Source organism: Providencia sp. PROV202, from assembly GCF_028479565.1.
GTDB lineage: Bacteria > Pseudomonadota > Gammaproteobacteria > Enterobacterales > Enterobacteriaceae > Providencia > Providencia zhijiangensis.
In genome coordinates this window covers 1-57671 of record NZ_JAMPNV010000016.1, presented here as the reverse complement: position 1 = coordinate 57671, position 57671 = coordinate 1, and the positions used below count along the sequence as shown (strand labels likewise).

Genomic DNA, 57671 nt, shown 5'->3' with positions numbered 1-57671 from the left:
CCCTAAAGCGAATAACGAAGGCGGCGTAACGCGTTCATCCACAACTGAATCCCGTGTATTGCCTATTTGGGGAGATGAAGCACGCGCTCAAGGCTACGACTTACCACAGCCTTTTGGTGCTAGCTATGGCTATATGAATCTGCGTCAGGATATTGTTGTTGATAGCATTGGATTTAAATTTACATCCCCTGATTGGCAAGGAATGCAAGATGCCATCAAAATAGAGCCGGGGCATACTCGCGAAAAAAATGAAACGCATACATTGAAATTAGATGCATGGGTTCTGCCATTTATGAATATGTATGGTGTGTATGGGAAAACAAAAGGCACATCAAAAACAAACTTAAATAATGTCAGTCTCCCTTTATTCCCTGGTTTTCCTGCACAGTCTTTAGGTAAAGATATTCCTTTTGAATTAGATTTTGAAGGTAAAACTTATGGTGGCGGTGTCACGTTCGCTGGGGCGTACAATCAGTTTTTTGGTACACTAGATATGAACTACACTCGTACTAACCTCGATATTCTCGATGGAGATATTACCGCGTTTGTAGTCACGCCTCGCGTTGGTTATGAATTCGTTTTTGAACCTTTAATTGCAGGTCAAGGGAATACCAAAATTCAAGTCTGGACGGGTGCCATGTACCAAGATATTACCCAGCGCTTTAAAGGCGATGTCAGTAAACTGAACATGCCACCTGAACTAGCAGGCATGGTAAATGGTATATCTGAATATACGGATATAAAATTCGACGTTAAACAACACCTTGCCCATAAATGGAACAATACCGTCGGTGCTCGCGTTGAATTAACCCGCAACTTTAATGTCCTTACCGAAGTGGGCTTTAATAACCGTAATAGCTTCTTTATTTCAGGCGAGTTCCGTTTTTAATGTTGCCACAGAAATACCTGCGTAGGCTGACACTGCTCAGCCTTATCATTGCCTTCTCCTCGCAAGCGCAAATCCTTCCTGAACGTGAGCAAATTGATGGTTGGCTCAGCGAGCTTGGGGGCGAAAACAGCTTTGATGAATCCAAAACTATCGACTGGGGTGTTTTACCGGGGCCTTTTTATACCCCCGAAATGGGGTTAGGTGTCGGAACCGCTTTAGTGGGCTTGTATCGTCTCGACAAACAAGACACCAAAACTCAGCCCTCTTCGATTGGGTTAAGTGGTTTTGCATCATCCACAGGTGCTTTTGGACTAAACTTCACTAACTACAACTTTGTAGATAGTGACCAATGGCGACTGTTTGTCTCCGGCACTATTAATAATGTTCCGACGTATTATTGGGGCAAAGGATACGCTGCGGGTAAAAAAGAGAGTAATAAAGAAAAATATCATTCTCAAGAGTTCAAAATCACCCCAAGGGCTTTATATAAGCTAACCGATGCCACCTATGTGGGACTGGGATGGAATTTTTCGTCGATCAATGCCAGCGACCCCGATGAAGGGGCAAAAGCTTACTTTTCGCAGTCCGTTGGCGGGCGTTCGGTGATCAGTTCAGGTGTTAGCGCCTATTATAGCTATGATACCCGAGACTTTTTGCCCAACGCGCATCATGGGCAAACTCTCGAAGTCATCTATACCTATTTTTCACCGAACCTTGGTAGTGATACCCGTTTTCAAGCGACCCAGTTACAGTATGCCTATTACCATGAGCTCACAGAAAAAACTGTCGTAGCAGTTGATAACTATGCCCGTTTTACCACGGGAGATGTGCCATGGAACCAGCTTTCTTTATTAGGTAACAGTAACCGCATGCGGGGTTACTATGAAGGGCGCTATCGGGACAACAATATTTTTACGAGTCAAATCGAGTTGCGCCATAAATTAGACTGGCGGCACGGGGTTGTTGGCTGGTTAGGCACAGGGACCATGAGCGATTCACCCTCTGAATTAGGTGCTGGACACTGGCTGCCAAGTGCAGGAGTGGGCTATCGTTTTGAATTTAAGCCTCGCATGAATGTGAGACTGGATTTTGGTGTCGGTCGTAACAGTACGGGTGTCTATTTCCAAGTTGGTGAGTCTTTCTAATGTTTAAGCTGCTAATAACTTCATGTTTTTTATTTATGCTCGTCGCCTGCCAAACTCGCGAAGAACTGAACTTACCTGCGGCGAATCTTAATCTAGATACGACTTCTAACGAGGAAGCATCCCAAGCGTGGCCTATTCTGCAAGATCTCAAAGCCCCTCAAGGACTCCGAGCATGCTGCGCTTTTGGCTATGACCTGCAAGCAGAAGTGGCAGGTATCCCCGTTCCTTTCTATACCATCGACAACATTGTGGAAGCCGATAATCTCGGCGAGCACCATTATAATGATAGCTACTTGGCTGCCACCGAAGGTCTAATGGGGATCAGTGACGAAAAAGTGGGGATTATCTACACCACAGATGGCGGGTTTATTGATATTGCCCATGTTCGAGATACCGCCGACTACACGTTGTATCTCTTTAGCCAGATTTACCCAAAGCTTGGTGAAGAGTGGACATTGACTCTCAGTGATGAACTCGCGAGCAGACAAATCCATTTTTCCGCCTTTACACCACCCGCATCCCCCGCAGAGCGCTACACCTTAAGTACCTATCTAGCGGCCAAACTCGCATTTCAGTTAGCCGCTTGGCATGAAATTGCACAATGGTATGGTTATCAATCGGTTCCCGGTTTTTCTGAGGGGATATCCGCCTTCTCTCCCGAGGATTTATATTCCAACTTAGTGGGTGCAAGGCTAGCAAGTTCGCTGATTTTACAAGGTCGTGCTGAGTCACTTGCGATATTCTCACAATCGCTCGAAGCACTGCTTCCTATTGCATTACATCAACTTGGGGCTCAAGAAAAACCCTTAACTCGCCATGAATTTAACAAAATTGATGGGCTTTGGTGGAATAGTTCGAAGCGTGTTCCAGATAAATTTTTAGTGCTCACGCGCGATTATGACACCACCGATAATCGCTATCCATTTTTACCTACTCAAGCTGTATCAACTTTAGGGCTAAAACTCAGTTTGCCATCGGAATATGCAGGGTTTACGTTATCCTCTCTCGCACAGTTTCGCTTAGTCCCCACCGATCATATGGCACAACTTCCTATTCCAGAAACATATTGGACAGTTGATGATTTCAAACGGCTCGCTGAGAATGCAAAAATTGAAGATCAGAAACAGCAAACTGTGCCATTCAACGACTAAAAAGGTCGTCGATCAATAGTAATATTTAGCGGAGACAAAAGGTCAAAAAACGGCCTTTTTTTTGACCTTTTCACACATTGAAAGTCGATTTAGATTCTGTATTTTTAACAACCAATACCTCTCATAAAATGCGAAACACCCCATTTTGTTTAAAATTTAGACCATTGATTGATTATTTTTTACACACAATAACCCTACAATACACCTGATAATTGTTTGAAAACCAATCAAATTTAGCTTAAATCAGATGATTGCGATCTGAAATCAAAAACAAAAACTGATAAATACAGTATTGAAAATATAAATAATGCAATTATATATAACCTAAAATCATTGAGTTAAAATAAATCAACACTTAATGACATACTAATACAGAAATTTAGTTAATGTGAGTCGGATAAAGGTAGCTCGTGAAAAATTATTCTGCTACCATTCGCTCGATTTTTGTTCAGAGAAACATAGGAGAAGCAAATGCCCTCTCGAACGATGAGGACAAACGCCGTCTTCGCTTTCTTATTTTTACTTTTGTTTTCGGGCCTCAGTTTTGGCTCCACCAGTACCAGTACGATGCTTAAAAAAGACTTCACACTGAAGTCGGCACAAAACTCAAATCAAGCAGAAACACCACTGCCTGATATGCGTAAATACCCGTCTGGTACTCCACGTAAGAAAGCGTTTTTGAAAACGATTGTCCCGGTGATTGAAAAAGTCAATCAACAGATTATGGAAGAGCGTAACTGGCTGCTTTCCGTGCGCACAAACACCAAATGGAGCGCCCAAGAGCTACGTCGCCTAACCCAAATCTGCGATAGTTATGGCATCAGTTGCAGCAACCCAAAACGTATTAATTGGGATAAGCTGTTAAGTCGTGTAGACATCATGCCAACACATTTAGTTGCGACACAAGCGGCTACAGAGTCTGGTTGGGGTACTTCTCAGCTTGCTCTACAAAACGGAAATTTATTTGGTATGCGCTGTGGTAGCGGTTGCCAAGTTAGCAAAGGAAAGATCAAAGGCTACTCAGCTTACGCTTCTGTTGAAGCAACAGTGACTGCCTATATGAAGAACATGAATACCCATAACGCGTATGAGTCTTTACGTCACTCGCGTGCTAAACAGCGTCAATCACAAGATGAGTTAGACTCCGTCAAGCTGATTAACGATATGAAAGGGTACTCAGAGTTAGGTTCATCATATAACCGCTATTTGAAAGAGATGTACGCGAGCAACGAAGAATTGATTACACAAGCTCAACAAAGAGCAGCGACTCGCAGCTAATTTTAGTATCTACACACCAGGTACACAGTATAAAAATCCACTTTTTCGAAAGTGGATTTTTTTTGCACTTATTCCCATCCACTCGAAATATGACAACCCACCCCACCGCGGCTATACTTCTTAGACTTTGAGTCTTACATAACTCATTTTTCCCTATCCCCGATTTACTCTAAATAATTTGGATTTTAGGTAGGCGGCAAGAGAAGATATCCCTAGGAGCATACATAAGTATGTGACTAGGGTAGCTGAGCGTAGCCAACACCCCTAAAATTCGAAGTATGACGAGTAAATTGAAATATGATGAAATTCCGATTGCATAGGGAAAAAGAATAAATATTATGGTCACCCATAACAAATAACACCTGAGTCTAATATGAATTTCTTCTCATTTGAGTTTCTTGGCTCTTTTTTAGTTTTTTTTCTTATTTATTGGGGCTGCCAACCCAGCTCTAAATTGCAAAATGGGTTGCTCATCACAGCAAGTTATTTCTTTGTCTACTCATTTAGCCCTGACTTTGCCTATATTCTGTTTGGCTACACGTTATTTATCTATTTGCTCACCAACTGGGCAACGGTTTGGTTATCTAACCGATGGGTATATTCGTTATTAGCTGTCGGGATCATTGGCTGCTTTACTGCATTTAAATATTATTCTTTCTTCCAAGAAACTATTCAGCAAACCCTCGATAAGTTTGGATTTAGCGTTGGACTGCCTGTGCTGGAACTGCTGGCACCGTTGGGGCTCTCTTTCTACGCCTTCCACTCCGTTAGCTATACCGTTTCGGTGTGTCGCAAAGAAATTGAAAAAGCCGACTTTTTTGACGTTGTATTATATTTGGCTTTTTTCCCAAGTATCGTGGCGGGTCCAATTAACCGTGCGAAAAACTTTTTACCGCAAATCCAAGCGGAAAGCCGCGTTATTCTCGACTCTCGCCGCGCCATTTTGTTAATTAGCTTAGCACTGGTAAAACTGTTTCTATTCAGCTCTTACCTTGCTGAAAACTACGTTAATCCGGTATTTGATGCTCCCGCAGGCTTTAGTGCAGGGGAAATATTAATTGCCACCTACGCTTACGCGTGGAATATCTATTTTAACTTCTCCGGTTATACCAACTTAGTCACGGGAATTGCATTGCTATTAGGTTTTAGAGTGCCACTTAACTTTAATGCCCCATATTTAGCCACCAACTTGCAAGATTTCTGGAAACGTTGGCATATCAGTTTATCGACCTTCATCATGGACTATATCTATATTCCATTGGGCGGCAGTCGCAAAGGATTTGTGCGCAAAAATATCAACGTATTAACCGCAATGTTAATTTCAGGTCTGTGGCACGGCGCGGCAATGACGTTTGTTATCTGGGGCGCTATCCATGGCTTAGGAACGGTAATTTTTAATATTAAAACTGAGCTAATGAAAAAACTGGGGAGAACCCATTTAATTCCCAATGCACACGTTTCAAAATTACTTGCACGAATTCTGACTTTCCATTTTGTCTGCTTTGCATGGATTTTCTTCCGTAGCCCGTCGTTTGATGATGCGCTGGTGATGCTTAATCAATTTATTGAACCTGGATTTATCGCCTCAATTAGCGCGAACCTCGGATTGCTGATCGCATTCTGGTTACTGTTCCTCGCCTACCCTTATTTTGTTCAAGGCTATCAGTATGTAGCCAAGAAATATCAAGATATCGCTTGGTACTATTACCCAATCCCATTAGCCATCGTGTTGACGATTATGTTTATGCTTTCACCTTCGGGAATGCCAGGATTTATCTATGCTAACTTCTGAGTTTAAAAATAACCTGAAAAAAACCGGGCAAGTGGTGCTGATTGTCATCATCACGGGCTTGCTACTGATTTGGTTAAACCAAAGCTCCTTAGAGCGGTTCTGGCAGCAAAAGTATCACCAAGATACCCCATGGGCGAAAATCAGCGGAAACCCTGTCTGGGATTACGGGAGCGCGTTACATGATGGTGTCCAAGAAGCGGGGGCAACTTTTGCCTATCACGCGTCTGGGCAAAAGGCTGCCGAAGATAAACTTGCTGCCCAAATGGCCGCTAACCACGAAGCGTTAGTTTTCCCGCAAGATTTCCGTGTCGGGCTACACTTTGTTAATGGTTATATTCATCCCGCAGAGAGCTTATCGGTCACGTTCCCTGAGTTATTAAAACGCCCTCAAGCTCGCGCTAAAATTCCGGGACGAACGTTTGCTGGCGTGACTATTGCACAACCTGAAGGGCCTGTCGTTCAAAAACAGATAGCCAATATTGCTGCGGGGGATCAGGTATTATTTGCAGGGGACTCCATGATGCAGGGCGTCGCTCCCCATGTTAAAAATATGCTGTTGAAAAAGTATAATATTGAGAGTATTAACTTAAGTAAGCAGAGTACGGGTCTCGCGTACCCTAAGTTTTTTAACTGGCCAGATACCATTGCCAAAGCATTGAACGATAACCCGAACATTAAAGTCTTAGTGGTATTTTTAGGGCCTAATGACCCGTGGGATATGCCACCACAATCGGGCTATAAGTATGTGAAATTCAAGAGTGAAGAGTGGGAACAAACCTATCGCTCGCGTATCAGTGAAATTCTCACCACCGCACGCCAACATAATGTCGATGTGATTTGGGTGGGTCCACCGAATATGCGTAAAAACACCCTTTCCGATGGTATGAAATTCCTTCGTGGTCTTTACCAGACTGAAGTCGCGAAATATGGCGAAATGTACATTTCTGCCAATGACGTCTTTAAATATAAAAATGACGACTATTCCGACTATATTGGGGATGGTAGCAATGCTATAAAATTGCGCAGTGGTGATGGGATCCATTTCAGTGGAAAAGGGCAGCAAATGATTGCCGAAAGCGTATTTTCACTGATCCATTTCGAAGAGGAAGACAAGGAACCTCATGAAACTGAACAACCAGAATCAGGTCAAGAGCAAGCTACTCACAGCTAGTGTCATTACACTGCTGTCATTAGGCTTAGTCTCTTGTCAAACCCCTGATACTAAACGCGGCAAAACGTCGCAAACTCAGTGGCAAGCGCCTACAGAGCAAGGGCAGTTAGTCAATAACAGCGAACCAAACTTAAGCCAATTGGCATCTAAGCTGCGCCAAGGTGGTCAACAAGTCCATATCGTCCAGATAGGGGATTCACATACGGCTGCAGATTTTTTCACGGGTGAATTAAGAGCATTGTTCCAACAACGCTATGGAGATGCAGGCCCTGGTTTTGTACCGCCAATTTCGGTACCGGGTCAACGCACTGCCACCATTAATCGCGTCAGTGATAAGTCGGATTGGTCACTTTCCAGTAGCCGTAAAGACGAGCGTTTTGACTACCCGTTAGGTGGATTGATAGCTGAGCCACAAGGTAGCAAAAGCAATGTTTTATTAAAGCCATTGCAACCTGTTCAAAATAGTTATCGCTTACAAGCACTGTACCAAAGCTCGAATGGTGCCCAGATGCAGGTTTCGCCATCATCATCTTCGACGGTTGCCTTACCTGCCACGGGAAATAGCTGGCAATTTTCAGCACCAGTGAGCACTCAGTTGCCATCAACCGTGTCAGTTGGTGCGGCAAGTAACCTCAAAGTGGGTGGATGGTTAGTCCGTTCGAATAAACCCGGCGTGATGTTATCCGCCATCGGTTTGAACGGCGCGACCATCAACATGCTGGATAAGTGGCAACCACAGTGGAGCGCCACGCTGGCACAAATGTCGCCGGATATGGTGATTTTAGCCTTCGGCACTAACGAAGCATTTAATGACACCCTGAATTTGGCGGCTTACGAGCAAAACCTACGGGATAAAATTCGCCAGATCCGCCAGCAGTCGCCTAATGCGGTGATTATGCTAGTGGGACCAAGCGACTCAATTAAATTCAGTAATGCGGCGGGTTGTAGCGCACAGATGCCGGTAAATTTGATGGATGTGATCCGCATTCAGAAAAACATTGCTGCTCAGGAACATACGCTGTTTTGGGATTGGCAAGCTAACATGGGCGGGCCTTGTTCTATCCGCGCATGGGCATCACAAGGTTTAGCCCGTCCTGATAATGTGCATTTCTCTGCGGATGGTTATAAGAAAAGCGCCCAAGCTCTGTATAGCCAGTTTAATCAGATGCTGAAATAAACCTATTTCGTTATCTTCACATACAAAAAAGTCAGCTTACCGAAGTAAGCTGACTTTTGTTTTTTACAGAAGAGATAGAGAGAAATCAGTTTTACAGGAAGGTAAAGAAAATCATCCCAACAATCGCGCCCGTCGTGCCTAAAATCGTTTCCATGATAGTCCACGTTTTTAAGGTTTGAGCTTCAGTTGCGCCAGTAAATTTACCGAATAACCAGAAACCAGAGTCATTCACATGGCTCAGAATTAATGAACCACCAGAGATACAAATCGCTAATGCCGCCAGTTGAGCTCCAGAGTAACCTAGCTCACCGATAACAGGCAGGACTAAACCAACCGTCGTTAAACAAGCAACAGTCGCAGAGCCTTGGATAACACGTACCGCACCCGCTAAGACGAAACATGCGACAGCAATCGGTAAACCTGCACCAATCAGCGAGTCACCTAATGCAGGACCCACACCAGAATCCACCAGCACTTGTTTGAACACGCCACCCGCACCGGTCACTAACAGGATGATACCCGCAGGTTGGATTGCCGCAGAACAGACCGCCATCACGCGCTCTTTATCCATACCGTAACGGAAGCCTAAGCCGTAGATTGCCAGCAAACATGCCAGTAATAATGCAGTAAATGGGTGACCAATAAATTCTAACCAATTTTCTAGATTGGAGCCTTTTTCCACAAAGTGAGTTCCGATGGTTTTTAAACCGACCAGTAATAGTGGGAACAACACAAGGCTTAAACTGAATCCAAAGCTTGGCATTTTGCCGTTTGATGTTTGTGGTGCTTGGTAGTCAGCAGGAATATCAATGTGAACAAACTTGCTGATAAAGCTACCAAACAGTGGACCCGCTAAAATCATGCTTGGGATAGCCGCACACAGACCAATTAAGATCATCCAGCCGTAATCTGCTCCCATTTGTGACGCCACCAGCATAGGAGTGGGTCCCGGTAATAGGAAAGCTGCCGCTGCTGCTACACCGGCAAACAGAGGAATAGCTAAGCGAACCACGTTGTGACCAGTACGGTTAGCGACGGCAAATACCACGCCGATTAACAGCACGATAGCCACGTCAAAGAATAATGGCAGTGCACAGATTAAACCGGCGATCCCTACCGCATAGTGCGCGCGTTTTTCACCAAAAAGGTCTAATAACTTATGAGCGACCTGATCCAATGCACCTGTTTCATGCAGGATTTTACCGAACATCGCACCTAAGGCCACGACGATAGCGAGGAATCCAAGGGTTCCCGCCATCCCTTTTTGCATGGTTGCCGTAATATCTTGCACTGGCATACCAGAAAATAGACCCGCGCCAATCGACACAATCATTAACGCCACAAAAGCGTGTAAACGCGCGTACATCACTAAAAATAGCAATAACACCACCGAGCCAACGGCGGTCAGTACCAATGTTAAAGTACTTAATGTTTCTACTGGTGCGTTCATGCTTTATCTCCCGTCATGATTTGACGAATGGTTGCACAGGTATTGTCGATAACCTCATTGAGCGCAGGACGGATATCAACCGCATAAGCGTCGGCTTCTTGGGTATCTGGTTCTTGCAGTGTATCGAATTGTGATTTCAACATTTCGGGTTTAAAGAAATGACCACGACGCGCTCTTAAACGCTCTTCAATCACCGCTGCATCGCCTTTCAGATAGATAAAATAGAGATTTTTATTATCTTCACGAAGAATATCGCGATAACTCTTTTTCAATGCAGAGCACACAACCAGAGAAATCTGATTGGTTCTTTGCATTGCAAAAATGGCACCATTCAGCGCTTCTAACCACGGACGACGGTCGTCGTCATTCAACGCTTGTCCGGATGCCATTTTCATAATATTGGATTTCGGGTGCAAAAAGTCCCCGTCTAAAAAGGCAGCTTGTAACTGCTGAGCAACGCCACTCGCCACTGCGGATTTGCCGCTACCCGATACCCCCATTAAGACAAATGTGTAGTTTTGATTTTGGGTATCACTCATAGGAAACTCCTCGGGTGTTGAAAAGAGGTTATTTAATTCTAGATTTGAAATTTAATTTAGGTTGTTATTCCGGTACCCTGGCAGGATGTTACCGGTAACAGGTTACGGGTAACATTATTGCTAGTGGATATTTATTTAGCAATTAGATAGGTGAAGAAAACAGCGGAATTGTGATGGTAATCGCAATAATCTTTTGCTGACTCGATGCAACCTTACTAGATACTTTCACCTGTTAATAACTTAAAACCAACATCGAACTTTTTCTGCGATAATTTTTCGCCTCGCATCCTTGCCAGCAGCACTTCTGCCGCCTTGCGCCCCATAAGGTCACGAGGGGTTAAGATACTGGCTAATTTCGGTGTCATCACCTGCCCCACATCATGACCGTGGAAGCCCGAAATAGCCAAATCGTTGGGGACATTAATCCCTAAACGCTGGCATTCAAAAATCGCGCCTATGGCTAAGTCATCGTTGGTACAAAATAGCCCATCCGTATCGGGATATCTTACGCGGCATTCTTGAAGTAATTGCGCACCAAGAGAATAAGAGGAGCTCTCTTGAGTCATTAAATTACGTGGAGTCAGTTTGGCATCGAGCATGGCTTTTTCATAGCCTTCCAAACGGATGATTGTCCGCTCGTCCTGCCTTGCCCCTAAATAGACTACTTTTCGGCAGCCACGGTCGATCATCGCCTGCGTCATTTGGCGAGACGCTTCAAAGTTATCAATACCGACTGCGGAATCAAAACAGGGAGTGATGCTATCCATGATTTCAACCACGGGAATACCTGCGGTTTTAAGCATGCGTAACGTGCGCTCGGTATGGGTACGTTCCGCTAAAATCACGCCGTCGATATTGTAAGAAAGCAGCGAAGTGAGGCGCTCTTCCTCCTTTTCTGCACGATAACCATAGTGCGCCAACATGGTTTGATAACCATGTTTGTCGGTCACGGCTTCAATACCGCGGATCACTTCCGCAAAAACTTGGTTGGTTAATGATGGCAATAGAACGCCGATGGCGTGGCTTGTGGCATTCGACAAAATATCAGGTGCTTTATTTGGGATATAGCCTAATTCCTCCACTGCACTGGCAATCTTCCCGCGCAAGGATTCTGAAACTTGCTCAGGATTACGCAGAAAACGGCTCACCGTCATTTTTGTGATACCGACTCGGTCGGCTACATCTTGCAAAGAAGGTCTTTTATTCTTCATATATCCCAGATTATCTATAATACGCCGTTATATTTCGCTATGTTCTGCGATCTGCCAGTGGATATCAATCCTTGATATTGCTTTAAATCACAGAAACATCGACTTTTCAGTGCTATCTCGTTTTTACTGTTGACTCTGTTGCCTGACTTCGCTAATTTTCGCGCTATATAAATATAAGTATAACGATATTAATTATGGCAATGAACAGAAGACATTTTATCCAATCCTGCGCTGTCCTTGCGGCATTCTACAGTTTACCTGCATTTAGTCGCAGCCCTGTCGCAGAGGCATTATTCGGTACTTTACCTGCAAACGGTAATATTCAAAAAGTGATCACGGCGGGCCCGCCCGCAGACTTACTGATGTTTGCCCTCGCCCCAGAAAAAATGGTGGGTTTTGCCTCAATTAACTTGAAAAAAGGGAATAGTGAACTGTTTGCGCCACAATGGATGAATTTGCCTGTTTATGGTCGTCTTGCGGGACGAGGTAGCACGTTATCCCTTGAACAATTATTGGCTTACCATCCTGATTTGATCCTCGATACTGGCAATATCGATGAAACCTACCGTTCCCAAGCGGAAAAAGTGGCTAAACAAACCGGCATCCCGTATTTGCTGATGGACGGCAAGCTGATTGATGCTCCGCAACAGCTGCGTCAACTTGGTCGTCTATTGAATGTTAATCAGCAAGCTGAAAAACTGAGTATGATAGCAGAACGCTATCTTAGCAATGCGCAACAATTTGCACTAACTCAACAACAAAAACCCCTCAGTTTTTACCTCGCCAGAGGTGCAAAAGGGCTACAAACTGGAACAAAAGGCTCTATTCATACTGAAGCCATCGAAATGCTCGGTTTTCGCAATGTGGTGGATATCGATGGCTTCCACGGTTTGACCGATGTTTCCATGGAACAGCTGTACCAGTGGGAACCCGATATCATCATCACCCAATATGATGAATCAGTTGAATTAATCACTCGCTCGCCATTATGGGCAGGACTCAAAGCTGTCTCATCGAATAATCTTTTCGTCTTCAGTGGTATGCCATTTGGTTGGTTAGATGGCCCTCCGGGGATCAACCGTTTATTGGGCATGCGCCGCCTACAAAGCCACTTTGATAAAGCAGTTGAAGAGACGATGACTCACGATCTCAGGCAATTTTTTGAGCTGTTCTATCACTCATCGCTCACTCAAGAGCAGGTCGACTTGCTAATGGAAAGGTCATGACGGCGAGCTGGCTCAACACCAAAACTAAACCATTATTATTGATGGCTATTTTGCTACTCTGTTTTCTGATGGCATTAATCAGTGGTAAATACTCACTAACCTTGGAAGAGCTCTATCGCTTGTTTATCCAAGCGCCTGTGGACGACCCTCGCAGCAACACGGTATTTTGGCAAATTCGCTTTCCGCGCGTCTTAGCCGCCATTTTAATCGGTGGAGGGCTGGCGATTGCCGGCGCGGCTTACCAAGGCATGTTCCGTAACCCGCTAGTATCCCCCGATATTTTAGGGGTTTCCGCAGGGGCGGGCGTCGGGGCTGTTTTAGGGATATTTCTCGGGCAATCTCTGGTTTCCATCCAACTGTTTGCTTTTGTGGGTGGGTTAATCACCGTTGCCGTAGTCTATTTTATCGCCCGTTTGGCACACCAGCACGACCCGATTCTGTCCCTTGTGCTGGTTGGCGTTGCCATCAGTGCGATTTGCGGCTCAGCCATCTCATTAATGAAAATATTAGCCGACCCCTACACGCAGCTTCCCTCTATCACGTTCTGGCTACTGGGTGGTTTGTCTTCCATTACTCAGCAAGATTTATGGTCAGTCCTGCCCATCATGATAGTGGGTTTTATCCCCTTATTAATGCTGCGTTGGCGCATGAATTTGCTAAGTTTATCCGATGAAGAAGCCAAAAGCTTAGGGGTGAATGTTACGCTCAATCGCACCATTTTGATTGTTAGCGCAACACTGATTACCGCCAGCACCGTGTCAATTGCCGGCATTATTGGCTGGGTGGGGCTGATTGTTCCCCATATTACGCGAATGATAGTGGGTGCTAACTTCCGCTATCAGCTCCCTGCGGCAGTGGCCATCGGCGCTATTTTACTGCTGATCACCGATACGCTAGCTCGCACCATTGCCGCCATTGAGCTACCTCTTGGGATCTTAACCTCCGCCGTGGGCGCGCCTTTTTTCTTAGCCATTTTGCTGCAAACAAGGCGGGTTAAATGAGTATTTTAACCTTAGACAATGTGGCGATTGGCTACCACCGCCAAGCCATTATTGAAGGCATTAACCTGCATTTACCTGAAGGTGAGATGACCTGCTTGCTGGGCGCGAACGGGTGTGGAAAAACGACCTTAATGAAAACCTTATTAGGTTTGCTTCCTGCCATTGCTGGGGACATCTGCTTACAAGGGCAATCCATCAACCAGCTGAAACAGCGTATCGCGAAAGTGATTGCTTACGTACCCCAAGCTCACGATACGCCCTTTACGTTTTCAGTGGTCGATATGGTGATGATGGGACTGACCCCCTCTCTCTCTGCGTTCAGCCTACCGGGAGAAAAAGAAAAAGCCAGTGCCATGGAGCAATTGACCCAATTTGGCATTGAACACCTTGCAGAGCGCTTGTATAGCACTCTCAGTGGGGGAGAAAAGCAGCTCGTTTTAATTGCCAGAGCCTTAGTCCAAAAACCCAAATTATTGATTATGGATGAACCTGCGGCAAGCCTCGATTTTGGCAATCAAATTCGGCTGTTACAGCATATCGAAACGCTGAAGCAGCATGGGATCACGGTGTTGATGTCCACCCATCATCCCCAACATGCCGCCGCCATTGCCGACCATGTGATTTTACTCAACAAACAACAGCAGGCACGGCAAGGCTCGACTCAAAGTATGTTAACGCTCACTAACTTGGCAGAACTCTATAATATCGATGCACCGAGTATTACGGCGCATTTTCAGCTTCCACTCAATTTTACTTGTTAAGGTCAGGGATCATGCTTATTCACCAACTCGATTTTGCCTCGATGTATCAGCAGCATATGCAACAAGCCCAACGCACACGCAAAGAACCAGAACATTGGGATAAAAAAGCCCACCAAATGGCGCAAAACTGTGCCAATCCGAACGATCCATACTTAATTCGCTTTCGCCAATTAATGGATTTTACGGGTGCAAAAACTTTGCTGGATGTGGGATGTGGGCCCGGCTCTATTAGCCTTTATCTCGCTAACCAATTTCAATCTGTCACCGGCATTGACTACAGCGCAGGTATGCTCGAAATGGCCAATATTCGTGCCAAAGAGATGAATATCACCAATGCACAATTTAAAACCCTTGCGTGGGAAGATAGCTGGGGCGATTTACCAAAAGCCGATATTTCGGTGGCTTCTCGCTCTACTCTCGTGGATGACTTAAAAGCCGCAATGTTAAAACTCAACCGCCAAACTAACCTGCGCGTATATACCACCCACACCGTTAACCCGACATTTATTGATGAAAGAATTATCCGCGAAATTGGGCGTGAAGTGGTTAGCTTGCCAACCTATATCTATGCCGTGAATGTCCTGCATCAAATGGGGATCCACGCCCGTGTCGACTTTATTAAAAGTCCGAACCGAGGTGGATTCGATAACGTGGATGCGTTTATCGATAGCGTAAATTGGTCTCTCAAAGATCTCACCGAAGAAGAAATTGAAAAACTGCGTGCTTACTACCAAAAACAAACCGCAGACGGCAAACCCCTACCGTTCCCATCCCGCGATTGGGCGATGGTCTCATGGGATGTGGTAGATGAAGCGGAACTGACATTATGATCTACGTGCCTGACGCCCTGATTGACCAGTTGCTGCTCGACGATATCCAATACGGGGATCTCACCAGCCGTGCCCTTGGCTTACACACCCAGCAAGGCACCATGACCTTTACCTCTAAGCTTGGCGGCTGTGTCAGCGGGTTGGATATCGCCCAACGTATGCTCACAAAGCTGGGCATACGCAGCGAATGCCTATTTCGTGACGGAGATATTGTGGAGCCACAAAGCCGCTTGATTAGCGCGTCTGGCTCGGTTGAAGCACTGCATCAAGGATGGAAGGCAGTCCAGAATGTCTTGGAATGGTGCGGTGGCGTCAGTCACTACACCCATCAAATGGTTATGATATTAAAAAAATATCACCCTAATGGGCAGCTCGCTTGCACGCGAAAAACGATTCCCACGACCAAGCCCCTTGCATTAACCGCGATCCTCGCCGGCGGTGGCATTATCCATCGTGCGGGTAGCGCAGAAACTATCTTGCTGTTTACCAATCATCGCAACTGCCTCGCCAACCCCGATGATTGGCAGTCACATGTCGATACGTTACGAGCGGCCGCCCCAGAGAAGCAAATCATTGTTGAAGCCGATGACTATCAGCAAGCCCTGCTTGCCATTGCTGCTAACGCCGATATTGTGCAGCTAGATAAACTTCCTGTGGAGCAGATTCAGCAATTACAACGCTTGGTGAATGAGAAAAAATCCTGCTGCCGATTATCTATTGCCGGTGGCGTTAACCTGCAAACTATCGAAAGCTTTGCGCAAACAGGGATTCCTCTGTTGGTGACTTCAGCGCCCTATTACGCAAACCCGAGAGACATCAAAGTACAGATATTTAAATCTTAACGACCCAAATACATAGATTTAAAACCTTATCCTGCGGCTAACCGCGGGATGGTGTTTTATGGCAAAAGCGACGCCCATCGTTATATAAAAATAAATATATCGATATAAATCGCAGGAAAAACTAACTGGAAATTATTAATAATGAAAATAAAACAAATTACCTATTTGATAGGAATGGCGTTATTCGCAGCACAGGGGCAAGCAGCAACGACCTCTCCAGAGAATAATCAGGCACAAGCTGATGCTAACCGCGATGTGATGTCCGTCTGGAGCACCCCACTCGCCGCTGATGCTAACGTGATCACTGAGTCGCAAATGAAGCAACTCAATAAAACCAACGTGGCTCAAGCCCTCAGCACCCTACCCGGCGTGGCGATTCAAAAATCCGGAAACCGTAACGAAACTCAAGTGAACGTGCGTGGCTTTGACAGCCGCCAAGTTCCTGTTTTCTTCGACGGTATCCCGACTTATGTTCCTTATGACGGTACCCTTGATCTTGGGCGCTTTATGACCAGTGAACTGGCGAGTGTCGAGCTTTCGACTGGGTATACTTCCCTGTTACAAGGCCCGAACTTAATGGGCGGTGCCATCAACTTAACCACCGCCACCCCGAAAAAACCATTTGAAGCGAATATCAGCCTGAACCAAGGCTTTGCGCGTGGTGCAGATAATGCCCATAACGTTAGCGCCCGCCTTGGTGGTCGCAATGATTTAGGTTTTATTCAAGTCAGTGGTAGCCAATATAAACAGCGCTTTATGGGCCTGCCTAGCTCTGACGATAATAACCCTTATGCAGGGACTCACGGGCGCCGTACTAACTCCTCCACCGATGATAAGCGTTTGATGTTGAAAATGGGCTGGACGCCACGAGAAGCCGATGAGTATGTAGTGACTTATATTAAGCAAGATGGATCTAAAGATAGTGCTACAAAGATTGACCCTGATGTAAAAAAAGGGCTACAGCGTTGGCAATGGCCTGCCTATGATAAAGAAAGTATCTACTTTAGTGGTACAACACAAATCACCGAAGATATCGCCGTACAGAGCCGCTTATACCACGACAGTTTTAAAAATACGCTTCATCAGTACACCGATAACGATAAGAAGAAAAAGAAAAAAAGCACAAGCTACGATGAATATAAAAGCTGGAACATGAATTACAGCCGCTATGATGACTACAGCAATGGTGCCGATTTACGCGCTGACTTTACCGTACGCGAATTAGATATGCTGTCATTTGCTGCACACTGGAAAGAAGACGTTCACCGCTCCCGCAGTAATAAAACCAATCCATTTGACCGTTATAAAGATCAAACCTGGTCTGTTTCCACCGAATACCAATGGGTCGCGACAGATAAGCTCGATATCATCGGCGGAATTGGCTATGACTGGCGCGATAGTGATGATGGAAAACGCTATATATACAATAAAAAAACCGGCGCAATGGAAGGCGTTCAACATTATGACAATAACAACCAACATGCCTTTAACTGGGAAATGATGGCGCGTTACCATTTAGAAAATGAAGATACCGTTCAATTCTCTGTATCCGAAAGAACACGTTTCCCAACACAGAAAGAGCGCTATACCGAGAACAAAATGAAGAATGATGATTCATTCCTCATTAACCCGCATTTAGATGCTGAGCGCGCACTGACCTTTGATTTAACTTACAAAGGGCATTTCACTCCAGTGTGGAGCTATACAGCAAGTACCTACTATAACCACGTTTCTGATGCCATTATGGCGCACCATGTAGGCGAAAATAAAAAAGGTGGTGCATTACTGCAAAACCGTAATAGCGGCAAAGTGGATTATATCGGCGCAGATCTAGGCACCACAGGGCAAATCACCGATTGGATGGAAGCAGGTGTAAACTACAGCTATATCCACGCCGATCCGAAACATTATAGCGTACGCCATGTTTCAGAGCTGCCAACCCACAAAGCGTTTGCTTGGGTGAAATTCACGCCATATGAGCCAATGAGCATTACGATTACAGAAGAAGCTAGAAGCTGGGCATTTAACTATGTGGACAGTGAAGATAAGGTACGCGGCTTCGCCAAAACCGATCTCCGCGTGGATTATGACTTAGGGCATGGGCTATCCGTGAACAGCTCAGTCAACAACTTGTTCGACAAGTCCTATGAATATACCGATGGCTATATAGAAGAAGGTCGCAACTATTGGCTAGGAATTGAATATAAATACTAATACGTAATTATATAAGGCAAGATATTACTTTCTTGCCTTATAAATTGAGAAATAAATTGTCTTATCAGTTAATTTGACCTATAAATAGAATTAAGCGAAATCCCTTAGGATAATTCTTATAAATAACTCTACTTAACAACCTCAAAATTTAGTTTTATCTACCGATATCACAACGAAAATGAATGTATTTATAATAATAAACTAGCGATAATATTTTATTTAGTTTATTACTCCGATATGATATTCAAATCAATATTTTTGCTAATTTATAGCAAAAAAGCTCATCCCCGAATACTTGAAGTTATTCCAATCCCTATTTAGACTATACTCATAATTAAATTAATAAAAATATATAAACCCCCAGAATAAATTTAACTTAAATTACATTAAGCCACTAATTAATGGTGGCTTAGCTATTGAATTATTTGAATTTCAGAGAGCAGACGATAACTATGATTGAAAAACATGATTATACAATCGATAACAAGTTTATTTTTGAGCACAGGACAAGTCGTATTTTTCTAAAAGATGATCCAGATCAACATATTGAATTATCTAAACCTGCCGCTCGATTATTTGGTGAAATCCTTTTATTAAATTTAAAGAAAGGCATTGCTACCCGAGACGAACTTCTTACAAATGTTTGGGAAGAATATGGCCTGGTTGGCTCAAATAATAATTTAAACACCTATATCAGCGAAATAAGGAAAAAACTTGAGCTGGTTGGTATTGATCCAAAAACAATTGTTACGGTTCCCAAAAAAGGATTTAGAATTGATAGTCATCTATCCAGTATTGCAATGGATAATGACAACAAACAAACTGTACCTAGTGAAATTATCACCACAGATAATTATGGGATAACAGAAACACTTGTCACCCCATCTAAGAGTTTGCTAATACCCCAAAATACTGAACTTACAAAAGTCTCTATTTCCGAGGGTAAAAATGAAATTGTAGAATTTAATGCTTCAATAAGTAATAGTACCGATGATTCAACAAAAAAAACCATTTCAACTTCAGAAATTATTACCTCTAAAAATAGTAATCTAAAAGGTAGAATGCTTTTATTCGCTATCATTTCATTCATCTTGATAGGCTCATTTTACTTATTTATCAATACACTAAAACAAAATAATGATGAAAGGAACAGCTATACAACGTTTGGAAACCGAGATAATTGCGTATTTCAATCACCTATCAAAATGAATGAACAGGCAAAAAAAACCAATCTCGATTTTATTAATAAAAAGCTAGATAAATATAATATTGCCTGCGAAGAACCAAAACGAATTATTGTTCTTTCAGATGTCAATGCCTCTTACTCATTCGATAAAAATGCTGCAATTAGCGTTTGTAAAGAAAAAAATAATAAGTTTGACTGTGTTTCTATTAACGATCAGAGAATTTAAATGAAAAAGTATTTTATTACTGCGGCTCTAGCTGCGGTTATTATCCCCATTACTTATGTTACCTTTGCAAAAGATAAAGATGATGTGAAACTTTGTCATTCTGAAATTGTTTGGATAAAAGAAAATGGCACACCGGATGGTATTATCCTTAAATCTAAAATGTCATTACAGGTTTCAGACAATCATAATGGAAGAATGAATTTTTATGGTTATATAAAAAACCAAGAAACCATTTATCGATTAGATCGTGCTATTTATTTTTCCTATACACCGGTAGATAAAAAGGGTAATTATTCCATCGTGATGAATTCTTCATCAGTGACAAACTCTGATAGCACCCCTAATGAAGTATTTTCCAATTTCATTCAATTGGAGAAAGACAAAATAAAGTATTATGTGAATATCACTAGAATGGAAGATAATGTTTATATTTTGAAGGATGAGGCATACTCTGCCTTCACTTGCTATGTTGAATAAGAATAAAGCTTAATAATTTCTATATTAAAAATGTGTACTTTAGAATAAATAAAAAAGATTAAAAAAAAGCCTACCAACATTTACGTTTAAGTAGGCAAAACCGTCAACATGGGAAAATGACGAATACAAAATTCTTAACGCTTTACATCATGGAATGGTCATTACCAGTGTAATCACACCACTAAAGTTACCCGGTGCAACCGTACCATTCGTTTTCAATACAGATTCTACTGTCACAAGCTCATTTGTATTTGCTCTTGCATTGATAATCGTACCAAACCAAGCTGGTTGACCATTCAATGTCACTCGTGACATCAATTCACCATTCGGACGTAAATTCACATACTCTTGCAACATGTTTGAAGAAACTTTTACTCGCATGTTTTGGTTACAAACAACAGAGAAGAATCCACGCTGCGTATTGCCATTCAGATCCCCTGTATTCAATGCACCGTGATCTAATTCCATTCGGTTATTTGCAACATAGCTGAAATAACACTTACCTGCAGGTGGCGGCGCAATACCACAAATTCCACCAGGTAGCATTTTCGCAGAGCTACTAGTGCGGTTTGTGTCTAAAAAGATACCGACACACTCATCTGCTGTAATAGATCCGGAGTGACGACTATCCCCTCTTTTAGGAAAACTCAAACCGCATTGGTTTTGCGCTGCATCAATAATTGATTGCATCGTCGGATAAGTCGCGAAATTTATGGAACACTCCCAGTCTTTACGAGACCCTGCGCCCCCAATATTTGGCGCTGTATGTAAATGGTTAATCGTAAAATAACAGTTCCTAGCACCACCAGAACCTAGAACAGAAACACATGGGTTTGGTTCCGTAGAAGAGTTAGCTCTCCAATAATCAAATTGGTAATAATAGGTATGGCTACTCCCTGAAGAGACAATATCTTCAACATACGAGAAATATGTCGACCCATAACCAAGAGAGCTTATAAAAAGCAACGGTATTAAAAATAACCTTTGAATTCGTTTTCCCATTTCAGTTCTCTTTATTTACTTAATAAAGCTTAGTTAAATCAAAGCAATACACTTTGATAATAAAATTACTCGTACTCAAATATAAATGTTGCAGTGGCTGATATTTTACCGACTTTCACTTGTTTATTATTCACAACATCCGATGTCGCTTTGATAAATGAATTAAACTGTAATTCATTCTTACCCGCTTTACTGATTGGCATTAGCGATGAAAATTGATTAATTTTCATCGGAGTTCCATCGGTTAACTCAATAAAAATACCGAGTCCTGGGTTTAAGTCGCTGCCCGTCAACGCAAGGGAACCCGGCAACAATAAGTTTTCAGTTCCAGAGAATTTCACTTTCAACTTTTGTGCAATGGTCAAATCGCAATCTGATAACACTAACGTGAAGGGTTCATTAGGAAATTGAAATCCCGGCTCATAGATATCCAACAGTCGGATATCACCAAAATCGACTTCAACCTTTGAGTTTTCTGGTAACACCACACAAGGTGCGTTCACCAGAGTCCCTTTGATTTTCATATTATTCTGCGCGGCTTGCGCAGGCGTCGTTGCTACCACAGCGAGGTTTCCCAGTAATGCAAATAAAATTCCAAAACGTATTTTCTTATTCATTATTGGTACTCCACTAGCATGGTTCCGTTTGCAATAAAGTCGCCCGTTTTCAGCTCTTTATTACCATCACGAACCAATACAGCCCAAAGTACCCCAGGGTTACTTGGGTTAATTAAATATTTTTTGCCTAAATCTAAAGTTTGATCGCCCAGTTGAAATTTAACTGCAAGGTTGGTAATTCCTGTATTCAACCCATTAGTATCAAATGCACTTTTTGCGCCATTTAATGTTAAATACATGGCCCAGTTGTTCTTGTTTTCTTCACACTGAATTTGGTAATTCACCTGTCTCTTTTGAGCATTCCCTTGAATGGATTTAATGGAAACGTTACCAAATTCCACTTCAATATCTTTACCATTATCAATATGGCACGGTGGCGGCGTGATTAAATTACCTTTAATCAGAATATCTGTTTCGTTATCTTTCGCCATTGAAGAGAAAGGGAATAAGATAAACAGTAAAAACACCCCAATAAGCTTATAAATGTCCCGCATGTTTATCACCCTTATTGATACTCAACTTTGAGTGTCGCATTAGCCGTGAAGGCTTTCGCTGGTAAATCAGCACCACTTTTCTTCACCAACACCGCAAATAATTTAGTCGGTGATGCAAAGTTAAAGCCACGCCTAGTTTTTAATGGAAAATCACTAGCATCCGCCTTAAAAAGGACACCGAGATTATCGACACTCGTTTTAAGTACCCGCTGGTCAAACGCAGCGGGCGTGCCGTCAATATACATATTCAATTTTGGTTGAACGCCATCTTTACAGGTAATGGTGTAGTTCATTGGCTGTTTATACACTTCACCTTCAATACGCGTGGTCATGACATCGCCAAAATCGACTTCTATGGCTTGTCCATTATTAATCTGGCAGGGTTTGGATAAGACGACACCTTTAATTTCTACATATAGGTAGCCTGAAAATCCAAAGGCACCTGACGTAAAAAGAGTCGATGATATCAATAATACCTTGGCTAAATTTTTAATAGACATCATAGCGGTAGACCTTATTTTCTAGGTACGACAGAACACTCAACCGCGCTGCAGTTAAATTTCAAGTCAATCGTACCGCCAAAATCGTTGAGATATACTAAGGTTGGTGATGTCCCGATATCTCCTGTATTTTTTCCTAAGCTAGCTTCACCACGAGGTGGAACCATAATAGGTTCAAAATCGGCAACTTCTGTCTTACCTTTGCTGAATTTAGTGACTGATAAGAAGTAAGGGGTTGGGTTTTTGACAATGTATCCACCACCCTGTTTCACCAGTTTTATATCGTTTTCTTGAGGAATAGTTTCCATTCTTTCTTTCGTCGCAATTGCAGCTGGACGATAGAACAGTTTTATTTTTGTTTGTAACGCAATTTGTAATACGTTGGCTTTCTCACTACGCGGTGGTATTTCTCGCACGTTTAGGTAATAAACGCTTTCCTGATCTTTCGGTAATTTAGCGATAGCAGGCACAGACTGAATTTTAATTTGGCTTTTTGAATCCGCCTCAAGTCGGTGTACCGGCGGCGTCACAATAAAAGGGGAATTTACTTTTTCATCTTTATCGTTTTCTATCCATGCTTGCGCCAAATAAGGGCTAGTTTTGTGTTCATTACTTAAACCTACACTCACTGATTTATCGCCCTCGTTGTAAATCACACGAGTTCTATCAATAGCAATGGCTGCATAAGCTGATTGAGCCAGTAATGAGGCGCTTAAAATAGCGACCGCATTGCGTTTAGTTAATAAATTCATATTTTCACCGTTGACGTTAAAAATTTTTTTTAATTATTTACATGGCAGTAAAACATCGTGCTCCATGTTGCTATCTAATTTTTCAGGCAGTTGAATATGACATGACGTATCATCACCCCATGTCACATCAAGCGACTCTGATGGGTTAACACCCGCTAAGTAAACAAAACCTTTATCTGAAATAATTCCAACTTCTACTTTCTTCGCATTTTTCACTGAAGCCCCAAATGGTGGGTAGCTTCCATCAGCTAAGCTGATAATTCCCATTAATTTTTCACCCGTGATGACATTGAATTTACGGTAACCAATGGCACCTTCTGTCAGGGTTGCATACTGTGTCGATTGCAGTGCTTCTGCATTGTCCGGTACATTTTTCAGATCAATATTTAAGTTATTACGGTTGTAGTCCATCACACTAGTAATCACCGCTTTACCATAACGGTTGGTTTTCACTGGTGTTACTCCATTTAAGATGGGTACATCTGCGACACCATTAGTATCGACTAATATTCTAGATCCGCCATTAATTGAGTTATTACGGTGTATTGCGCCACCTTCACCCGTCATTGTCATACCGCCTTTTAACTGCATAGAAACGGCAGTTTGGTTATCCTGAGTATAGGTACCACTCAAATTCAGCTGGCTTCTATCACCATCGTAACTGTATGTACCCGCAGTCGTAACTTTATCTTTATCCCAGTTACCCGCAGATACCGAGTAAGAAGAGCGATTATCAATTCGGCTATAATAGTTAACGTTATTAGAGTTATTTCCCCCAGAATAAGAACCGGAATAGCTTATGCTCGACTCATTTTTATCTAATGGGATCATGAGGTTTAAATAAACACCATCATCATCACTGTCACGTGATTTCGTTTTATATGCCGTTAAGCTCAGACTGATATTTTTAACTTTGCCGATATCAAAATAGTTTGAAAGCGTAAAGTTATACTGGTTGGTTGATGCTCTATTCCAATAAGTTTGGTGCGAATAGTTTAAATACATGTTGGCGTTATAATCAGGGAACGCCGTACCAAAGATAATGGTATAAAGCTCTTTACCGCTATCGACCGTATCGCCTTTATAGCGACGGTCAATAAACTGGCTCATTGACATATAATTTCGTTCAGAGAATCGATAACCCGCAAACGTGATCTGACTGTTAATTTCATCAAACTGCTTAGAATACGTTAGGTTATAAGAGTTACCGGTTAACGTTTCATTGTCATCCAGTCGACCCATTTGCGCGCGAGAAATGTTGATGTTTCCAGATAAAACACCAAATGGCGCAAAGTCACGACCTAAACCAAATGCAACGTTTTGATATTCAGAGGATGCCTGTAAACCACCATAAACCGTGATATTGTTTGTCGCCCCCCAAGAGAGCGACCCCATGCTAAATGCAGGGCCTTGAGTATCATGATCATCTTTCGTCGGTTTACCCATCACAAATTGATAGATTAGCTGTCCCGGGCGTGTCAACGTACCTAGTCGAGAGGTTTCCACTCTATAGCTGCTTGTTGTGCCATCTTGTTCTTGGATCACCACATCCAGCGTACCGCCACCGAATGAGTTCACATCCTGAATACGGAATGGACCTGGGCTAACTTCTGTTTGATAAATAATACGACCATCTTGTTTTACCATGACTGTCGCATTCGTTTTTGCAACACCCGCAATTTCAGGCGCATAGCCTTGTAAGCGAGGTGGCAACATGGATTCGTTGGTTTCTATGCTTGCCCCAACATAACGAATACTATCAAACAGGTTTGATGCTAAATATTGCTCCCCGAGTGTCAAACGCGCACTCAGTGAACGAATCGCTCTATAGGCGTATAATTGGTTCCAAGACCATGATTTGCTGCCTTTATTCAACTCACCATTTTGAGTCTGCCAATCTGCACGCAAACGCCATGCACCGAAGTTTGCCCCCATTGTCCCTGTGGCCGTCAGACCTGATTTCGTTCCTTTATCGCCGGTTTGTTTATTAACAACGCGTCCTGTCGCGTTATAGTCAATAAATGCACCCATGATCCCGTCATCCCAACGAGATGGTGGGTCCCAATCAGGGTCTGAGTACTCCATGTAGGCCTGAGGAATATTGAACTGTACAATGTTCTTTGCCAAATCTCCTTGAATGGTCATATCCGGAACTGAGCGAATATCCAAACATTTTCCATCATCTAGCCATTTGACTTGGCTATTCCACTCCTTTTTTAATCCCAATAATGCATAAATTTCAGGCGTGATACATGCCAACGAAACTTTGTCGTCGTAATTAGGATTAAAAAAGGTGATAGGTTGTTCCATAGAAACTTTAGCGCGGTTAACTTCAATCGCTAAAGAGTAATCCCCAGGAGGGACATAGTTGGCGTGAGAGAACTTACTGAAGTCGACGTTTTCTTTACCTTCAGAATCAATGAAGTCGGTGTTAAAATCAACGGCCTCTTCAGAGAATGCAACCATTGGCGTTAACATTAAAAGCATTAATTTTGTAATTAGATTTAGCTTCATGCTTTTCATTAACTATGCGCCTATACAAACAAATACAGTGAAGACGATATAAGAAATATGGCGTATGACTACGCCATATTATTCTCTATAGAAACTGACTATTATTGGTAAATAATTTTGAAGTTAGCTACAGTGTCAAAACGACCTGTTGTTGCTTTCTTAGTTGGGTCTTCGTTACCTTTAACGTATGCAGCAAAATGCAGAGTAGTTTCTGAACCGTCACCGTTGCTTAACGCGTAGCCATCACCAGTGCCTGGGAATGCTTTACCAAATTCAATAGGTGTGTCAGCACCATCACGTGTAGAAATTACGATGCCCGCGTTTTTAACTTTACCGCCTAAGCCCAGTAAGTCACCAGTGAAGCCTTGGAAACCGTTTACTGTAGAACCAGTAAATGTGATTTTTGCGTTTTTGTAAGTTTCAGTAGAGCAGTTTTTCAGAACGATATCGAACGCTTTGCTGTCTGAACGGAATTGGTTAGAAGTCAGTTCGTGTAACGCGATTTCGCCGAATTCAACTAATTGCTTCAGGTTGTCAGCATCGATTGAACATGGAACGTCGTTAATGAAACCAGTAAAACGGATTTCACCTTGTGAGCTTTCTACTGGATCAGCAGCTAAAGCAGCACCAGAAACGCCAACACCTAAACCTAAAGCTAGAGTTAATGCTAATTTATTCAGTTTCATAAAAGTTTTCCTTTAAATGAGTAGGAACTGCTATTTCTCTTTTTCTCTGTCCTGTTTTCACTGATGCAAAATCAAGTCTATTTACTTAAACAGTGCATCCTTGAAAATTCCTCTAGCTTTCCTACTTGATGAATTTCATTCAGGTTAGAGATTTTTTTATATAAACGAGATCCATCTCATTTATGTGATTTAAAAAACAGAACTCATTAAGCCAACATTCTCACTTCTAAATTAATTACTGAGTCATTCATTAATTAATTAAAATTGATATAGAACACTAAATGAATTCTGATAACTACCTTGTGATATTTTCTGATGTCAATTCTACATACGTGACATATGTTGTCAAAAACCACCCAAATAAAGCGTTAACTTGGTTTTTTATATCGACAAAGTGCAGATAAACAATTTTTATCCACTGAATGAGTGCTTAAACCTGAAGAAATGATGAATTACTTAGAAAGATTTATATAAAGGCTTCATTTTGCATTTATAAAAATGTCTAAATATTGCAAAAAATCTATAAATATAAAAATCTATATTTATATTTATATACAATTTAATAAACCGTACATATGCAAATTTATTAGATTTAACATCTGTTTCATGTCTTTTTTACACCAGTAATCGCTACATAAAAAACAAGAGGTAAGATAAGTCTTAATTAAAATCAACGTCAAATAGTAACAATGAATTTCAATAATTGTTTTTATTTAGTTAAAATTAACACTCAATGATTAACTAAAATGCAGCAATTAATGATTTATTTAAAATAAAAAAATCCACCTTTTAAATAAGGTATTCATTCTTTATTAACGTTACCTTTATTAAAGTTAAAATTGCGTATTCAATTTAGTAAAAAAACTGTTTATTTCATCACCACTATTTCAAACACAACAGAAATGGAAGTTATGGTAAACTAAACAGTAATAAAAACTTGAAGCTATCTAGGTGGGGCCAAACAAGATGAAAACAATCAGTGAAGACAAGCTGCTTACAACGGCCGAACGTATTTGTCAGGCTCGAGGCGTGCGTTTAACCCCACAAAGAGAGACTGTTCTGCGGTTAATTGCGCAGCAACACGGTGCGATCAGTGCTTATGATTTGCTAGATTTACTGCGTGAAATAGAGCCTCAGGCTAAACCACCTACCGTTTATCGCGGTTTAGAGTTCCTCATGGAACAAGGGTTTATTCATAAAATTGAATCCACAAACAGCTATGTGGTTTGTCACCATGTCGATAATCCAAGCCATATTTCAGTGATGTTAATTTGTGATAATTGTGGCAATGTGACCGAAAGTGACTGCACAACCATCGAAAAAGCGATTAGCACACTAGCCGAAGAAAATCATTTTCATCTCAGACATACAGTGGTAGAAAACCATGGTTTATGCCAAAAATGTTTTGAGGTTTCCAATTGCCAAGATCACGAACTCTGTGACCATGACCATCACAATACAGTCAGTTCAAAAAAGAAGTGATATAGAAGAAGAGATATACAGGAAGTAAAAGAAAGGGATCTATATAGCAACATGAAAAATGGCTATATAAAGAAGGTCTATATAAAGAAGTAAAAAGTGAAAATAACTCTATAAAGAAAGGCTATTCGGAAAAGAGATATTGAGTCTGCTGCCAGACTCAATCACTCATCATCAATGCCAATCACTGTTACGGATAACCCCAACAGCCAGACCTTCAATGGTAAAATTCTGTTCGCGCAAATCAACCACGATTGGTGCAAAATCAGCGTTTTCAGCAATAAGTTCAACGCGATTACCTTGTTGCTTAAAGCGTTTAACCGTGACTTCATCTTCGATACGTGCCACAACAATTTGCCCATTATGGACATTCTGTGTTTTATGTACCGCAAGTAGATCACCATCCATAATACCGATATCTTTCATCGACATACCATTTACGCGTAATAAAAAATCCGCGTGTGGTTTAAATAACTCTGGGTCGACTTGGTAATGGCTTTCAATATGTTCTTGTGCAAGCAATGGTTCGCCGGCAGCAACACGTCCAATCAGAGGAAGTCCTAAATCTTCGGATTCTTCTTCTAACAACAGACGAATGCCTCTGGAAGCTCCAGAAACAATTTCAATTACCCCTTTACGAGCTAAGGCTTTTAAATGTTCTTCTGCCGCATTAGGCGAACGAAAACCCAAACTTGCTGCTATCTCAGCGCGTGTTGGTGGCATGCCCGTTTGCGAAATGTGGTCACGCACCAGATCGTAAACTTGCTGTTGTCGAGCTGTCAGTGCTTTCATCCCGTTCCCCTGTTTGTTTATACAGTCAGACTGTGAGTATATACAGGTAAATGGGTATTGGGAACTGTTAAATTAGCCAAAATCTGCATTTGTTGATGAATTTCTGGCTTTTTATCGCTTTTACTGTTTTTAGCCCACTAAACCGCAAAATAACGCGCCCATAAAACGGTTCCCCAGATAAACAGTGCCAATCCTATCGTGACGAACACGGCTGCGGAGCCGATATCTTTCGCTCGTCCAGATAATTCATGGTATTCACTGCCAATACGGTCAACAACCGCCTCAATCGCACTGTTAATTAACTCAACAATAGCGACTAAAACCACTGATCCAATCAATAAAATCCTGTCAATTTGGCTAACATCCAAGTAAAAAGCTATAATTATCGCAATGATAGCAGCAACCGCTTCTTGACGAAATGCAGCTTCATTTACCCATGCTGCTTTTAAACCTTTAAGGGAGTATCCAGCCGCTTTGATGACCCGAGTGAGTCCCTTAGTTTGACTTGCCATATTTTTTCCTTAATTTCTAAACAATAATCAACTTTTGCAGTCAAAGTGAATTATCGATAACAGATCTAAACATTGCTTTCTGATATGATTGCGCAGCATTACTAACAAGAGGCTATAATCATTTATGTCACTATGGCGTAAAATATATTACAACACGTTGAATTTACCACTGAAATTATTGGTAAAAAGTAAACTAATCCCAACGGACCCGATAACAGAGTTGCAGCTTGACCCAAACAAGCCAACGCTGTACGTCTTGCCATATCACTCAAAGTCCGACCTTCTCACGCTTCGCCAACAATGCTTAGCGATTGGTTTACCTGATCCACTCGTGGATAACGACATCAATGGCACCAAGCTCCCAGCCTATGTGTTTATTGATGATGGCCCGCGCGTGTTCCGTTACTACTCCCCAGATCCACGTAAAGAGTCAGTAAAAATATTCCATGCGTATCTGGATTTGCATAAAAACAACCCAAATCTTGATATTCAAATGCTACCTGCATCCGTCATGTTTGGACGTGCGCCAGGTCGCGAAGGGCATAAGCCTGCCCCACTGAAACTCTTAAACGGTGTGCAAAAATTCTTTGCAGTCCTGTGGTTAGGGCGCGATAGCTTTGTGCGTTTTTCTCCGAGCATTTCTCTTGGCCAGATGGCACAAGAGCATGGCACTGATACCATCATTGCCAATAAACTCGCTCGCGTAGCACGTATTCATTACTCTCGTCAGCGTTTGGCGGCTGTAGGGCCTAGATTACCAGCACGCTATGAGCTGTTTAATAAGCTGCTGTCCTCTAAAGCCATTGAAAAAGCCGTTGAAGACGAAGCTCGCAGTAAAAAAATTCCATTACAGAAAGCCCAGCAAAATGCCGTGGCGATGATGGAAGAGATTGCCGCCAACTTCTCTTATGAAGCTGTGCGACTGACTGACCGCGTACTAGGCTGGACATGGAACCGCTTATACCAAGGGATCAACGTTCAACACGCTGAGCGTGTTCGCCAGCTGGCGCAAGATGGCCACGAAATTGTGTATGTGCCCTCTCACCGTAGCCATATGGACTACCTGCTGCTTTCTTATGTGCTTTATCACCAAGGTTTGGTGCCACCACACATTGCGGCGGGTATTAACCTGAACTTTTGGCCAGCCGGCCCGATTTTCCGTCGTTTAGGCGCATTCTTTATTCGCCGTACGTTCAAGGGCAATAAACTCTATTCTACCGTATTCCGAGAATACCTCAGTGAGCTATTTGCTCGCGGCTATTCCATTGAATACTTTGTGGAAGGAGGTCGTTCACGTACAGGTCGCTTACTGGAACCGAAAACCGGTACCTTGTCGATGACCCTACAAGCGATGCTACGCGGAGACTCCCGCCCTATCACCATCGTCCCTATCTATATTGGTTACGAGCATGTGATGGAAGTAGGCACTTACGCGAAAGAGCTGCGCGGTGCTGAGAAAGAGAAAGAAGGCTTCTTCTCCATGGTGCGTGGTCTGCGTAAACTGCGTAATTTAGGTCAAGGCTATGTGAACTTTGGGCAACCAATTTCACTGACCCAATACTTAAATAACCGCGTACCAAATTGGCGTGAATCTATTGACCCAATTGAGCCACAGCGCCCAAGCTGGTTAAACCCAACCGTCAGCAGCTTAGCCGATAACATTATGGTGAATATCAATAATGCGGCGGCGGCCAACGCAATTAACTTGTGTTCTACGGCACTGTTGGCTTCACGTCAGCGCTCTCTCACTCGTGAACAACTGCTTGAGCAAATCGAGTGCTATCTGCAGCTACTGCGCAATGTGCCTTACACTGCCGATGCAACCACGCCGAACAAAACGGCTGAAGAGCTGCTTGAACACGCTTTGCAGATGAATAAGTTTGAAGTCGAAAAAGACAGCATGGGGGATATTATTATTCTGCCACGCGAAAATGCCGTCTTAATGACCTATTACCGTAACAATATTCATCACTTACTGGTTCTGCCTTCGCTTATCGCCAGCATTGTGCTGCACCATGAGCGCATTAGCCGTGACGCAATTCACCAGCAAGTTGCGCTGATTTATCCATTCCTGAAAGCTGAGCTGTTTATGCGTTATGACGCAAATGCGCTCACGGAAACGGTGGATACATTGATTGATGAGCTGAACAGCCAACAGCTGATCTGCGTGAAAGATGAGAATATGGTGGTGTTAAATCCTCGCCGTATCCGTCCTTTACAGCTACTGGCCGCGGGTGTTCGTGAGACACTGCAACGCTACGCCATCACGCTGTCATTGCTCAATGCAAGACCAGAAGTCAGCCGCAATACGCTGGAGAAAGAAAGTCGTATGCTCGCTCAGCGTCTGTCCGTTCTTCACGGTATTAACGCCCCTGAATTCTTTGATAAAGCCGTGTTCTCAACACTGGTCGACACACTCAAAGAAGAAGGCTACATCGATAATAACGAGAACGATATTTTCTCGACGAATGCGAAGAACTTGTACGCTGTGCTTGCACGCTTGATGTCACCGGAAATCCGTTTGACCATTGAGAGCGTTAGCCAAACTGAAGAACTTTCTGCACCAAAACTGGCACCGAAAAATACGCCGGAGAATGCTGATGTAGACTCAGAAACGCCTCAAGAGTAATCTCGCAAATCAGTGATATGCACCAACAAAAAAGGGTAATGCATCTGCATTACCCTTTTTCTTATCCCGTTTTAATGGTTAAAAATAGCTAATCACCATACCGATAAACAGAATAAAACCGACATAGTTATTATTCATAAACGCTTTAAAGCACGGCGCTCGTTCCCGGTTCACCATCAATTGCTGCTGATAAACAAACAGCGCAGCGGCTAGCACTAACGAACCATAATAAACCATGCCTAAGTTAGCCAATGAGCCAATCACCACCAGCAAGCCAACCATGACAATTTGTAGTAAACCAATAATCAGCTTGTCATATTGACCGAACAAAATCGCCGTCGATTTCACGCCAATTTTTAAATCATCGTTGCGGTCAACCATCGCATACTGGGTGTCATAAATCACTGACCAGATAATATTCACTAAAAACAGTAACCAACAAACTAATGGTAAGGACTCACTAACGGCTGAGAATCCCATCGGGATTGACCAGCCAAATGCAGCCCCCAATACGACTTGAGGTAAATGGCTCACGCGTTTTACAAACGGGTAGATCCACGCTAGCGCTAAGCCTGCGACCGATAACCAGATAGTCATGGTATTCAAACTCAATACCAATAAGAAAGAGAGCCCCACCAGCGCAGCAAATAGGATTTTTGCTTCTTTTTCCGTGACATCACCGCTAGGCAGTGGTCGGTGTTTGGTTCTTTCTACGTGCCCATCGAAATTACGATCAGCAAAATCATTGATAACACAGCCTGCGGCACGCATTAAAAATACACCTGCCGTAAAGACAATCAGAATATGCAAACTTGGCGTGCCTTGGGCGGCAATCCACAGCGCCCAATAGGTTGGCCACAGTAATAACAGTGAGCCAATAGGTCTATCAATACGCATTAAACGGCTGTATGCATGCCATTTACTTAGCGCCATACTTCCCTCCACGTTGTCGTGCTCCTTTATGCTTCTATTTTACCCATAAACGTTATTTGAATTATGTTAGATAGTTATCTATATGCAGGTGATTCAGGTAAAAATATTTCGGTTAATAATAATGGTTTTTCGGACAATCTTAGTAAGGAGCGGCGTACCCAGCGGTCAGCGCTGGATCCCATTTCAATATAATCTCGGGTTAGGTTTTCATGACTAAAGAGGTAGCGCCCTAATGGGACTCGCCCAATATCCACTAATTGTTTGTCATTATCGGTGAGCGTCTCTTCTGGGATCAGCGTTCTGCCAATCAACCAAGGGATATTATCCCCATACATAATCACTTCCCGTAGCCAATAACGCTCACTAATTGGTAAGCATTTTTGTTCGTCGGCGGTGAGCATATCCAGTGAGATATAGCGTTCTAAATAAGGTATTACCGTCACTTTCTGACTATGCTGCTCAAACCGCTTGGTCATCGACCCCTGCTCTTGCAACCAATCTAATACACTTTCAGGAACACTCTCGTCGCCCTCTTCTAACCAGTTTATCGGGTGAGAGGTAAAAATCGTTTCAGGCATTCAATCAAATTCCACCATAGTAATTATGGTTATCCCCTGATTGCTACTCCAGCGTGTTAACGTCTAGCGCGTTAAAGCCACAACCAGCATCGTTCATCTAAATTATTGGGCGATAGGATAGCACGTTGTTATTGTGCAAGGTTAAAGATAGATAACAATTTATATAAAAAGTCGCTAATTCAACACAAATTGTAAAAATTTTGTGAAAAATATTTGATTTATAATGAGTTAGCTTAAAAATCGTATTTTATTAGGATACTAATAGCCTGCCAATCACAGGCTATTAGTCGCTTAAAAAAACGCCATTAACGCCAGTTTTTATAGCAATTAATCAGCCCGTTGGTGGAGCTATCATGGCTCGCCACCGCTTGACTATTTTCCAATTCAGGCAGAATACGGCTCGCTAATTGCTTACCTAACTCTACACCCCATTGGTCAAAGGTGAAAATATTCAAAATTGCACCTTGGGTGAAGATTTTATGCTCATACATCGCGATCAACGCCCCTAATGAATACGGCGTGATCTCTTTAAGCAGAATAGAGTTAGTTGGGCGATTACCTTCAAATACTTTGTAAGGTGCTACATACTCCATCTCTTCAACGCTTTTACCTTGCGCGGCAAATTCTGCATCCACCACTTCGCGGGTTTTACCGAAGGCTAGCGCTTCAGTCTGTGCGAAGAAGTTAGACAGCAATTTAGCGTGGTGATCGCCCAGCGGGTTGTGTGTCACTGCCGGCGCAATAAAGTCACATGGGATCATTTTTGTCCCTTGGTGAATCAACTGGTAAAACGCATGTTGCCCGTTAGTTCCCGGTTCACCCCAAATAATTGGACCTGTTTGGTAAGTGACTGCATTGCCATTACGGTCAATATATTTTCCGTTTGATTCCATATTGCCTTGTTGGAAATAGGCAGCAAAGCGATGCATGTATTGGTCGTATGGAAGAATCGCTTCAGTTTCTGAGCCAAAAAAGTTGTTGTACCAGATGCCGATCAGCGCTAATAAAACGGGGATATTGCTTTCTAGAGGCGTTTGCGTGAAGTGCTTATCCATTGCATGAGCACCGCTCAGTAATTGAACGAAATTCTCATAACCGATGGATAAAATGATAGACAAACCAATCGCTGACCACAGAGAGTAACGACCGCCAACCCAATCCCAGAACTCGAACATATTATTGGTATCAATACCAAATTTTGCGACTTGCTCACTGTTCGTTGAGAGCGCCACAAAATGCTTCGCGATATGTTTTTCATCTTTGGCAAACGTCAATAACCACTCACGCGCTGAATGCGCATTGGTCATGGTTTCTTGCGTTGTGAAAGTTTTCGATGCAATCAGGAATAACGTAGTTTCAGGATTGAGATCCTTCAATGTTTCTGCAATTTGAGTACCATCAACGTTAGAAACAAAGTGCATATTTAAATGGTTTTTATAAGGACGCAGCGCCTCAGTCACCATAAATGGCCCCAGATCTGAGCCACCAATCCCAATGTTCACCACATCAGTAATGGCTTTACCTGTGTACCCTTTCCACTCGCCACTAATAATACGCGCGCTGAACTGCTGCATTTTTTCCAGCACAGCGTTCACTTCTGGCATCACATCTTTGCCATCCACCAGCACTGGGGTATTGTCGCGGTTACGTAATGCGGTATGCAGTACGGCACGGTCTTCAGTACGGTTGATTTTCTCACCACTGAACAGACTTTTGATTGCATCTTCCAGTTGCGTTTCTTTGGCTAATGCCAAAAGTTTGTCCAATGTCTCTTGTGTAATACGGTTTTTGGAGAAATCCACTAAGATTTGGTCATCAAAAGTGGCTGAAAACTTCGTAAAGCGCTGTTCATCTTGTGCAAATAAGTCACGCATATGCACATTTTTCATGTCTGCAAAATGCTGCTCTAGCGCTCGCCATGCCGCCGTCTGGCTTGGATTGATACTTTTCATGGATAACACCTCCAAAACAATTTCAAATAATAATAGATTGTAACTCGCCGAGGACACGAAGCTTATCGGTTTTCTGCGTTCTCATAATCTGCTGTTGTTAGGTCTATTCTCCCAAACCTAACGCCAACTGTCATCTCATCCCCAAAAGGATTAAAAAAAGAAAAGGTATTGGGAAAACCGATAATCATTTGCCCATCATTAGAATTACTGATTTGCCTCGATTCATTATTGACGATACGTGCCAAAGTCGATAAATCTATTACTCCAACGTATTTCAAGCTGTTGATGTAGTGCCTCATTCGGCCAGCGCCGCAGGAATTATTTTGGGTTCATGCATTATTTAAAGATAGGCGGTTTAATTAAAGGGATTGAAAAAATGAATACAGTAGCTGGCAGTAATCAGTTTGTTATCGCAAAATTCGGTGGCACAAGCGTCGCTAACTTCGACGCCATGAATAAAAGTGCAGACATCGTACTGGCAAATGATCACGTTCGTGTGGTTGTGCTTTCCGCAAGTGCGGGGATCACCAACTTGCTCATTGAACTCGCTGAAGGCTGCGACACTGATAAACGCAACGAGCTACTGCAAAGAGTTAAACAGACTCAATATGACATTATCGAACACTTGCAAACGGCGAACGTGATCCGCGAAGAAATCGACCGTCTACTTGAGAATATCGCCCATTTAGCTGATTCCGCCTCTCTGGCCACTTCCGATGCCCTAACGGATGAAATGGTCAGCCACGGCGAAATTATGTCGACCTTATTGTTTGTCGAAGTATTACGCCAACGTGGGGCATCTTCGCAGTGGTTCGATGTCCGAAAAGTAATGAGAACCAACGAACAATTTGGTCGTGCTGAACCGGATCTTGAACAGCTACAACTGCTCGCACAGCAGCAGTTACTTCCACGCTTAGCCGAGTCAATTGTTATCACTCAAGGGTTTATTGGTCGTGATGCCAAAGGGCGCACCACCACACTAGGGCGCGGAGGAAGTGACTATACCGCGGCCTTACTGGCTGAAGTATTAAACCTATCCCGCGTGGATATTTGGACCGATGTACCTGGTATTTACACTACCGACCCTCGCGTAGTGCCGAATGCCCAAAAAATCGATGAAATCGCCTTTGATGAAGCGGCTGAAATGGCGACTTTCGGCGCCAAAATTCTGCATCCAGCCACGTTATTACCCGCAGTGCGTGCGGGGATCCCTGTATTCGTCGGCTCTAGTAAAGCCCCAGAAGCGGGTGGGACTATTGTCAACGATCAAACGGAAAACCCACCGCAATTTAGAGCGCTCGCACTACGCCGCAAACAAACGTTACTGACGCTGCACAGTTTGAAAATGCTGCATGCGCGTGGTTTCCTAGCAGAGATTTTTACTATCTTGCTGCGCCATAATATTTCCGTGGATTTGATCACCACATCGGAAGTGAGTGTTGCATTGACATTAGATACAACTGGCTCAACAGGCACTAATGGTAGCTTACTGACCAATGCCTTAATGACAGAATTATCCGCGCTGTGCCGCGTAGAAGTGGAAGAAAACCTTGCTCTAGTGGCGATTATTGGTAACCAACTTTCGCAAGTGAACGGGCTCGGAAAACAGATTTTCGGCGCCCTGGAATCCTTTAATATTCGCATGATCAGTTACGGTGCTAGCAGCCATAATATTTGTCTGCTTGTGCCGGGTAACGACGCGGAAGAGATTGTTCGCACGCTGCACAATAATCTTTTTGAGTGATAGCGAATAGCTATCCATTAATAACAACGCGCCATGAAACGATAACGGGCAATCTTTTGATTGCCCGTTTGACTTGCTAATAAAAATAAATTTAACGACTTAGGAAAGAAGTAATCAGCCCACTAAACGTCGACTCACCCGCAAAAGCATAGGTGCTTTTTAGCTCTTCTCCGCGAATATCCGCAAAGCGCGCTAACGCTAATTCTTTGCTATTCGCCTCTATTTCTTCAAACTGCTTCTGATAACCCGCACTCAGCAACTCTGACGCTTTTTGGGTTTCCTTCATCTCTAACGCAACAACTTCGTCGGATTTAATAAAAAAACAATAAGTGCTCATTTGACACCTCATTTTTTCATACTCAAAAAACAACTAAACTCGTTCTAATCTAATGGAGAGATTTACAACAAAGACTCAACAAAGAACCAGTTAATAAAACTATACTTCATTATTTAGCTAAATAAAAATAGCTTCCTAATTCACAAAGATTGATAAATTTTATGGTGTAGATATACGTAGTTTCTATTCAAAAATAGATAAGAAAAAGTGTAATTAAAGTAATTCCTAAGAATATCAAAATGATATTTGTAAATATGATAAGAATTGAAATAGACATTGATGATTGAAAGCCAATAGTATTTATAAGGTTATTGGCTTTCAAATAAAATGGAATGGATCTTTTTATTAACTCATTTTTTAGAAGGTAATGAATCTTTTACACTTTCTGTATATTGCAGCATATTCGCTTTTGCATTATGGTCTTTTTGCAATAATGCTAAGTTATTTTTCGCGGTCACATTACCCAGTTTATCTGCACGCTCAAACCACATAATGGCACGGAAAATATTTTGACTGCCACCTTCTCCTCGAGCATACATAACACCGAGGTTATTTTGCGCATCACTGTTTTCTTTGAATGCCGCAGACTCCAAAAGCTCTCGTGCTTTTTGGCTATCTTGCTGAACTCCAGTTCCAGTCAGGTAGAAAATCGCTAACTGGTTTTTTGCTTCCATATTGTCTTCTTTAGTGACTTCCAGCCATTTCACAATCTGCTGGATCTCAACATCCTTCAACTGACCCGCCAAGTATAAATTCGCTAACTTTAATTGTGCGTCAACAATATCTGAATCGGCTAATTCGATATACCACTGGGTCGCTTTGGCCATATCAGGCTTAACGCCGCCAAGACCTTTTTCATAATACTCGGCCACTTTCATGGCAGCTTCAGCCGACTCATTATCCGCTGCCATTTGGTACCATTTGAAGGCTTCGCTCAGGTCTTGCCCAACGCCATCGCCTGTCTCATACGCTTGCGCTAACGCATATTGAGCGGAAAACTCACCTTGGTTCGCCGCACGTTTATACCAGTACACGGCTTGGTAATTATTCTGCTCAACGAGCGGATGACCTTTGCGGTAAAAGTCCCCCATGTTTTTTTGTGCAACTGGGGAGCCCATATTCGCGGCTTGGCGGTACAGGTAAATCGCCGTGTCCTCATCTTTTTCCATGCCTTCGCCATTCTCATACATCACGGCTAAGTTGTTCACGGCAGAGGCTACGCCATTACGTGCACTGCGCTCATACCATGTAAAAGCTTTATTGTAGTCAATATCACCACCAAGCCCATCATGGTAAAACAGCCCAATGGCAAACTGTGCATATTCTTGCTCTTGCTCTGCAGCCTCATAATACCAAGCACGTGCTTGTTTATAGTCTTTTTCGACGCCTAAACCACGCTCAAATAAATAGCCCATCGCATATTGGCAATATGCATCACCTTTTTCAGCGCATTTACGGTACCAGTTACCCGCTTGCTCATAATCCTTTTTGCGCTGCGCCAGCATACCGATGTAGTAATCACCATCATTACTATTTAGATCAGAAGCTTTCTTAAACCAGTAATAGGCTTTATTTTCATCAGCATCGAGAAAATCTGTGCCATCCAAATATGCGACACCCACGTCAATCATGGCATCAACTTTGCCCGCATTAGCCTCTTTAATGCTACTTTGGAAATCAGTTGGAAGGTTGCTTGGCTCAGTCACTTCAAGGGCTTTAGGTAAAGGTTCAACTAAAGCAGAATCCGCCTGAGGCGTTAAAACCACAGGGGCGATAATTGGGGTAGATGATTGGTTAGCAGCCGCTTTGGTTGGCTGATTATGAAACGAACCCGACTCTATTGGCTCTGCTTGCACATAAGGGGCACAGATAATGCAGAAACTAAATAAGAGAGAGGGTAATTTCATGACATTTACTCACAGCTTGGCATTGACCACTGCTATATAAGATATCATTCCCATACAAAAATCATAAGGACTATAAGCAGAAAATAACCAAATGAAGTGAATTTTTAAGAAAATAATTTGGGTGATTATCGTAATTGATTATAAAACGAGCTAATCACCCTCTAATTAATAATTAAATTGTCTTAATTCGGAAAATTAATTAACGCGATATCCACCATGCTTACTGGCAAATAAATTAAACTTACCCCACTCAATTAAAATCAATTCCAATTTTTGATGACTAATTTTGCATAGCGTCGATATTTGGGAAACCACAAAATGGTTTTCACCCACTAACTCTTCTGAAAATACCTCGGCAATTAATTCACTCTCTTTCGCTGTAATTAACCAGCCATCATTGGTCGCAAATTTATGAACCGGAACCATACCTTCTTTGGTACTTTCTTTAGAGAGTAACTTATCTTCCGCTTGTTGGGCTTGATAAAACGCGTCGATTTCTTCTTGTGAAGGGATCGGCTCAACCCGCTCTTGGTTTTCCAAGAACAGATAAATTTCTTCTGCTCTTGCTGGCGTTAACTCGCTTCTTAACCAAATTTGGTTAAAGCAATGTTCCGTCAATGAATCTTCAGTATCCAATTTGTCCATGATTTGCAAAATACTCATCATGGCACTCACCGCATCTTCGCTCATCATAAACGTGTCTGGTGCGGCGCTATTTTGGATCTGATAAGGATAAACTACCGAGGACGGCAGTTTTCCTTCAATTATAAATTCATAGCTCATCATTTGCTCCCAATAGATTTCCTACCTATAAGATGGAGGCGAATAACTGAAAAATCAATCTTCTGGATCAAATCAATCTTCTGGATCATAGCCGAGGTTCGGTGCTAACCAGCGTTCTAATTCTGCGACCGTCATTCCTTTGCGTTTAGCATAATCTTCAATTTGATCTTTTTGCACCTGCGCCACCGCAAAATATTTACTATCAGGGTGACTAAAGTACCAACCCGACACCGAGGCTCCCGGCCACATAGCGTAAGAGCTGGTCAGTTTCATACCAATTTTGTCTTCCACATTCAGGAGTTGCCAGATTTTTTCCTTTTCTGTGTGTTCAGGACAAGCAGCATAACCCGGCGCAGGGCGAATGCCTTGATAATTTTCACGGATCAACTCTTCGTTGCTCAGCGCTTCATCCGGTGCATAGCCCCAATACTGGGTTCTCACTTGTTGATGAAGATATTCCGCAAAAGCTTCGGCCAAGCGATCGGCCAAAGCTTTCACCATGATTTTATTATAATCATCGTGGGCATCCTCATACTGCTGTGCCAGAGCATCCTCTTCTAACCCACCAGTCACTGCAAACGCACCGATATAGTCCGCTTGACCACTCTCTTTCGGTGCCACAAAATCGGATAAACAGTAGTTAGGAAAATCGGTTTTCAACGTTTGTTGGCGTAAATTCAGTGCAACCGCTTGGACTTCATCCCGAGCAGAGGAGCGATAGATTTCCACATCATCCACTACGCTGTTTGCAGGGAAAATGCCAAAAATCCCTTTTGGCGTCAGTAATTTTTGGCTATCCAGCGTGTCGAGCATCGCATTGGCATCCGCCAACAATTTGCGCGCCTCTTCCCCGACGACTTCATCTTCCAGAATTCGCGGATATTTACCTGCCAATGACCATGTCATAAAGAATGGCGTCCAGTCGATATAGTCACGCAATGTTTTAATCGATGCCGTCACTTCTTGAACGCCTAGGAATTTAGGAACTGGCGGCTGGTACTGTTGCCAGTCAATATTCACCCCATTAGCGCGAGCGGCTTCTAATGTGACGGGTGGGGTTCTTGGTTTTTTGCGCCCATGTTGCAGGCGAACCGTGTCATATTCACGACGCGTTCGGGCTACAAACTCGGCTTTTTGGGTTGCTGAAAGTAATGCGGCAACGACACCCACTGTACGGGATGCGTTCTGCACATAGACCGTGGGCCCTGAATAGTTTTGCTCGATTTTCACGGCAGTATGGGCTTTCGAGGTGGTTGCGCCACCAATCAATAGCGGTAAGGTAAACCCTTGTCGCTCCATCTCTTTTGCCACATGCACCATCTCATCTAACGACGGTGTAATCAGCCCCGATAAACCAATAATATCAACGTTTTGTTCACGAGCGGTTTTCAGGATCGTTTCACATGGCACCATAACGCCTAAATCAATGATTTCATAGTTATTACACTGCAGAACGACGCCCACGATATTTTTACCAATGTCGTGCACATCCCCTTTCACCGTCGCTAATAATACTTTACCAGCACTGCTGCCCGACTGTTTTAGCTCTTGAATATACGGCTCTAAGTACGCCACGGCTTGCTTCATCACTCGAGCGGATTTCACCACTTGAGGCAGGAACATTTTTCCTTCCCCAAACAGGTCGCCCACCACATTCATGCCGTTCATTAACGGGCCTTCGATCACCTCGATTGGGCTTGATGCGCGTTGGCGAGTTTCTTCCGTATCTTGGATAATAAATTCCGTGATCCCTTTCACTAGCGAGTATTCCAGTCGTTTTTCGACCTCCCAACTGCGCCATTCCGCTTGTTGAACTTGCTGCTCTTGTCCCCCTGTTCCACGGTATTTTTCAGCCAGTTCCAGTAATTTTTCAGTACCGTCTTCTCGGCGATTGAGGATCACATCTTCTACTGCGTTTTTAAGCTCGGCAGGAAGATCGTCATAAATGGCCAGTTGCCCCGCATTGACGATCCCCATATCCATCCCATTGCGGATCGCGTGGTACAAGAAAACCGCGTGAATGGCTTCACGTACCGGATCATTGCCTCGGAATGAGAAAGAGACGTTTGATACCCCACCGGAGATCAATGCATGGGGCAGCTGATCTTTAATATCTTTACAGACTTCAATAAAATCAACGGCATAGTTATTGTGTTCTTCAATCCCCGTAGCAACCGCAAAAATATTCGGGTCAAAAATAATATCTTCAGGCGGGAAACCGACCGTTTCCGTCAATATTTGGTATGCGCGGCGGCAAATTTCGATTTTGCGCTCGCGGGTATCTGCTTGCCCCACTTCATCGAACGCCATCACCACCATCGCCGCACCATATTTGCGGACTAATTTGGCATGTTCAATAAAGGTATCAACCCCCTCTTTCATGGAGATGGAGTTCACGATCCCTTTACCCTGAATGCACTTCAGGCCTTTTTCGATCACATCCCATTTTGAGGAGTCGATCATAATAGGCACCCGTGCAATATCCGGCTCTCCCGCGATCAAATTCAGAAAACGCACCATCGCCGCGTGAGAATCTAGCATTCCCTCATCCATATTAATGTCGATGATCTGCGCGCCGTTTTCCACTTGTTGGCGAGCGATATCCAGGGCTTCTTGGTAATTTTCTTCTTTAATTAAACGCTTGAATTTTGCCGAGCCTGTGACATTAGTACGCTCTCCCACGTTCACAAACAGAGACTGCGCACCAATATTCAGCGGCTCTAAACCGGATAAACGACATTCCACTGGCAATTTTGGCAACTGGCGAGGTTTAAGCCCCTCAACGGCTTGCGCCATTTTTTGGATATGAAGTGGCGTGGTACCACAGCATCCACCGACAATATTTAAAAAGCCAGCTTCCGCCCATTCGCGGATCTGCTGCGCCATATTTTTGGCATCAAGATCGTATTCACCGAATGCATTCGGTAATCCTGCATTGGGGTGGGCGCTAACATAGCACTCTGAAATACGCGATAATTCAGCGATATATTGACGAAGCTCATCAGGCCCCAGTGCACAGTTAAGCCCGAATGATAGCGGCTGAGAGTGACGCAATGAGTTATAAAATGCTTCCGTGGTTTGCCCTGATAAGGTGCGCCCCGAGGCATCAGTGATAGTCCCTGAAATCATCACCGGCAAGTGGATCCCAAGGGCTTCAAATTCAGTTTCTACAGCAAAAATCGCCGCTTTTGCATTTAATGTGTCAAAGATAGTTTCGATCATTATCAGATCGACACCGCCCGTAATCAGCGATCGTGTGGATTCGCGATAGGCATCCACCAGCTGATCAAACGTCACGTTGCGATAGGCCGGATCATTCACATCAGGGGAGATCGATGCCGTACGGTTTGTTGGTCCCAGAACCCCAGCCACATAGCGTGGTTTTTCTGGGGTTTTACGTGTCCACTCATCGGCACATTCACGAGCAAGGCGAGCTGCGGTTTCGTTGATTTCCGCAGAAAGGGCTTCCATTTTATAATCCGCCATCGCAATGGTGGTGGAGTTAAATGTATTGGTTTCAACAATATCCGCTCCTGCCGCAAAATATTGGCTATGGATATCGCGAATAATCTCAGGCTGGGTGAGCACAAGTAAATCATTATTGCCTTTCAAATCACTTGGCCAATCGGCAAAACGTGCGCCGCGAAACTGCTCTTCAGAGAGTTTATGGCGTTGGATCATCGTTCCCATCGCACCATCTAGGACGAGAATTCTATTTTTTAGTTGTTGTTCTAATTGGTTTTTCTTGCTGGACACTGCACTGTCCTCCTGAAAATGATAATCCCTCGGCTTAATCTGCCCCATGCTGTGACTTCGCACAGCTAAATCGTCAATGAATTGAAACCAAACTAAATTTGTATGAATTACATCCTACCATAACTTCAGAAGAGAAAATTCTTCGTTATGATGAGAGTTTTTCAGGTTGCCAAAGATCGACTTTTTGCTGATCCGATGAGTATTTTTGAATGAAATCATTCATAATAGAAACGAATATTCATTCCTGTCAGGAGACACTTGATGGCGGCTACACCCATTACTAAAAAAATAAAGAAGGCAAAAGGACCTGCGAGTGGCGCTACGGCTGCCGGACAAGTTCAATCCTTAAGCCGTGGACTGACGCTTTTGGAATACATTTCTGAATCAACTGGGGGGATCGCTCTCACCGATTTAGCCCTTCAAGCCGGCTTACCTAATTCCACGACTCACCGCTTATTAATGACCCTCGAACAGCACGGTTTTGTGCGCCAGACAGGGGATCTCGGGCTGTGGGTCATCGCTTCTCATGCCTTTATCATTGGCAGTAGCTTCCTTGAAAGTCGTAATTTATTAGCTCTTGTCCATCCGATATTACGCCGTTTGATGGAAGAATCTGGTGAAACCGTCAATTTAGCGATTTTAGATCACACGGAATATGACGCTGTGATTGTTGACCAAGTACAATGTAATGCACTAATGCGTATGTCTGCCCCGATTGGCGGAAAACTGCCGTTACATGCATCAGGTGCAGGAAAAGCGTTTATTGCCAATTTGCCTGAAGAACAGCTAATTCCATTACTGGGTAAAAAAGGCTTACATGCCTATACACCGCATACATTAACTAACCCCTCCGCATTGAAAGAAAATCTGCAACAAGCTAAAAAACAAGGATTTTCTTATGATGATGAAGAACATGCGCTGGGGTTAAGATGTATTGGTGCCTGTATTTATGATGAACATAAAGAGGCATTTGCCGCGATCTCAATTTCTGGACCACTTTCGCGGATCACTGATGATCGGGTAACCGAGTTAGGAGCGATGGTGATCAAAGCTGCTAAAGAAATCAGCCATGAATATGGCGCTAATCGCTAGTAAGTAAAAGTGCGGGATCTCCCCGCACATCTTCAATTAATCATGTTACTGACGGGTTAATCACCCTGTTGACCGGATGCGCTTTCCGATTTATTCGATTTCAAAGATTGTTTGAATTTCGGCATATTGCGATATTTTTCAATCAAAGCTAAAGCGATAGCTTCCGTTTCCGCATCTGCCCGCCCATCAATATCCCGTGAACGATAATGCATTTGGAATGCACGCAACGTCTGCTTCGTTTCTTTATCTAATTTTCCTGTCAGTGGGATCCCCGCATAGCCATAAAACTTCAATGCTTTTTGTAGGTTTAATACACTGACAGGAGCATTAATTTGTCGCCCAGCTAAATACTTATTGACGGTTTGAGGGTCAGGCCAAGCACCAATCCCATGCAACGCTAATGATTGCCACGGAAATGCACGCCCCGGATCTTGTTTACGCAGCGGTGCGATATCACTATGGCCAATGACATTTTCTGGAGGAATGTCATAACGTTGCATGATGTCTTTCAATAGCGGGATCAATGCATCTATCTGTGAGTCATTAAAAGGCGGCCAGATATCTTGACCATTTTTTCTCACCAAACCTTCATTAACGATTTCAATACCAATCGAGCTATCATTAAGTCCATGATGATATTGCCAGCGGCTATCCCCTGCGTGCCACGCTTTCAAACGCTCAGGAACGAGTTGTAAAATAACAGGCTGACCATTTTTTTGTGCAGGCTGACTAGGAATGAGGTAGTGGGAACTCACCTTTCCTTTCGTTAATATTTTAATTGAGTGGGCATCATCAGAAACAGTGTAATGCAGAACAATAAATTGAATGCGCTCACTGGTATTCTGTGACGGGTAACTCTGATCGAGATAGTAACCCGTTTTTGAAGGTGTCGTTGAACAACCGACAAGTAGGAATATGACAAATATCCATATTGCCCTAGCCATTTAAAACTGCCCTTTTTCCATGTTGAATTGTCGCACATTTAAGCACACCGCCCTCGATAAAACCATGAGAACTTTTCACAAAGAATCGTCTTAAATATGAGCAAATATAAAAAAAAGAGTAAACTAAATGAATCAAAAAAAGCAAAACATGAATACTTTTATAAAAAAAGCTAATCGAATTTAATCGTTATCTGCTTTTATCATTTAAAAGCAGAATCATCAGATTCATGATATTTAATTATTAACTTTAAGATAGAATTAACAATTAAAATCATTTAATCATTATAATTTTTTTAATCTATAAAACTTTAAGGGAAGTGAAAATAAATTAAAAACTAGCCAGAGCCACCTCACTAGAATTATCTTTCTCTTTCTCAAATTGACGTGCAATCATAGTGGTAATTTCATGAATATCAATTTCAAGTAAAATAGCAATCTCGATTAATTTATCTAAACTCAGCTTATTCACACCCAGTTCATATCGAGATACCTGCTGCTGACTTAGCTGAATAATAGCCGCTAACTCCTGACCTGATAACCCTTTACTTACTCTAGCCTTACGAAGATGATTGCCAAGCAAAGCATAAATATTTTGTTTTTCTGACATGTACATGCTCACCCCAATATAAAGAACCCAATCAAACATTAACGGGCATTATAAAAACAATCTGTTTTTTTTAAAATAGATAAAAACAATCAAATTAACTATTATTGATAGGAATTTAAGGTGCCATTATGATTTTAATTTTTAATCCTTACTACTCTTAGTTGTAATTCATTGCTTTATAAAAAAATTTTTTAATGTCACTCGTTGCTTTAACCTTGTGAAACTATTATTAAAACATCTCTAATTTAATAATGTTTTACAATTTAAATAGTTATGGCAATAATTAGTAACTAAAAATCACTTGTACTTACGTTTTAAGTTTATTTTAAAAATTAAAATTTATTTAAAATAATGTCATACGTCATCAGCATTAAAAAATAAGTCATTAGCGGGCTTAACTTTCAAACCAACTTATCTAAATACCATAATTCCACTTTTTCCTTGAAGATAAGAAAATAGTTCGACATCCATTACCCGTAAATTTTTTCGTTGCGAAGAAGCATGGCGAAATATCACTTTTTCGCCATCTCTAATAACAACACCCACATGGGTGACATCCAATCCTGATGCAGGGGAATAAATACCAATGTAATCCCCTGTTTTTAACTGCTTCAGTAATTTTCTATCAATAAATCGAGTTGGGATATAACCAATCACTCTTGGTGTTATTTTAACCGTAGCAATAATAGGATCACCGTTACTATTTTTATTAAGTTGTTTATTAACAAAAATAGTGTGGGGGCTCAATTGAGCCGTTATATCAGAGACCACTTTATGATCCCCTTCTGCCCAATCCGAAAAGAAATGACGACGTTGATTAAATGCGACTTTTGCATCGACATAGCGTACTTTCTCTAAATATGAGGCAAATTGTTCAGCATCCTCTGCATACTTAAAGGCTTCGCTATACTCAATGAATGTCATGCAATCAACGGCTTTTAAGTCAATGATTAACCGTTCCGTTGAGAATGCATCCCTATTTAAAGTGCGATTATTGTAGGGAGTGCCCAACAAAGTGGCGGTTGCATTCGCCATTTTTTGCTCAGCATAACTACCTTGGCTAGCTGAAATCGCCTTCTCTAATACACCGTAAGAACCTGTGGTTAAAACCACTTCAGGCACTTCTGTCGCTTGAACGCTGCTTGAGCACAACCAAAAAACGCCTAACAGCCACCCAAGCGAACTCCGTTTTTTCAACCCAGCCATATTTCCCTACTTGATTTTTATCTCAGTGCCATTGACCAACTCATTATAGTTATTATTTATCATTCTGTTAGGCTGAAATGGTCACGATTACTCCCAAATTACTCCCCGATCCTCTTCTTGATTCAGATCACAGATATGTCGAAATCTTCATTTTGATCATTGCAACAATTGTTTTTTCATTGAACAATGTTACCGGTAACACAAAGAGTACTGTTTGTATAATGGAGCCATTATCATGAGCAAAAATATTTCTGACGTCACTCCTTCAACGAAGGTCAATGACCCTATTTTACAGATCACCCAACGTATCATCGCGCGCTCGAAAGAGAGTCGAAAAGCGTATCTCGAAAAAATTGAACAGGCTCGTAGCAGTACTGTACATCGCGCTGAATTAGCGTGTGGGAATCTGGCTCATGGTTTTGCTGCCTGCCAAAGCGAAGAAAAAAGTATTCTCAAAAGTATGACTCGTTCCGATATCGCTATCATTAACTCCTATAACGACATGCTTTCCGCTCATCGCCCCTATGACCGCTACCCTGACCAATTGAAACAAGCGCTACTGGAAAATGGTGCGATTGGGCAAGTAGCTGCGGGTGTTCCTGCCATGTGCGATGGTGTTACCCAAGGGCAAGATGGTATGGAACTCTCATTACTGAGCCGCGATGTTATCGCGATGTCCACTGCCATCGGGCTTTCCCACAATATGTTCGATGGCGCGCTCTATTTAGGGATCTGCGATAAAATTGTTCCGGGGCTGATGATGGGCGCGCTCTCTTTTGGGCACCTACCCGCAGTTTTTGTCCCCGCAGGCCCCATGAGCACTGGCTTACCCAACAAAGAAAAAGTGAGAATTCGTCAGCTATACGTTGAAGGGAAAGTTGACCGCAATGCATTACTTGATGCTGAAGCCGCGTCCTATCACAGCATTGGTACCTGCACATTTTACGGAACCGCAAACTCTAACCAAATGGTGATGGAAGTGATGGGGTTACACTTACCTGGCTCTTCCTTTGTTCCACCAGATTCACCATTACGAGATGAACTCACTCGTGCTGCGGCTCGCCAAATTACACGCCTTACTGAGCAATCAGGAAATTATTTACCGATTGGTAAACTGGTTGATGAAAAAGTGATTGTAAATGGTATTGTGGCGCTTCTGGCAACAGGGGGATCCACCAATCTCACCATGCATCTGGTGGCGATTGCACGCGCCGCCGGCATCATTATCAATTGGGATGATTTTTCTGATCTTTCTGCTGTCGTTCCTCTGATTTGCCGAATTTATCCAAATGGTCAAGCTGATATTAACCAATTCCAAGCGGCCGGTGGCGTTCAGTTGTTGATCCGCCAGCTCCTTGCTAAAGGTTTACTCCATGATGACGTTCACACCGTCGCCGGATTTGGGTTATCACGTTATACCCTCGAACCTTGGCTGGACAACGGTCAATTATCTTGGCGCGAAGGGGCAAAAAATTCTTATGATCTTGAAGTGATTGCTGATATTGATCATCCTTTCTCCCATCACGGTGGGACTAAACTACTGTCTGGAAACCTTGGTCGCGCTGTGATGAAAACGTCAGCCGTTCCCGTTGAAAACCAAGTGATTGAAGCCCCAGCCATCGTGTTCAATAATCAAAATGATATTGCACCGCGTTTTGAAGCAGGCGAATTAGACAGAGACTGCGTCATTGTGGTTCGTTTCCAAGGACCATCTGCGAATGGCATGCCTGAATTACATAAATTAATGCCGCCACTCGGGGTATTATTGGATAAAGGCTATAAAGTGGCATTAGTCACTGACGGGCGATTGTCGGGAGCATCGGGTAAAGTACCTTCTGCTATTCATGTCACCCCAGAAGCTTACAATGGCGGCTTACTCGCCAAAGTCCAAGATGGTGATTTAATTCGCGTTAATGCATTAACGGGAGAAATTGAGCTTCTCGTCGACGAACAAATTTTATCCGCTCGTCAACCTTATCAAGCCGACCTGAGTGCAGAACGAGTGGGTTGTGGTCGAGAGCTGTTTGGTGCATTAAGACAACATTTATCCGGCGCCGAAGAAGGTGCTTGTAGTATTAATGACTGACTGTATTAATGACTGACTGTATTAATTTTTAATTTATACCGCTTACTAGGATTTATTATGAATAATTGGAAAATGACCGCTGAAGATGTTCTAAAACAAGGTCCTGTTGTTCCTGTCATTGTGATCAAGAAACTCGAGCAAGCCGTTCCTTTAGCAAAAGCCTTACTCAAAGGCGGTATCAAAGTATTGGAAGTCACGTTAAGAACGGAATGCGCCATCGAAGCCATCCGACTTATTGCTGAAGAAGTCCCTGAAGCGATTGTGGGTGCTGGTACCGTTATCAATGCAAAACAGCTGGCTGAAGTGACCCAAGCTGGCGCACAATTTGCTATCAGCCCAGGCTTAACGGACGAGTTATTAGCGGCGGCAAATCAAGGCAGCATTCCATTAATTCCCGGAATTTCCACCGTATCGGAATTAATGGCGGGCATGAACTACGGACTTAAAGAATTCAAATTCTTCCCAGCCGAAGCCAATGGTGGCGTGAAAGCGCTCAAAGCGATTGCAGGGCCTTTCTCCCAAGTTCGCTTCTGCCCAACGGGCGGGATCTCCCTCGCAAATTACCGTGATTATCTCGCTCTAGATAGCGTGCTGTGTATTGGTGGCTCATGGTTAGTGCCAGAAAATGCGCTGGAAAATGGCAACTACGATAAAATCACCGAATTAGCACAGCAAGCGGTGCAAGGTGCGCTGTAATTGCTAAGTTATGATGTGAGTGGTTGAGTTATAAAGTGGGTCATTGACCCACTTTCAATCAACTAAGCCGCAGAGATAGCGTGAAGAAATCGACGACAAAAGCGCTGATCTTCCGAGTAAGCAAACACATCTTCGACATACCCATCCAAAATACGTTTTTGCAGTTTTTGCCAATAATCTGCGTTAAATAAATCTTGATGATGCTGCTGTAAATAATCTCTAACTTTCGGGTCTTGGCATAAGAATTGCGCAAATTCTTCGGGGAAAACATCTTGCTCCCGCACACTGTACCAAGGTTCACCGGAGAGCTCTTGCTCAGGGTAAAGCGGCTCAGGAATATGACGGAAATTCACCTCGGTCATATAGCAAATTTCATCATAATCATAAAATACCACCCGACCATGGCGCGTTACCCCAAAGTTTTTAAATAGCATATCCCCTGGGAAAATATTGGCGGCAGCCAGCTGTTTGATGGCGCAGCCATATTCTTCTATTGCGTGATAAAGCTGCTCATCCGACGCTTCATCCATAAAAATATTCAGCGGGATCATCTTTCGTTCCATATAGAGATGACGAATTAATATTTTATCCCCCAAATCTTCAACCTGAGACGGCGCCTCCGTCAGTAACTCAGTCATTAGCTCATCACTCACAAAACGCTTTTCAATAATAAAGTTTTCAAACTCTTGAGTATCCGCCATGCGACCCACTCGGTCGTGCTCTTTGACCATTTGATAACACTCAAGCACTCGAGCTTTAGTCACTTCTTTTTGTGGCGCAAATTTATCTTTAATAATCTTAAATACCCGATCAAATGATGGCGCCGTAAACACCAACATCACCATTCCTTTCACACCAGGCGCGAGTGTAAATTGTTCTCGTGAAAAATTTAAATACGCCAAATATTCTCGGTAATATTCTGTTTTACCGTGTTTTTGGCAACCAATCGCCATATACAATTCAGCGATTGATTTACTGGGTAAGATTTCACGTAACCAGAAAACTAACCCAGCCGGAAATGGCGCATACACCATAAAATAGGAACGAGCGAAGCCAAACACGATGCTCGCGTCATCAAACCCAGTTAAACACGCGTCTACATACATTTTGCCGTCTTCATCATGGTGAATAGGCAATAAGAATGGGTAAACTTGGTGATTGATATATAGCTTCCCAACTAACCATGCGGCTTTATTCCGGTAAAACAGCTCATTCGCCACATGCAATTGAGCACCCTGTTCAACAATCTCAGGAAAGCGCTGCCTTAGCGTTTCCATAATACAGTCAATATCAAAGGCTAAATTTCGCCACGTTAAGCGAATGGGCAACCCACTTAAGATCCCATTAAATACCGTTTCCATGTTCCCATTGAGCTTATATTCGCGAGCTAATGGTCTTGGTAAGGTGCAAAAGCGCCGTGCTGGTTGTGAAGTAAAGATAAACAGATTTTCTTGAGTCAGCTCTCGATGTTGAAACAGCCGGCAATATACTGAATTAAAAAAACTTTCAGCAATTTCAAAACGCGGATAATCCGGCAGTAATGTCGCATAGACCTGTTTGATTCGAGCCAAATTATAAGGGCTGAGCGATTGCACTAGCCCCATACATTGCAGCTGAGCAACGACAAGCCCCACATGATGGTCATACAGCTTTATCCTTTGTTTCATCGCGTGTTGAACCGCATGCCAATCCCCGCGTTCAAAGCGTTCTTGAGCGCCCGAGGTGATTTCAAGAAATCGCCCATATTGCGCATCAAAGCCCTGCAAAATGGTTTGAGCGATGATCTGTTCAGTTTCAAGGGTCATCTTCACTCTCCCAATAAAAAATAGGCACTTGCGTGCCTGAAAAGTCAAAAGATACACTTATGTCAACACACATACACCGAGCAATAGGAACCGTAAATTTCTCCCCGATTAGAATTGCTCTTCTTCAGTCGAACCCGTTAATGCCGTAACTGAAGAACTCCCCCCTTGAATCACCGTCGTCACCTTATCAAAATAGCCAGTTCCCACTTCTTGCTGATGAGAAGAGAAGGTATAGCCTTTATTAATAGCGGCAAATTCACATTCCTGAACTTTATCAACATAGTGTTTCATTCCTTCGCCTTGTGCGTAAGCGTGAGCAAGGTCGAACATGTTGAACCACATGCTGTGAATTCCCGCCAAGGTAATAAACTGGAAGCGATAGCCCATGTCTGACAACTCTTGTTGGAAACGAGCAATGGTGCTGTCATCCAAATTTTTCTTCCAGTTAAATGAAGGTGAACAGTTATAAGCTAATAATTTACCTGGGAATTTGGCGTGAATTGCCTCAGCAAATTGACGCGCAGCTTCCAGATCTGGCTTGGAGGTTTCACACCAGACTAAATCAGCATAAGGGGCATAGGCTAAGCCTCGGCTAATCGCTTGCTCTATCCCTGCAGTGGTACGGAAGAAACCTTCAGCCGTACGCTCACCCGTGATAAATGGCTCATCATAAGGGTCGCAATCTGACGTTAATAAATCAGCAGCGTCCGCATCCGTTCTAGCAATTAAGATAGTAGGAACACCTGAAACATCCGCCGCTAAGCGTGCTGCAACTAATTTTTGGACTGCTTCTTGGGTTGGAACTAAAACTTTCCCGCCCATATGGCCACATTTTTTCACCGCCGCCAATTGATCCTCAAAGTGTACCGCCGCTGCGCCCGCTTCAATCATGTGCTTCATCAGCTCAAACGCATTCAGTACTCCACCAAAGCCAGCTTCCGCATCCGCAACGATAGGTAAAAAGAAATCGATGTATTCTTTATTATCGGGGCCAATGCCATTCGCCCATTGAATTTGATCCGCGCGACGGAACGTGTTGTTGATCCGCTGAACCACGTTAGGGACTGAGTCCACAGGGTAGAGTGATTGGTCTGGGTACATGCTGGATGCTGAGTTCGCATCTGCCGCAACCTGCCAACCAGAAAGATACACAGCTTCAATTCCCGCTTTTGCTTGTTGCAATGCTTGCCCGCCCGTTAATGCACCTAATGCATTTACATAGCCTTTCTTCGCGCCACCATTCAGCTGTGCCCAAAAGCGTTCAGCTCCTTTACGAGCTAATGTATGCTCAGGATTGACCGAGCCGCGTAATTTGATCACTTCTTCGGCTGCATAAGGGCGAGTAATGCCTTTCCAGCGTGGTTTTTTCCACTCATTTTCCAATTGAGCAATCTGTTCTAAGCGCGATGTTGTCATGATTTACATCCTTTCTTGTTATCTGTCTTTGTAGGGTAATTGAGTGATATCTGCATTCTTCAAGTTGGCTAATCTAGTAATTGATAGCCCGGTATCGTTAAGAACTCGATCAACTCATCTTGGGTTGTGATTCGGCGCATCAGCTCGCTAGCTTCTTTGAATCGCCCACTTTGAAAACGATGGTCGCCAAGCTCTTTTTGGATGACTTGCAACTCTTCATCCAGCATCTCTTCAAATAACGCTTTCGTGACTTTCATGCCGTTCGATAATGATTTTCCATGACGGATCCACTGCCAAATTGATGTCCGCGAAATTTCAGCGGTCGCCGCATCCTCCATCAAACCGTAGATAGGCACGCAGCCATTTCCTGAAATCCATGCTTCAATGTATTGCACCGCCACGCGAATATTGGCGCGCATACCCGCTTCGGTTCTTTCACCCTCACAAGGTTTTAGTAACTGTTGCGCGGTGATTTCATCATCATTTTCACGTCGGATATTCAGCTGGTTTTTTCGCTCGCCTAATGCTTCGTTGAAAACCGCCATGACGGTATCAGCCAAACCTGGGTGTGCAATCCATGAACCATCATGACCATTGCGCGCTTCCAGCTCTTTGTCCGCTTTCACTTTGGCGAGAATCGCTTGATTTTCCTGTGCATCTTTACTTGGAATAAAGGCAGACATTCCCCCCATTGCAAACGCACCACGGCGATGACAAGTTTTGATCAGCAAACGTGAATAGGCGCTTAAAAACTCCTGCGTCATTGTCACCGACTGTCTATCTGGTAAAACTCGGTCAGCGTGCTCTTTCAATGTTTTGATGTAGCTGAAAATGTAGTCCCAACGCCCACAGTTAAGCCCAACAATGTGGTGTCGCATGTGGTACAAAATTTCATCCATCTGGAAAACCGCAGGGAGTGTTTCAATTAACACTGTGGCTTTGATAGTCCCGCGTGGTAAGCCTACATAATCTTCTGCGGCGCTAAACACATCACTCCACCATTGAGCCTCCTGCCACGATTCCAGCTTCGGAATATAGAAATAAGGGCCACTTCCCTTCGCCAGTAATGCCTGATAGTTATTGAAAAAGTAGAGCGCGAAATCAAACAACCCACCGGGTATCGGTTGGTTATCAACAAGCACATGTTTTTCGTCTAAATGCAGTCCACGCACTCGGGCGATCAACACAGCGGGATTAGATTTCAGCTGATAAACTTTGCCATTTTCATTGGTGTAAGAGATTTCGCCGGTGATCGCATCGCGTAAGTTGATTTGCCCATCAATCAACCTTTCCCATGATGGCGATAAAGAGTCCTCAAAATCAGCCATAAATACTTTTACGTTAGCATTCAATGCGTTGATCACCATTTTCCGATCAACTGGCCCAGTAATTTCTATACGACGATCTTGTAAATCGTCAGGAATATTTTGAATCTTCCAATCTGCATTTTTAATGGAATTAGATTCCATAATAAAGTCAGGTAAACTTCCTGCATCAATCCCTTTTTGGCGATGCACTCTATCTTTGAGTAGCTGCTCTCTTCTTGGCAAGAAACCTTCAACGAGATAAGAAAGAAAGCCAATAGAATCAGCATTTAATATCTGTTTTGCTTGCTGAGAAAATGCTTTCTTGAAGGTTAAATCTGAAATAGATAACTGCTGATCCATTGTTTTTTCCTCACTCATGGCTGGCTATGAATTAAGAGTAAACTCAAAAAACAAATAAATCAAAAACGGTTTCCATTTTAATTTAAATTAATTTTATCTACTTGATATAAAAAGAGATATTTACTATTTTTATTTTGCTTTTAATTTCTATTACAAAAAACAAAGTGTTAAATATTAGTTAAATCATAGGGTTGTATATTGGTGGGATTTTTATTGTTAAAAATAAAAAATGAACAAATAGGCAAAAAACGGTTATTTATTCATCTAAATAAAGAAGGGAATCTTGATTTAAAGACCAAATAATTTTGATTATTCAGCCTTATATTCTGAGATATGACCAGTTAACTGGCATTAAGTGAGGTTTTTAATCTAAAGTCGGTTCCATGTGAGTAAGATCAAATGGTGTGATCTGATACACATAATAATTGAGCCAATTGGAGAATAACAAGTGGCCATGACTACGCCAACGAACTTCCGGTGAATTATTCGGATCATCATTTTTGAAATAATTACACGGCAGTTCAGGTGTGATCCCTGCATCCACATCACGCCAATATTCTTGGGATAATGTCTCTGCATCGTACTCAGGATGTCCTGTGACAAATGCCAAACGCTTATCTTTTGATGCAAATAAGTACGCTCCTGCTTCCGGTGAACTGGCTAAAATATCAAGGTCTGTGTTCTGGCGAATATAGTCTTCAGGGAAATCGGCATAACGGGAGTGCGGTGCATAAAAAGAAGCATCAAATCCCCGAGTTAATAACGCGTAAGGCTCTAATGTTTCGTGTGAATATACCCCAGAAAGTTTCTCTTTACGGGTTAATTTAGGTAAATCATACAATACGTTAAGTGCAGCTTGAACAGCCCAGCAAACAAACAATGTTGAAGTCACATGCTCTTTTGCCCATGCAATCACGCGCTCTATTTGTTCCCAATAACACACGTCAGCAAATTCAACTAAGCCGAGCGGAGCACCTGTGACAATTAATCCATCAAAATTTTGGTGTTTAATATCTTCAAAATCACAGTAAAAATTGTTCAAGTGTTCCGTTGGTGTATTCTTAGATTCTCGCTGATCAATGCGTAGAAGCTGGATGTCGACTTGTAATGGCGTGTTTGATAGCAACCGTAAAAATTGGTTTTCAGTCTCAATTTTTTTAGGCATTAAGTTCAGTATCAGTACTTTCAAGGGACGGATCTCCTGAAGGCTGGCTCTTGTCGTGGTCATGACAAAAACATTTTCTTCACGCAAGAAATTAACTGCTGGTAGCTCATCAGGCAGGCGAATTGGCATGGTTCATCCCCTTAAATATACTTTATACGTTTAGACTTCTAGAATGCTAAACAATCTAACCAATGTAACTCTACTTGTCGAGCGTTTCAAAGCAAGTTGAAATAATTTCAAGCGATAGTCGGTGTTATAGGAATATTGAGAGTCTATCAAACTGATAACTCGATGATATCCAGACTTTTTATTACAGCGTGATAGCTAAAATGGCTTAGACTTTTTTGATCTGAAATAGAGGGAATTTTAAGATTTATTGTTTCTGGAATAATGATTTTCGGGTGGCAGGTTTTACATAGTAGCCTTTAAATACAGGTATTCAAGTACCCCAAAC

The 57671-nt window shown here is 42.8% G+C and carries 47 protein-coding genes (1 of these 47 running past the window's edge); 21 read left to right on the top strand and 26 right to left on the bottom strand.

The window, feature by feature from the left end; translation table 11 throughout:
- From PR799_RS12795 to PR799_RS12765, 7 genes are all read left to right on the top strand, one after another.
- Positions 1-889: the 3' portion of a hypothetical protein gene (locus PR799_RS12795; RefSeq protein ID WP_272522295.1), read on the top strand. Its footprint begins 116 nt before the window's first position; only the last 889 of its 1005 coding nucleotides appear in the window; its start codon lies beyond the left edge, outside the window; it ends in the stop codon at positions 887-889.
- Positions 889-2034 (top strand): BamA/TamA family outer membrane protein, encoded by a 1146-nt coding sequence (locus PR799_RS12790; protein ID WP_272522293.1) that lies wholly within the window; start codon positions 889-891, stop codon positions 2032-2034. The genes PR799_RS12795 and PR799_RS12790 overlap by 1 nt, the downstream gene beginning before the upstream one ends.
- The gene (locus PR799_RS12785; RefSeq protein WP_272522292.1) at positions 2034-3185 is read left to right on the top strand and encodes a DUF4056 domain-containing protein; all 1152 of its coding nucleotides are present in this window, start codon (positions 2034-2036) and stop codon (positions 3183-3185) included. Before PR799_RS12790 ends, PR799_RS12785 begins: the two co-directional genes overlap by 1 nt.
- A gap of 471 nt (positions 3186-3656) precedes the next feature.
- The gene (locus PR799_RS12780; protein ID WP_154627237.1) at positions 3657-4463 is read left to right on the top strand and encodes a protein bax; all 807 of its coding nucleotides are present in this window, start codon (positions 3657-3659) and stop codon (positions 4461-4463) included.
- A 373-nt stretch (positions 4464-4836) separates the two neighbouring features.
- The gene (locus PR799_RS12775) at positions 4837-6255 is read left to right on the top strand and encodes an MBOAT family O-acyltransferase (protein ID WP_154627236.1); all 1419 of its coding nucleotides are present in this window, start codon (positions 4837-4839) and stop codon (positions 6253-6255) included.
- Positions 6242-7426: an SGNH/GDSL hydrolase family protein gene (locus PR799_RS12770; protein WP_154627235.1), complete on the top strand. Its 1185-nt coding sequence runs from the start codon at positions 6242-6244 to the stop codon at positions 7424-7426. Before PR799_RS12775 ends, PR799_RS12770 begins: the two co-directional genes overlap by 14 nt.
- On the top strand, positions 7377-8603 hold the full coding sequence (locus tag PR799_RS12765; RefSeq protein ID WP_272522289.1) for an SGNH/GDSL hydrolase family protein: 1227 nt from the start codon (positions 7377-7379) through the stop codon (positions 8601-8603). The genes PR799_RS12770 and PR799_RS12765 overlap by 50 nt, the downstream gene beginning before the upstream one ends.
- Before the next feature lie 91 nt (positions 8604-8694).
- Here the strand turns inward: PR799_RS12765 and gntU are convergent, their stop codons facing one another.
- From gntU to gntR, 3 genes are all read right to left on the bottom strand, one after another.
- A complete protein-coding gene (gene gntU / locus PR799_RS12760; protein WP_154627233.1) occupies positions 8695-10053 on the bottom strand; it encodes a gluconate transporter in 1359 nt (452 codons plus the stop codon).
- Entirely contained in the window at positions 10050-10592 is a 543-nt protein-coding gene (gntK, locus tag PR799_RS12755; protein WP_272522288.1) for a gluconokinase, read from the bottom strand. Before gntK ends, gntU begins: the two co-directional genes overlap by 4 nt.
- A 215-nt stretch (positions 10593-10807) precedes the next feature.
- Positions 10808-11803 carry a gluconate operon transcriptional repressor GntR gene (gene gntR / locus PR799_RS12750; RefSeq protein ID WP_154627231.1) on the bottom strand — a complete coding sequence of 332 codons (996 nt, stop codon included), beginning with the start codon at positions 11801-11803 and terminating at the stop codon, positions 10808-10810.
- Positions 11804-11997: 194 nt separating this feature from the next.
- On the opposite strand from gntR, the gene PR799_RS12745 reads away from it, so the two are divergent.
- From PR799_RS12745 to PR799_RS12710, 8 genes are all read left to right on the top strand, one after another.
- Positions 11998-13029 carry an ABC transporter substrate-binding protein gene (locus PR799_RS12745; protein ID WP_154627230.1) on the top strand — a complete coding sequence of 344 codons (1032 nt, stop codon included), beginning with the start codon at positions 11998-12000 and terminating at the stop codon, positions 13027-13029.
- Positions 13026-14030, top strand: a complete 1005-nt coding sequence (locus PR799_RS12740) for a FecCD family ABC transporter permease (RefSeq protein WP_154627229.1) — start codon at positions 13026-13028, stop codon at positions 14028-14030. Before PR799_RS12745 ends, PR799_RS12740 begins: the two co-directional genes overlap by 4 nt.
- Entirely contained in the window at positions 14027-14791 is a 765-nt protein-coding gene (locus PR799_RS12735) for an ABC transporter ATP-binding protein (RefSeq protein ID WP_272522285.1), read from the top strand. The genes PR799_RS12740 and PR799_RS12735 overlap by 4 nt, the downstream gene beginning before the upstream one ends.
- An 11-nt stretch (positions 14792-14802) precedes the next feature.
- Entirely contained in the window at positions 14803-15621 is an 819-nt protein-coding gene (locus tag PR799_RS12730; protein WP_272522283.1) for a class I SAM-dependent methyltransferase, read from the top strand.
- On the top strand, positions 15618-16463 hold the full coding sequence (gene modD, locus PR799_RS12725; RefSeq protein WP_272522281.1) for a ModD protein: 846 nt from the start codon (positions 15618-15620) through the stop codon (positions 16461-16463). The genes PR799_RS12730 and modD overlap by 4 nt, the downstream gene beginning before the upstream one ends.
- A 141-nt stretch (positions 16464-16604) precedes the next feature.
- A complete protein-coding gene (locus PR799_RS12720) occupies positions 16605-18677 on the top strand; it encodes a TonB-dependent receptor plug domain-containing protein (protein ID WP_272522279.1) in 2073 nt (690 codons plus the stop codon).
- 452 nt (positions 18678-19129) lie between these two features.
- Complete coding sequence (locus tag PR799_RS12715) at positions 19130-20089, top strand: winged helix-turn-helix domain-containing protein (RefSeq protein ID WP_272522278.1); 960 nt, start codon at positions 19130-19132, stop codon at positions 20087-20089.
- Positions 20090-20566 (top strand): FidL-like protein, encoded by a 477-nt coding sequence (locus tag PR799_RS12710; RefSeq protein WP_272522277.1) that lies wholly within the window; start codon positions 20090-20092, stop codon positions 20564-20566.
- A 147-nt stretch (positions 20567-20713) separates the two neighbouring features.
- Here PR799_RS12710 and PR799_RS12705 read toward each other — a convergent pair whose 3' ends face one another.
- From PR799_RS12705 to PR799_RS12675, 7 genes are all read right to left on the bottom strand, one after another.
- Entirely contained in the window at positions 20714-21568 is an 855-nt protein-coding gene (locus PR799_RS12705) for an MrpH family fimbial adhesin (protein ID WP_272522276.1), read from the bottom strand.
- Positions 21569-21633: 65 nt separating this feature from the next.
- Entirely contained in the window at positions 21634-22185 is a 552-nt protein-coding gene (locus tag PR799_RS12700; protein WP_272522275.1) for a fimbrial protein, read from the bottom strand.
- Entirely contained in the window at positions 22185-22679 is a 495-nt protein-coding gene (locus tag PR799_RS12695; protein ID WP_272522274.1) for a fimbrial protein, read from the bottom strand. Before PR799_RS12695 ends, PR799_RS12700 begins: the two co-directional genes overlap by 1 nt.
- Before the next feature lie 11 nt (positions 22680-22690).
- Positions 22691-23182, bottom strand: a complete 492-nt coding sequence (locus PR799_RS12690) for a fimbrial protein (RefSeq protein WP_272522273.1) — start codon at positions 23180-23182, stop codon at positions 22691-22693.
- Positions 23183-23193: 11 nt separating this feature from the next.
- Positions 23194-23931: a fimbria/pilus periplasmic chaperone gene (locus PR799_RS12685; RefSeq protein WP_272522271.1), complete on the bottom strand. Its 738-nt coding sequence runs from the start codon at positions 23929-23931 to the stop codon at positions 23194-23196.
- A gap of 33 nt (positions 23932-23964) precedes the next feature.
- Positions 23965-26454: a fimbria/pilus outer membrane usher protein gene (locus PR799_RS12680; protein WP_272522269.1), complete on the bottom strand. Its 2490-nt coding sequence runs from the start codon at positions 26452-26454 to the stop codon at positions 23965-23967.
- Positions 26455-26546: 92 nt separating this feature from the next.
- On the bottom strand, positions 26547-27131 hold the full coding sequence (locus tag PR799_RS12675; RefSeq protein ID WP_154627225.1) for a fimbrial protein: 585 nt from the start codon (positions 27129-27131) through the stop codon (positions 26547-26549).
- 966 nt (positions 27132-28097) lie between these two features.
- Between PR799_RS12675 and zur the strand changes: the two genes are divergently transcribed.
- Positions 28098-28613 (top strand): zinc uptake transcriptional repressor Zur, encoded by a 516-nt coding sequence (zur, locus tag PR799_RS12670; RefSeq protein ID WP_272522267.1) that lies wholly within the window; start codon positions 28098-28100, stop codon positions 28611-28613.
- 171 nt (positions 28614-28784) lie between these two features.
- On the opposite strand, the gene lexA is transcribed toward zur, so the two are convergent.
- Together lexA and PR799_RS12660 are read right to left on the bottom strand one after the other, a co-directional pair.
- Positions 28785-29402 carry a transcriptional repressor LexA gene (lexA, locus tag PR799_RS12665; protein WP_108479281.1) on the bottom strand — a complete coding sequence of 206 codons (618 nt, stop codon included), beginning with the start codon at positions 29400-29402 and terminating at the stop codon, positions 28785-28787.
- A 137-nt stretch (positions 29403-29539) separates the two neighbouring features.
- Positions 29540-29914 carry a diacylglycerol kinase gene (locus PR799_RS12660; protein ID WP_154627223.1) on the bottom strand — a complete coding sequence of 125 codons (375 nt, stop codon included), beginning with the start codon at positions 29912-29914 and terminating at the stop codon, positions 29540-29542.
- Positions 29915-30038: 124 nt separating this feature from the next.
- Between PR799_RS12660 and plsB the strand changes: the two genes are divergently transcribed.
- Positions 30039-32543 (top strand): glycerol-3-phosphate 1-O-acyltransferase PlsB, encoded by a 2505-nt coding sequence (gene plsB, locus PR799_RS12655; protein WP_272522265.1) that lies wholly within the window; start codon positions 30039-30041, stop codon positions 32541-32543.
- A gap of 78 nt (positions 32544-32621) precedes the next feature.
- Here plsB and ubiA read toward each other — a convergent pair whose 3' ends face one another.
- From ubiA to pgi, 3 genes are all read right to left on the bottom strand, one after another.
- Positions 32622-33476, bottom strand: coding sequence for a 4-hydroxybenzoate octaprenyltransferase (ubiA, locus tag PR799_RS12650; RefSeq protein WP_036955408.1), 855 nt, complete (start codon positions 33474-33476; stop codon positions 32622-32624).
- 74 nt (positions 33477-33550) lie between these two features.
- Positions 33551-34054, bottom strand: a complete 504-nt coding sequence (gene ubiC / locus PR799_RS12645) for a chorismate lyase (RefSeq protein WP_154601999.1) — start codon at positions 34052-34054, stop codon at positions 33551-33553.
- 305 nt (positions 34055-34359) lie between these two features.
- Complete coding sequence (gene pgi, locus PR799_RS12640; RefSeq protein WP_272522262.1) at positions 34360-36006, bottom strand: glucose-6-phosphate isomerase; 1647 nt, start codon at positions 36004-36006, stop codon at positions 34360-34362.
- Positions 36007-36382: 376 nt separating this feature from the next.
- Between pgi and lysC the strand changes: the two genes are divergently transcribed.
- Entirely contained in the window at positions 36383-37750 is a 1368-nt protein-coding gene (gene lysC, locus PR799_RS12635) for a lysine-sensitive aspartokinase 3 (protein ID WP_272522260.1), read from the top strand.
- A gap of 91 nt (positions 37751-37841) precedes the next feature.
- Here the strand turns inward: lysC and PR799_RS12630 are convergent, their stop codons facing one another.
- The 4 genes from PR799_RS12630 to metH all read right to left on the bottom strand — a co-directional run bounded on the left by PR799_RS12630 (position 37842) and on the right by metH (position 44533).
- Positions 37842-38087, bottom strand: coding sequence for a hypothetical protein (locus PR799_RS12630; protein ID WP_154601996.1), 246 nt, complete (start codon positions 38085-38087; stop codon positions 37842-37844).
- Positions 38088-38437: 350 nt separating this feature from the next.
- Positions 38438-39994, bottom strand: coding sequence for a tetratricopeptide repeat protein (locus PR799_RS12625; protein ID WP_272522257.1), 1557 nt, complete (start codon positions 39992-39994; stop codon positions 38438-38440).
- 195 nt (positions 39995-40189) lie between these two features.
- Positions 40190-40777 carry a hypothetical protein gene (locus PR799_RS12620; protein WP_154601994.1) on the bottom strand — a complete coding sequence of 196 codons (588 nt, stop codon included), beginning with the start codon at positions 40775-40777 and terminating at the stop codon, positions 40190-40192.
- Positions 40778-40849: 72 nt separating this feature from the next.
- On the bottom strand, positions 40850-44533 hold the full coding sequence (gene metH / locus PR799_RS12615) for a methionine synthase (protein WP_272522256.1): 3684 nt from the start codon (positions 44531-44533) through the stop codon (positions 40850-40852).
- A gap of 261 nt (positions 44534-44794) precedes the next feature.
- Here metH and iclR point away from each other — a divergent pair, with 261 nt between their 5' ends.
- Positions 44795-45625 (top strand): glyoxylate bypass operon transcriptional repressor IclR, encoded by an 831-nt coding sequence (iclR, locus tag PR799_RS12610; protein WP_036955435.1) that lies wholly within the window; start codon positions 44795-44797, stop codon positions 45623-45625.
- A gap of 56 nt (positions 45626-45681) precedes the next feature.
- On the opposite strand, the gene PR799_RS12605 is transcribed toward iclR, so the two are convergent.
- From PR799_RS12605 to PR799_RS12595, 3 genes are all read right to left on the bottom strand, one after another.
- Positions 45682-46569 carry an N-acetylmuramoyl-L-alanine amidase gene (locus tag PR799_RS12605; protein ID WP_154627217.1) on the bottom strand — a complete coding sequence of 296 codons (888 nt, stop codon included), beginning with the start codon at positions 46567-46569 and terminating at the stop codon, positions 45682-45684.
- A gap of 328 nt (positions 46570-46897) precedes the next feature.
- Positions 46898-47176, bottom strand: coding sequence for a helix-turn-helix domain-containing protein (locus PR799_RS12600; RefSeq protein ID WP_154627216.1), 279 nt, complete (start codon positions 47174-47176; stop codon positions 46898-46900).
- 411 nt (positions 47177-47587) lie between these two features.
- Positions 47588-48382: an N-acetylmuramoyl-L-alanine amidase-like domain-containing protein gene (locus PR799_RS12595; RefSeq protein ID WP_272522253.1), complete on the bottom strand. Its 795-nt coding sequence runs from the start codon at positions 48380-48382 to the stop codon at positions 47588-47590.
- 235 nt (positions 48383-48617) lie between these two features.
- Between PR799_RS12595 and edd the strand changes: the two genes are divergently transcribed.
- The gene (gene edd / locus PR799_RS12590; protein WP_154627214.1) at positions 48618-50468 is read left to right on the top strand and encodes a phosphogluconate dehydratase; all 1851 of its coding nucleotides are present in this window, start codon (positions 48618-48620) and stop codon (positions 50466-50468) included.
- A 57-nt stretch (positions 50469-50525) separates the two neighbouring features.
- Positions 50526-51164: a bifunctional 4-hydroxy-2-oxoglutarate aldolase/2-dehydro-3-deoxy-phosphogluconate aldolase gene (locus PR799_RS12585; protein ID WP_272522251.1), complete on the top strand. Its 639-nt coding sequence runs from the start codon at positions 50526-50528 to the stop codon at positions 51162-51164.
- A 62-nt stretch (positions 51165-51226) separates the two neighbouring features.
- Here PR799_RS12585 and aceK read toward each other — a convergent pair whose 3' ends face one another.
- The 4 genes from aceK to metA form a co-directional block, all read right to left on the bottom strand.
- Positions 51227-52969, bottom strand: coding sequence for a bifunctional isocitrate dehydrogenase kinase/phosphatase (gene aceK / locus PR799_RS12580; RefSeq protein WP_154627213.1), 1743 nt, complete (start codon positions 52967-52969; stop codon positions 51227-51229).
- Between the two features lie 108 nt (positions 52970-53077).
- Positions 53078-54385: an isocitrate lyase gene (gene aceA, locus PR799_RS12575; protein ID WP_154601987.1), complete on the bottom strand. Its 1308-nt coding sequence runs from the start codon at positions 54383-54385 to the stop codon at positions 53078-53080.
- A 68-nt stretch (positions 54386-54453) separates the two neighbouring features.
- Entirely contained in the window at positions 54454-56052 is a 1599-nt protein-coding gene (gene aceB, locus PR799_RS12570) for a malate synthase A (protein ID WP_272522249.1), read from the bottom strand.
- A gap of 364 nt (positions 56053-56416) precedes the next feature.
- Positions 56417-57346 carry a homoserine O-acetyltransferase MetA gene (gene metA, locus PR799_RS12565; protein WP_036955456.1) on the bottom strand — a complete coding sequence of 310 codons (930 nt, stop codon included), beginning with the start codon at positions 57344-57346 and terminating at the stop codon, positions 56417-56419.
- Positions 57347-57671: the final 325 nt, after the last annotated feature.

Bases quoted from the DNA above. Each gene is read 5' to 3' on its own strand.
- PR799_RS12790 (WP_272522293.1), top strand. From the start codon at position 889: ATGTTGCCACAGAAATACCTGCGTAGGCTGACACTGCTCAGCCTTATC.
- PR799_RS12785 (WP_272522292.1), top strand. From the start codon at position 2,034: ATGTTTAAGCTGCTAATAACTTCATGTTTTTTATTTATGCTCGTCGCC.
- PR799_RS12780 (WP_154627237.1), top strand. From the start codon at position 3,657: ATGCCCTCTCGAACGATGAGGACAAACGCCGTCTTCGCTTTCTTATTT.
- PR799_RS12775 (WP_154627236.1), top strand. From the start codon at position 4,837: ATGAATTTCTTCTCATTTGAGTTTCTTGGCTCTTTTTTAGTTTTTTTT.
- PR799_RS12770 (WP_154627235.1), top strand. From the start codon at position 6,242: ATGCTAACTTCTGAGTTTAAAAATAACCTGAAAAAAACCGGGCAAGTG.
- PR799_RS12765 (WP_272522289.1), top strand. From the start codon at position 7,377: ATGAAACTGAACAACCAGAATCAGGTCAAGAGCAAGCTACTCACAGCT.
- gntU (WP_154627233.1), bottom strand. From the start codon at position 10,053: ATGAACGCACCAGTAGAAACATTAAGTACTTTAACATTGGTACTGACC.
- gntK (WP_272522288.1), bottom strand. From the start codon at position 10,592: ATGAGTGATACCCAAAATCAAAACTACACATTTGTCTTAATGGGGGTA.
- gntR (WP_154627231.1), bottom strand. From the start codon at position 11,803: ATGAAGAATAAAAGACCTTCTTTGCAAGATGTAGCCGACCGAGTCGGT.
- PR799_RS12745 (WP_154627230.1), top strand. From the start codon at position 11,998: ATGGCAATGAACAGAAGACATTTTATCCAATCCTGCGCTGTCCTTGCG.
- PR799_RS12740 (WP_154627229.1), top strand. From the start codon at position 13,026: ATGACGGCGAGCTGGCTCAACACCAAAACTAAACCATTATTATTGATG.
- PR799_RS12735 (WP_272522285.1), top strand. From the start codon at position 14,027: ATGAGTATTTTAACCTTAGACAATGTGGCGATTGGCTACCACCGCCAA.
- PR799_RS12730 (WP_272522283.1), top strand. From the start codon at position 14,803: ATGCTTATTCACCAACTCGATTTTGCCTCGATGTATCAGCAGCATATG.
- modD (WP_272522281.1), top strand. From the start codon at position 15,618: ATGATCTACGTGCCTGACGCCCTGATTGACCAGTTGCTGCTCGACGAT.
- PR799_RS12720 (WP_272522279.1), top strand. From the start codon at position 16,605: ATGAAAATAAAACAAATTACCTATTTGATAGGAATGGCGTTATTCGCA.
- PR799_RS12715 (WP_272522278.1), top strand. From the start codon at position 19,130: ATGATTGAAAAACATGATTATACAATCGATAACAAGTTTATTTTTGAG.
- PR799_RS12710 (WP_272522277.1), top strand. From the start codon at position 20,090: ATGAAAAAGTATTTTATTACTGCGGCTCTAGCTGCGGTTATTATCCCC.
- PR799_RS12705 (WP_272522276.1), bottom strand. From the start codon at position 21,568: ATGGGAAAACGAATTCAAAGGTTATTTTTAATACCGTTGCTTTTTATA.
- PR799_RS12700 (WP_272522275.1), bottom strand. From the start codon at position 22,185: ATGAATAAGAAAATACGTTTTGGAATTTTATTTGCATTACTGGGAAAC.
- PR799_RS12695 (WP_272522274.1), bottom strand. From the start codon at position 22,679: ATGCGGGACATTTATAAGCTTATTGGGGTGTTTTTACTGTTTATCTTA.
- PR799_RS12690 (WP_272522273.1), bottom strand. From the start codon at position 23,182: ATGATGTCTATTAAAAATTTAGCCAAGGTATTATTGATATCATCGACT.
- PR799_RS12685 (WP_272522271.1), bottom strand. From the start codon at position 23,931: ATGAATTTATTAACTAAACGCAATGCGGTCGCTATTTTAAGCGCCTCA.
- PR799_RS12680 (WP_272522269.1), bottom strand. From the start codon at position 26,454: ATGAAAAGCATGAAGCTAAATCTAATTACAAAATTAATGCTTTTAATG.
- PR799_RS12675 (WP_154627225.1), bottom strand. From the start codon at position 27,131: ATGAAACTGAATAAATTAGCATTAACTCTAGCTTTAGGTTTAGGTGTT.
- zur (WP_272522267.1), top strand. From the start codon at position 28,098: ATGAAAACAATCAGTGAAGACAAGCTGCTTACAACGGCCGAACGTATT.
- lexA (WP_108479281.1), bottom strand. From the start codon at position 29,402: ATGAAAGCACTGACAGCTCGACAACAGCAAGTTTACGATCTGGTGCGT.
- PR799_RS12660 (WP_154627223.1), bottom strand. From the start codon at position 29,914: ATGGCAAGTCAAACTAAGGGACTCACTCGGGTCATCAAAGCGGCTGGA.
- plsB (WP_272522265.1), top strand. From the start codon at position 30,039: ATGTCACTATGGCGTAAAATATATTACAACACGTTGAATTTACCACTG.
- ubiA (WP_036955408.1), bottom strand. From the start codon at position 33,476: ATGGCGCTAAGTAAATGGCATGCATACAGCCGTTTAATGCGTATTGAT.
- ubiC (WP_154601999.1), bottom strand. From the start codon at position 34,054: ATGCCTGAAACGATTTTTACCTCTCACCCGATAAACTGGTTAGAAGAG.
- pgi (WP_272522262.1), bottom strand. From the start codon at position 36,006: ATGAAAAGTATCAATCCAAGCCAGACGGCGGCATGGCGAGCGCTAGAG.
- lysC (WP_272522260.1), top strand. From the start codon at position 36,383: ATGAATACAGTAGCTGGCAGTAATCAGTTTGTTATCGCAAAATTCGGT.
- PR799_RS12630 (WP_154601996.1), bottom strand. From the start codon at position 38,087: ATGAGCACTTATTGTTTTTTTATTAAATCCGACGAAGTTGTTGCGTTA.
- PR799_RS12625 (WP_272522257.1), bottom strand. From the start codon at position 39,994: ATGAAATTACCCTCTCTCTTATTTAGTTTCTGCATTATCTGTGCCCCT.
- PR799_RS12620 (WP_154601994.1), bottom strand. From the start codon at position 40,777: ATGAGCTATGAATTTATAATTGAAGGAAAACTGCCGTCCTCGGTAGTT.
- iclR (WP_036955435.1), top strand. From the start codon at position 44,795: ATGGCGGCTACACCCATTACTAAAAAAATAAAGAAGGCAAAAGGACCT.
- PR799_RS12605 (WP_154627217.1), bottom strand. From the start codon at position 46,569: ATGGCTAGGGCAATATGGATATTTGTCATATTCCTACTTGTCGGTTGT.
- PR799_RS12600 (WP_154627216.1), bottom strand. From the start codon at position 47,176: ATGTCAGAAAAACAAAATATTTATGCTTTGCTTGGCAATCATCTTCGT.
- PR799_RS12595 (WP_272522253.1), bottom strand. From the start codon at position 48,382: ATGGCTGGGTTGAAAAAACGGAGTTCGCTTGGGTGGCTGTTAGGCGTT.
- edd (WP_154627214.1), top strand. From the start codon at position 48,618: ATGAGCAAAAATATTTCTGACGTCACTCCTTCAACGAAGGTCAATGAC.
- PR799_RS12585 (WP_272522251.1), top strand. From the start codon at position 50,526: ATGAATAATTGGAAAATGACCGCTGAAGATGTTCTAAAACAAGGTCCT.
- aceK (WP_154627213.1), bottom strand. From the start codon at position 52,969: ATGACCCTTGAAACTGAACAGATCATCGCTCAAACCATTTTGCAGGGC.
- aceA (WP_154601987.1), bottom strand. From the start codon at position 54,385: ATGACAACATCGCGCTTAGAACAGATTGCTCAATTGGAAAATGAGTGG.
- aceB (WP_272522249.1), bottom strand. From the start codon at position 56,052: ATGGATCAGCAGTTATCTATTTCAGATTTAACCTTCAAGAAAGCATTT.
- metA (WP_036955456.1), bottom strand. From the start codon at position 57,346: ATGCCAATTCGCCTGCCTGATGAGCTACCAGCAGTTAATTTCTTGCGT.